The organism is Microbacterium sp. SORGH_AS_0862 (assembly GCF_030818795.1).
GTDB lineage: Bacteria > Actinomycetota > Actinomycetes > Actinomycetales > Microbacteriaceae > Microbacterium.
In genome coordinates this window covers 1,878,373-1,934,007 of sequence record NZ_JAUTAY010000001.1, presented here as the reverse complement: position 1 = coordinate 1,934,007, position 55,635 = coordinate 1,878,373, and the positions used below count along the sequence as shown (strand labels likewise).

Here is a 55,635-nt window from a genome sequence, read left to right as displayed (position 1 = left end):
TCTCGCTTATGCACGAAACGCGGTCGCCGCACGTGAACGGCTGAGACACGCACCCGCACATGCCCCGACCCACCGCATCCGTGTCTCACTTATGCACGCCAGGCGGCCGCTGGGCGTGCACGTTCGAGACATCGACAGCTGGCGCCCATGTCCGTGTCTCGGTTGTGCACGCTGTGCGGCGCTTCGGCGTGCACAACCGAGACACGCGTCGCCTTCGCGCCCCGACCCACCGCATCCGTGTCTCGCTTATGCACGAAACGCGGCGCCCGGACGTGAACGTTTGAGACACGCACCCCGAGCACACCCCGCAGGCCTGCACCAGCCCGACACGCACCCGAGCACACCCCACAGGCCTGCCCCCGCCCGAAACGCACCCGAGCACGCCCCGCAGGCCGCACGCCCCGCAGGCCGCACACCCCGCGCACGCCCCGCACGTGCACTCGCGCGGGCGGTCAGTCGGCGGCGGCCGCGCCGGGGATCGCGCCGATCAGCTCCCGCGTGTAGGGGTCCGCCGGGGCGTCGAAGATCCGCTCGGCCGTCGCCTGCTCCAGGATGCGGCCGCCGCGCATCACGGCGACGCGGTCGGAGATCTGGCGGATCACGCCGAGGTCGTGCGAGATGAACAGATACGTCAGCCCGTGCTCGGCCTGCAGGTCGACCAGCAGTTGCAGCACCTGCTCCTGCACCGAGACGTCGAGCGCGGACACCGGCTCGTCGAGCACGATGAGCTCCGGACGCAGGGCGATCGCGCGGGCGATCGCGACGCGCTGACGCTGTCCGCCCGAGAGCTGAGCGGGACGCCGGGTGAGCAGGTCGGTTGACAGGCGCACCTGCCCGAGCAGGTCGCGCACGATCGAGGTGCGTTCGGCGCGGGGCACGCCGAACGCCTGCAACGGCTCGGCGATCAGCTTCGCCACACTCATCCGCGGATCCAGCGAACCGAAGGGGTTCTGGTAGACCACCTGGATGCGACGGCGCATCTCGCGCAGCGCCGAGCCCCGCAGGTCGGTGATGTCCTCCCCGTCGAAACGGATCTCCCCCTCGTCGCTCGGGATGATCCTGGCGACCATGCGCGCCGTCGTGCTCTTGCCCGAGCCGGACTCGCCGACGAGCGAGAAGGTCGTCCCGCGCGCGACCGAGAAGTCCACGGCCTCGACGGCGCGGATGCCGCGGCTGCCGCCGTACGTCTTGCCGAGACCCGAGACCTCGAGCAGCGGCGCGCCGTTCTCGGGGACGACGCGGTCGACGACGCTCGCCGACGGGGTGAGCCGTCGCGCATTGAGGCCGGGCGCTGCGGCGACCAGGCGCTGCGTGTACGGATGCGTCGGATCCGCCAGTACGAGCTCGGCCGGACCGGTCTCGACGATCTCGCCCTTCTCGACCACGACGATGCGATCGGCACGGTCGGCGGCGACAGCCAGGTCGTGCGTCACCAGCAGCACGGCGGTGCCGTGCGCCTCGGCGAGGGCCTGCATCCGATCGAGCACGTGGCGCTGCACGGTCGCATCCAGCGCACTGGTCGGCTCGTCCGCGATCACGAGGGCGGGCTCGCACGCCCACGCGATGCCGATGAGGATGCGCTGGCGGAGACCCCCCGACAGCTCGTGCGGATACTGGCCCGCGCGCAGCGGGGCCTCGGGCACGCCCACCTCGGTGATGATCTCCACGGCGCGACGGGCCGCATCCGCCCGCGAAAGGCCACGGTGACGACGCAGCGTCTCGGCGATCTGCTCGCCCACGCGCATCAGGGGGTTCAGGCTGTGGGACGGATCCTGCGGCACGAAGCCGATCCGCCCGCCCCGGATGCGGCGCAGCGCCGACGCCGAAGCGGTGGTGATCTCGGTGCCGTCGAAGACGATCGACCCGCCGCGCACGTGCGCCTCGGCGGGCAGGAGCTTCACGAGCGCGTGGGCGATCGTGCTCTTGCCGGATCCCGACTCGCCGACGACCGCGACGATCTCGCCGGGGTTCACCTCGAGGTCGATGCCGCGCAGTGCGCGGTGGGCACGGCGTCCGGTGCCGTAGTCGACGCGCAGATCCGTGACGCGCAGCAGAGGAGCGGTCATCGGTCACCTCCGATGAAGCGGGCGACGCGGTTGACGGAGAGGACGACCGCGAGGATGACGGCGCCGGGCATCAGGCTCAGCCAGGGCGCGATGGCGACGAAGTCGCGCCCTGCCGATACGAGCGCTCCCCACTCGGGAGCCGGCGGCTGGGCGCCGAAGCCGAGGAAGCTCAGCGCCGACACCGACAGGATGGCGAGGGCGAGCTCGAGCGACGCCATCGCGATGATGGGCCGCGCGGCGTTCGGCATGACGTGACGCACGAGGATCGCGGGGCCGCGGGCGCCGAGCGTCCGGGCCGCTTCGACATACTCCTCGCTGCGCACGCGCAGCACCTGTGAGCGCATGACGCGGGCGAACGATCCGGCCGTGCCGAGTCCGACACCGAGGGCGATCGAGAGGGGACCGAATCCGAGCGAGGCGACGACGATGAGCGCGAGCAGGATGCCGGGGATCGCGATGAGCACATCGACGAAGCGCATGACCACGAAGTCGAGCGGCCCGCCGACGTAACCGCACACGAGGCCGACGATGGAACCGATGAGCACACCGGCGACGACGGCGAGCACGGCCGAGGACAGGGAGAGCTGGGCGCCGTAGATCACGCGCGAGAACACGTCGCGCGCGAGGTGGTCGGTGCCGAACAGGTGCTCCGCGCTCGGCGGCTCGAGCCGGGCCGTGCCCACCGAGTCGTACGGATCGTAGGGGGCGAGCAGCTGCGGGGCGACGACCGCGACGAGGGTCAGCAGCAGCAGGAGGAGGGAGAGCAGAAGGCCGGGTCTGCGAAGGATGCTCATCGCGCACCCGCCTTTCGTCCGACGAGTCGCGTTCGGGTACGCGGGTCGATCACGCCGTAGAGTCCGTCGACGATGAGGGTCACGATGGCGTACACGGTCGCGACGACGACCACCACGCCCAGGACCACGTTCACGTCGCGGGCGAGCACGGCGTCCACGGTGAGCCGGCCGATCCCGTCCCGGGAGAACACGGTCTCGACCACGGCGGTCCCGCCGGCGAGGTAGCCGATCTGCAGGCCGATGATCGTGATCGAGGGCAGCAGGGCGTTGCGCAGCACGTGCCGCACCACCACGGTGCGCTGCGCGAGACCCTTCGCGTTGGCGGTGAAGACGAAGGGGCTGGCGCCGGCATCGAAGACGGCGGCGGAGAAGACCTGGAAGAAGATGGCCCCGGTCGGCAGCGCGAGGGTGATGCCCGGCAGCACGACACTCACGAAGCCGTTGGTTCCGGATGCCGGGAACCATCCGAGCCCGAAGGAGAACACGCTGATGAGCACGAGGCCCGACAGGAACGCCGGGATGGCGATGCCGAGCGGCGGGATCTGGGTGACGAACGCCCGCATCCACGCGGGTCTGGCGACATACGCCCAGACGGTGAAGGCGAGGGCCGCGACGAAGCCCACCACGAGCGCGAAGACGGCCACGGCAGCGGTGTTCGGGAAGGCCCGGCCGATCATCTCCGCGACAGGCTGGCCCGTGGCGATCGAGATGCCGAGGTCGCCGCGGAAGAGGGCGAGGAAGTTGACGATGTACTGCTGCCAGACCGGCCCGTCCAGCCCGTAGCGTTCACGGAGCGCTGCGAGCTGGGCGGGGTCGGTCGTGGTGGCGTCGCCGCCGCGCAGGGAGAGCGCGGCGAGGACGGGGTCCCCGGGCAGCGCGTGGATCAGCAGGAAGGCGACGGTGTAGGTCGCCCAGATCACGAAGAGGCACTGCACGATCTTCGGGATCAGGAAGCGGGCGATCGCCTGTGCCCGCCCTCCCGCTGAGGCCACGCGCTGCTCGGGGATGGTCATCAGTTCGAGACCACCGCAGCGTCGTAGAGGTGCAGACGCGAAGCCGAGTCGAAGGTGATGCCCTCGACGCCGGCGCGCGAGCCGTGCAGCTGCACGGTCTCCAGCGTCGGGATCACGTAGGCACGCTCGGCGACGATCTGCTGGATCTCGTCGACGATCTTCTGACGGGCGGCGACGTCGGCCGTCTGGGACTGCTTCTGCAGGAGTCCCTCGAGCTCGGCGTCGTCGACGATGCCCCAACGGGAGGCGGACGCCGTCGACAGCAGGGTGCGCAGCGCGTCGGGGTCCGTGCGGGTCAGGCCGGCACCGAGGGCGTCGTAGTCGCCGGAGGCGATGGCGCCGAAGAAGTCACCGGAGGAGACCATCTTCAGCTGCATGTCGATGCCGATCTCCTTGAGCTGGATCTGCGCCGCCTCGAGCACGTCCTGCGCGTAGAAGGCCGTGACCGTGAAGGTGAGCGGCTGGCCGCCCTTCGCGTAGATGCCGTCGGAGCCGAGCGTCCACCCGTCGTCCTCGAGAAGCTTCTTCGCAGCATCCGCATCGTAGGCGAGGGTGTCGCCGAGATCGGTGTAGCCGGGGGTCGAGGAGGTCAGCACGCTCGTGGGAGCCTTGCCGCTCATGGAGCCGGCGAGCGCGTTGATCTTCTCGCGATCGAGGCCCTTGGTGACCGCCTGGCGCACCGCCTCGTCGGCGAGCACGCCGCGCGAGGTGTTGACGACGAGCGAGTTGGGGACGCCGGGGTTGGCCTTGGCGTACAGGTGGTACTTGTCACCGGCGAAGCGCGCCTCGTCGACGTAGGGCACGTCCTGGATGACGTCGTACTCGCCGGACTCGAGACCGCCGGTGCGCACCGACGGCTCGGTGATGATCGGGAACGTGACCGAGTCGAGGTAGGCCTCGCCCTCGTGACCGCGCAGCGACGACGCCCAGTCGTAGCCGTCACGCTTGACGATCTTCACGGCGTCGTTGGGCACGTACGAGTCGAGCACGAACGGGCCGGTGCCGGCGACGGCCTGGCAGCGCGCCTCGGCGGTCTCGGCGACCGTGGCGGGCGAGAGGATACCGAGCGACATCGTGGTGGCGCCCTGCTGGAACTGCACGTTGGGGGCGGAGAAGTTCACCGTGAACTCGGTGTCGCTCTTGACGTCGGTTCCCGCGTACCCGGCGAGGTAGCCGTTGGCGAGGGATGCGGATGCGCCGAGCGCCTTGATCGCGTCGAAGTTCGCGGCGACCGCTTCGGAGGTCAGCGGGGTGCCGTCGCTGAAGGTGACGCCGTCACGCAGGGTGAAGCTGTACGACATGAGGTCGTCCGCGACGGTCCAGTCGCTCGCGAGCCACGGCACGATCTCACCGGTATCGGGGTTCTGGTCGAGCAGCGAGTCGGTCAGCTGACGGCCGACGATGAGCGAGGTGGTCACCGACGACTGCTGCGGGTCGAGGCAGGTCGGGTCCTCCTTGAGCGCGAAGACGATGTCCTGCGGCAGATCGGCGGCGGGGGTCGCGGAGTCGGCGGCGGGCGCCGAGGCGGCACAGCCGGCGAGGGTCGCCACGGCGAGTCCCGCGAGAAGCGGGAGGGCGACGCGTCGGGCGCCGCTGGATCGGATGAGGGTCACGGGATCTCCTTGATGCGGGGAAGGGGTCGGGTGGTGCATGGGGGGAGGTCAGAGGGGAAGAGCACCTGCGACGAGCTCGCCGCGGGCGACGACGGCCATGAGGTTCTCGGGGCGCAGGGTCTCGATGTCCTGCCACGGCTTGCCGCGGACCACGAGGAAGTCGGCACCGAGACCGGCCTTCAGCCGCCCCGTGGTGCCGGTCAGGCGCACCGCGTCCGCGGCATCCGAGGTGCCCGCGATGAGCGCGCGCTCGGAGCTCCACGAGAAGGCGGTCTTCATGAGGCGGAGCTCCTCGAGCTGGTCGCCGAAGCGCACCATGACGCCGTTCGCGTCGGTGCCGAGCACGAAGCGCACACCGGCCGCGGCCGCGCCCGTGAAGTTCGCGTCCCGCTCGATCACCACGGCGCGCGCCTTCTCGGCCGCCTCGTCGCTGACCGGGATGCGGCGATCGGCGATCGCGTCGTTGATGAGCAACGTGGGAGCGATCGGCACGTTGCGCTCGATCAGTGTCTCCCAGTGGCGCTCCTCGATGCCGGTTCCGTGCTCGAGCGAGTCGACCTCGAACCGCAGGGCGATGTCGACGCCTTCCGCGCTGTGCGTGTGGGCGGCGACGAGCATGCCCAGAGCGTGCGCCTCGTCGACCGTCGCGGCGATCTCCGCATCCGTCTGGTTGCGCCAGCCGACCTTGTCGCCCATCGAGAGCACGCCACCGCTCGTGTAGATCTTGATGCCGTCCGCACCGGCCCGCGCCCACTGGCGCACGAGCTTGCGGCACTCGTCGGGCGAGTCGGCGACCGGCGGACGGTGCGGGTAGTGGGGCGGCGTGAACAGGTCGCCGTGACCGGCGGTCATGCCGACGGGCCCGTTCACGAGCAGGCGGGGGCCGGGGACGAGTCCCGCCTCCAGCGCACGGGCCACGGCGTACTGCACCTCGCTGCCGGACAGGTCGCGCAGGGTCGTCACGCCCGCTGCTGCCGCACGTCGCGTGTGCGCGAGGACGTGCAGGGACCGCTCGGCCGCCGGAGTGATGAGCGGCCAGGTGAGCCAGTCGGCGCCGGGGGCGGCGGATGCGTCGAGGTGAACGTGCGTGTCGATCAACCCGGGGATGAGGCTGTACTCGGGCGTACCCTCGGTGCTCTCGACGGCCGTGATGCGCCCGTCCTGCCAGGACAGGCGGGCCGCACCGAGATCGCGCTCGCCGTCCCAGACGTGCAGGACGGGGGTGGTGACAGAGGTGGACACGGCGATCTCCCGGGGGCGAGGAGGGCGGAGGGGGACGGGGTGGGCAACGCTGACCGATCGTCACGATACCGAGGAACATGGCCGACAAATCGACAAGTGTTGACATACGGCGGAATATTTACCGAAGCGAAACACGAGCAACACGCAAGAAATCGCCATCGGAGATGATTTGAGCGACCGATCCCGTGTCGTGGGAACGCTCACTTATCGACAAGCAGCCCGACAGGAGCTTCCATGCAGACCGCCGAGATCCAGACCGGGCGCCGTGTCGTCGTGGTGCTCGAACCCGGGGACGAGATCCTCACCTCGCTCGCCGACGCCTGCCGTCGCCACGGCATCACCCAGGCGGCGATCTCGACCTTCAGCGGTGCGTTCCGCACCGTGCGCCTCATCGCGGCGGAGACGCCCGCCGCGGATCCCGAGGCTCCCATGCCGACCGCCGTCGACGTTCCCTACACGGAGGGCCTCGGCTCGGGCACGATCACGACAGCATCCGATGGCGCGCTCGTGGTCCACGTGCACGTGGCGGTCGGAGTGAAGGACGACGCCGCGCGTGCCTACGCGGGGCATCTCCTCTCGGGCGAGACGCACTATGTCGTCGAGGTGGTGCTGGAGGAGATCCTCTCCCCCGTCCTGGAGCGGCGTCCGCATCCGGATTCCGCGGGACTTCCGATCCTTCAGATCCCGGTCGCGACTGCGCCATGATGTTGTCAGCCGTGCTCGCGACCCGGAAGGTCCCGCTGTGACGTATCTGCCGCTGCCCCGCCCGCTCGGCGATCGCGCCCACCTTCGCGTGCTCCACGGTCTGCTGCGCTTCGTACGCGAAGCCGCGGCCAGCCGCACTCCGCTGCCGGGGGAGTTGGATCTGACGGCGCGCCTCGAGTGCACGCGGCAGCAGCTGCGCAACGCGATGGCCGCCCTCGAGGCACAGGGCATCGTGCGCCGCCGACAGGGTTCGGTGACGACCGTGGATCCGATCGCGCTGCGACTGAGCGTGCGCCTGGAGGAGCAGTTCGAGCACACCGACCTGCTCGACCGCCTCGGCTACCAGTCGGAGGTGGAGACGCTCTCCAGCGGCACGAAGGCCCTCGGCCCGGATGCAGGGGCGCTCATGGAGCTGGCCGCCGAGATGCCCGCGCTCGCCGTGCGCAAACGCTGGCGCGCCGACGGCGTCGTGGCGATGATCGCCGACGACCTGCTTCCGCTCGACACCGCCGAGCGCAGCTTCGACCCCGACGAGTCCGTCTTCACCGCAGCCGCGAAGGTCTGGGGCGAGCCGGTCATCTGGGAGGTCTCGACGCCGGGCGTCGCGACCCTCCACGGCGAACTCGCGGCGCTGTTCGAGCGGGCGGAGGGATCACCCGTCATGACCTCCGAGATCGTGGGTATCGGCGCCAGCGGGCGCCGCCTCATGCACAGCTTCGAGTACCACGCGCCCGACATCGTGTCGTACTCGCTCGTGCGCACCGTCCGCCCGCCCTGGGGCGGCGCCTGAGCCCCGCATCCCCACCCGCGTGCGCGTCCGCGCGCGCTCGCATCCGGGTCCGTTCGCTCGGGTCGCGGTCGCCGTACGGGCGCTCCCTGAGCTCGCTCGCCTGTCACAGATCGCGCCTTACGCGTCGATCTGTGACAGGCGAGCGAGAAGGACTCGTGCTCACCTGTCACAAACGGCGCCGCGGGCCTCGATCTGTGACAGGCGAAGCAGGCCGCGGAGCGGAGAGGCGAGCAGGCCGCGGAGCGGAGAGGCGAGCAGGGGGCGGAGCGGAGCCGAGGCGGGAGGCGGAGCCGAGCGGGAGGCGGAGCCGAGGCGGAGAGGCGGAGCCGAGGCGGAGAGGCGGAGCCGAGGCGGGGGCGGGGCCGGCTCGGCTCCGCCGCGGGAGTCAGACCCAGAAGCCGACGTGCGCCTTCGCGGCCTCGTCCTCGAGCAGCGGGCCGACGACCTCGATCTCACGCTGACCGCGTGCGAACACCTCACGACAGGGCAGCGAGAACGTCGGGTTCTCGGGGTGGTCGCCCGTGAGCTCGAGCAGGCGGTGCTCGCTGAGCGCGTAGACCACACGGTCGATGCCGCACCAGTACGCGGCGCCCGAGCACATGGCGCACGGCTCGGCGCTCGTGAAAAGGGTCGAGCCCTTCATCCCTTCGGCTCCCAGCACCCGGAACGCGGCGGCGACCGCCTGCAGCTCGGCGTGCTGAGTGGGGTCGCCCTCGGGAGGCAGGGAGTTGTTGCCGCACGAGGAGACGACCTCGCCCGCGGCGCTCACGACGATCGAACCGAACGGATGCGTGCCGTGCGCGACCGCGTCTTCGGCGACCTGGATGCTCTGGCGCAGATGGGCGAGGTCGGCCTCTGTCAGTGGGTGCGTCACGAATCTCTCCTTGTGAACAAGTGCTACGAACCGACTTTCACCGTAGCGGGCAGATCCGCCAAAATCCGGGGTGAGCATTACGCGGGTGTTACAAGTCGCGAACGAGATTTGCTCCACTTGTCGACAAGTTGAGCGAAGCGGATAGCGTTCCGCTGTACCTCCCACCCGCATCCGAAGGGGACCCATGTCGCAGAACCACATCGCGCGCATCGACGAGACGGCGATCCGCGCGCTGCCCAAGGCCGAGGTGCACGTGCACCTCGAGGGCACGTTCTCGCTGCTCGACATGCTGACGCTGGCGAAGGAGAACGACGTCGCGCTGCCGGGCCCCGCCGCCACGCTCTTCGACATATCCACGCACGACACCTTCGCCGCCCCCGAGATCACGACCGGCGGCGGCACAGGAGCGGGCTCCGCGGGACTCAGTGGCTTCCTCCGGTTCCTGGACTGGCAGTGCGGGCTGGTCCGCACCCCGTCGCAGGCGGCCCGGGTGGCCTATGCGTTCGCCGCACGCCAGAGCGCCTCCGGCATCCGCTACAGCGACGTGATCGTCAATCCCACGCACTGGAACGCGTGGCGCGGACGCGAGCTCGACCTGCTCGACGCGCTCGGCGCCGGCTTCGACGAGGCGGAGCAGGACGGCCTCTGCCAGGTCGGCGTCGCATACTCCCTGCTGCGCAGCCAGTCCGGTGCCGAGGCCGAACGTCTGGTCGGCGAGCTCGTCGCCGCCAGGCCGCGTCGCGTGATCGCCCTGTCGATCGACGGTGACGAGAAGGTCACCGGCCGCACCGGCGAGAAGTTCCGCAGCGCGTTCCGGCTCGCCGCATCCGCGGGTCTTCACCGCACCGTGCACGCCGGAGAGTCGAGCGGACCGGAGGGCGTGTGGGATGCGGTCGAGCTGCTGCAGGCGGAGCGTATCGACCACGGTGTGCGCTCGATCGAGGATCCGGCCCTCATCGACCGGCTCATCGCCGACGGCATCAGTCTCGGCGTGTGCCCGCGCTCCAACCTGACGCTCGGCATCTACCCCGACTGGGACGCTCATCCCCTCCCGGGTCTGCTGGCCGCCGGCGTCGCGGTCACGCTGAACACGGACGACCCGGCGCCGCTGGGCACCACCCTCGAGGCGGACTGGGCGGTGGCGGCCGAGCAGTTCGGCTTCGACTACGCCGATCTGGTCGGCTTCGCCGCACGCTCCATCGACGCGTCGTTCGCCGACGTCGACACGAAGAGCCGGCTGCACGCCGAGCTCGCGGCCGTGAGCGAGGTCGCTCCGGTATGAGCGGTCGCCGTCGCCTGTCCCTCCTGGCCGCCGCCTGCGGCGCAGGAGCGGTCGTCGTGGCGACGGCACTCACCGGCGCGGCCCTGGCCCGCTTCGACGACACCGTGGAGCTCGCACCTCTCGTCGCCGGCTGGGATGCGCACTGGCAGGTCACGGGCACGAAGTCGGAGCCGCTGTACACCGAGCGCATCGACGTGCGCCGCGACGGCGACGCCTTCCAGGCGCGCATCGAGGTCATCGGTCAGGGCGACACCGCCCTCGGCACACAGCGCAGCGCCGTCTCGGTGGATGCGGCCGGCACCATCTCCTGGACCGAGGGCTGCACCAAGGACGCGGCGGACTGCGCCGACGACACGCAGCTGCGCGGCTTCCTCGCGACCGCCGCCCTCATCGCCCTGGATCGCCAGGGGCGACTGCCGGCCACCGGGACGGCCCGCACCCTGCACGGGACACCCGTGGTCTGCGTGGCCGATGCCGCGCTGCACCCGGATGCGGCCGCCGCCGACGTCCGACTCGACCCGTGTTTCGACCGCGCCACCGGAGCCGTGCTCGCGCACTGGTCCCCCGACAGCGCGGCCTTCGTGGGGGCCACCCTCGCCCCCGGCTTCACCGTCTCGACCTCCTGACCCGCACCACCCGAACCCGCAACACCCACCCGAAAGGACACCGCAATGCGTCTTCGCCCCCTCCTCGCCGCGGCCATCGCCGCGACGGCCGCGCTCGCACTCGCCGGTTGCTCCGGCACCGCCGACGCCACGTCGTCCTCCGCCGCATCCGATCACGTGATCCGCGTCGGCGCCCTCACCCCCGGCAACGCGAACGACGGCGCCTTCAACCAGGCACTGGCCGACGCCCTCGCCAAGCTCCAGGACGAGGGACTGATCACGTACGAGCTGCGTGAGCAGATGGCCGACCCCGCCACCAGCGAGCCCGTCGTCGCCGACTTCGCCAGCCAGGGCTTCGACCTGGTCATCGGACACGGCATCGAGCTCGGCGACGCGATCTTCTCCGTCGCCAAGGACTTCCCCGACACCCACTTCACCGCCTCGGGCGGCGCAGACATCCTCGACAAGTACACCGACAACGTCGAGACCTGGACCTACAGCACTCCCGAGGTCGGCTACCTCTCCGGCTACATCGCGGGCCTCACCCAGGCATCGCCGATCGGACGCGTGGAGAGCCTGGAGCTGGACTTCGTGAAGGCGACGGACTCCTACTTCCAGCAGGGCGCGCTCGCGGCCAACCCGTCGGCCGAGCTGCTTCCCGTCGTCTACGCCGGAAGCTTCGACGACGCCGAGGCCGCCGCATCCGCGACCACGGGCCTCATCGGCCAGGGCGCGAAGCTCGTCTACACGACCGGCGACGGCATCGCCGCCGGTGTCGGTGCCGCAGCCTCGAAGGCGGGCGTCCTCTCCGTGGGCGTCTCCCCCGCCGCCGGTGCCGAGGCGCTCAAGACAAATGTGTCCACGGTCGATCTCGACATGTACCCGATCGTCAAGGCGTGGGTCGAAGAGGTCGCCGACAAGAAGTTCGGGGGCAAGGGTGTCACCTCGACCCTCGAGAACGGCGGCCTGGTCTACCAGGACATCAACAGCGTCGACGGTGCCGTGCCGTCCGACGTCGCCTCGAAGGTCGACGAGCTCATCGCGGGCCTCAAAGACGGAAGTGTCACCATCTCCTGATGACCACCCCCACCCCTGAGACCGACCGGGCGCTCGTCGCCCGGTCGGTCTCCAAGAGCTTCGGCGCCGTCCGCGCCCTGGACGCCGTCGATTTCGCCGTGCGCGCCGGCACCGTGCACGCCCTCGTCGGAGAGAACGGCGCGGGCAAGTCGACGCTGGCCAAGATCCTCGCCGGCATCGAGTCGGCGGATGCGGGCACGATGACGCTCGACGGAACCTCCTATGCGCCCCGCGACCGCGCAGCCGGCAAGGGGCGCGGCGTGAACATGGTTCCGCAGCAGCTGAGCCTGGTGGGCGAGTTGAGCCTCGTGGAGAACCTGCTGCTCGTCGGTTCGACGCGCATCGCCCGTCGCGGCGCCGCACGCGCGGCCCTGGCGGACACCCTCGAACGCGCCGGAGTGAACGTCGACCTCGACATTCCCACCGCACGACTGAGCCAGGCCCATCGCCAGCTCGGCGAGATCGTCGTCGCCCTCGCCGAGGGCGCGACGACCCTCATCCTGGACGAGCCCACCGCCAGCCTCGGTCCCCGCGAAGTAGGGGGCCTGTTCGACCATCTGCGCACACTCTGCGCCCTGGGCACGGCGATCGTGCTCATCACGCACCGCCTCGAGGAGGTGCGTGCGGTCGCCGACGAGGTGACCGTCCTGTCGCACGGACGCCGCGTGCACCACGGCCCGGCGCGCGGGCTCTCCGCCGCCGAGGTCGCGCGGCTCATGGTCGGCGACCTCGAAGAGCCCGCCGTGCGCGCGCCCCGCATCCCGGGCGAGACGGTGCTCGCCGTGCAGGGCGTCCACGCCTCGTCGGACACGGATGCGGCGCTGACGGATGTGTCGCTCGATCTCCGCGCCGGCGAGATCGTCGGCATCGCGGGCGTCGCCGGCAGCGGCCAGAACACGCTCATCGACGTGCTGGCGGGGCTGCGGGCACCCGCATCCGGATCCCTCGTCTTCGAGGGACGCACAGCGCCCTCTGCCGTCGAGCTGCTCCGCGGGGGCGTGGCGTGGATCCCCGAGGAGCGCAGCGACGCGCTCGTTCCCGCCCTCTCGCTCGGTGACACGCTGGCGCTCTACGAGGCGGCCAGCGGCGTGCGCACCGACCGCCGCACCCGCGGTGAGGCGCGCGCCTCGGCCGGCGAGCGCCTCACCGCCTTCGATGTGAGACCCGCCGTCGCAACCCTCGCCGCGGGCGGTCTGTCCGGCGGCAACCAGCAGAAGCTGCTGGCCGCCCGCGAGCTCGGTCACAGCTGGCCCGGGGGCGCACCGCGCGTCGTGCTCGCGTACGGGCCGACCCAGGGGCTGGATCTTCGGGCGGCCCAGGCCATCCGCGACCGCCTCGTTCAGGCGGCGGAGGCGGGGGCGGCCGTCGCCGTCGCCTCGCACGACCTCGACGAGATCCGCGGTCTCGCCGACCGCATCGTCGTCGTCTTCGATGGACGTATCGTCGCCGACCTGCCCGCGGCGACGGCGACCACCGCCCGTATCGGCGCCGCGATGGCAGGGCTCGACCCCGCAGAGGAGACCTCATGACCGATTTCACCGACCTGCTGCCGACGACCGAGGAGCTCGTGCACCTGCGCGCCGTCGCGGCGGGGCACACGGTCCCCGACCTGATCGTGCGCGGCGGGCTCGTGCAGTCGCCCGGCACCGAGGAGTGGCTTGAGCGCGACGTCCTCATCGCGGGGCGGCACATCGCGACGCTGACGCCGTGGGACCACGTGCCGACCGCGGGCACCGAGATCGACGCGCGCGGATGCCACGTCGTGCCGGGCTTCATCGACACCCACCTGCACGTGGAGTACACGAACCTCACGCCGGGCGAACTCGCCCGCCTCTCGGTCGCCCGCGGCACGACGACCGTGCTCACCGACCCGAACGGCGCGGCGAACGTCTGGGGTGCGCGGGGGATGGACCTGGCGTTGTCCACGACGACGCCGCTGCACGTGTTCCAGCAGGTCTCGCCGACCACCCCCACCTCTTTCGCGCTGGAGCGCGGCGGTGCGGTCATCGAGGAGGAGGTCGTGCGCGCACGCCTGCACGACGACAACACCGCGACCCTCGGGGAGTCCAACCCGTTCGACTACGGCGAGCTCTCCACCGGTCGGTTCCGTGAGGCGCTCGTCGCGGGTCGCCGTCTCACCGGCCACACGGCGGCGCAGACGCACGAATCGCTCTGGGGCTACCTGGCGGCGGGCATCAGCGACGACCACAACGCCTCGACCGTCGACGAGGTGCTGGAGCGCACGCGCCTCGGCGCGATGATCACCGTCATGGGATCGTCGCTGGCCGACAACACGGTCCCCCTGTTCGCCGATCTCGAGGCGATCGAGCCGGCGCTTCGCCACCTGAGCTTCTGCGCCGACGACAAGCACGCTCTCGACCTGCACACCCAGGGCCACATCGACCACCACGTGCGCCAGGCGATCCGTTTCGGTGTCGACCCGCAGCTCGCGTACCGCATGGCCACCACCCAGCCCGCCCACTACTACCGGCTCGACCAGGTGCTGGGCCTGCTCGCCCCCTCCCGCCTCGCGGACCTCCAGGTCGTCCGCGACCTCGCCGAGGTGCGGCCGGAGGCCGTGGTCGTCGCAGGGCGCCTCGTCGCCCGAGACGGCGTGGCCCTCTTCGAGAACACCGACGTGCTGCCCGACTGGGCGCGCGACACCGTGCACCTGCCGGAGGATCTGCCGGCCGACCTGCTGCTCGTCGCCGCGCCCGAGGGCACCACGCGTGTGCGGGTGCGCGCGATGGAGATGTACAACGGCTACTTCAAGCGGGAGTTCACCGCATCCCTGCCGGTCGTGGACGGCCAGGTCATGTCCGACCCCTCGCAGGACGTGCTCAAGATCGCGGTCGTCGACCGCCACCACGGCGAGGCGCTCGCGGGGCACGGCTTCGTGAAGGGCTTCGGCCTCGGCCGCGGCGCGATCGCGATCACGATGAACTGCCCGAACATGAACATCGCGGTGCTCGGCGCGGACGACGACGACATGCGTCTCGCGGTCGAGGAACTCGGCCGCATGGGCGGCGGTTTCGTGACGGTCGCCGACGGCGAGGTCCTCGCCCGCGTCGCACTGCCGGTGGGCGGGATGATGAGCGACGCCCCGTTCGAGGAGACCGCCGCGGCCCTCGCGGCCGGGCACGCGGCGACCCACGAGCTGGGCTGCACGATCGCCTCGCCGTACATCATCCTGTCGTTCGTGGGGCTCTACGTGGTGCCCGACCTCGGCCTGACCGAACTCGGCCTGATCGACGCGGCGACGCAGCAGTTCGTCGACGTGCTCGTGCCGGGCCCCGTCGACGCCTGCGGACACGACCCCGAGGAGCACGCGTGATCCGTTCCTCCCGGATGCGGTCCGTCGCCCTGACCGGGGGCGTGGTCGCCGCGGTCGTGCTGGTGGCGGTCGCACTCATCCTCTTCGCCGGCGCCGACCCGCTCACGGGTCTGCGCGGGCTGGTGGAGGGGGTCTCCAGCTCGCCGTACCGCGTGGGCGAGCTGCTCGTGGGCGCGGCTCCCGTGGCGATCGTCGCGCTGACGCTGATCCCCGCGCTCCGGGCGGGCGTGTTCTCGGTCGGCGCCGAAGGCCAGGTCACGATGGGCGCGATCTTCGCGACCGCCGCCATCCTCTGGGTACGTGACGTGACGTCGGATGCGGCGCCCGCCGCCGTCTACGCGCTGGTCGGATTCCTCGCCGGTGCCGTCGGCGGAGCCGCCTTCGCGCTGGTGCCGGCCTGGCTCGCCGTTCGCTGGCGGGTCAACGTCATCCTCTCGACCCTCCTCCTGAACTACGTCGCCACCGGCTTCCTCGGCTGGACGCTGCGCACGTGGCTCGCCAGCGGCGAGGCGACGGCGACACCGCAGAGCGAGCGCCTGCCCGACGCGGCGGCCCTTCCCGCTCTCATCCCTGGCACCCGCGCGCACGTCGGCATCCTGCTCGTCGTGGTGGCCGTGGTGCTGTTCGAGCTGTGGCGCCGCTCGCGGCAGGCGACCCGCGTCGCCGTCTTCGCCGAGCGCCCCGCGCTCGCACTGCGCCTGGGCGCGACGCGGCAGCGGACACTCTACGGCACCATGCTCGTCTCCGGCGCCGGCGCCGGCGTCGTCGGATGGCTGCAGATCGCGGGCGTCAACGAGCGTCTGCTGGGCTCGGTCTCGGGCGGCGTCGGCTTCTCGGGTCTCGCCGTAGCCCTGCTCGGCGGCCTGCTTCCCGCGGGTATCGCCGTCGCGGCCGTCTTCTTCTCCGCCCTCACCGTCGGCGCGGTCGGGATGCAGTCGGCGACCGGAACCATCCCGTCGTCCATCGCGGAGGTCATCAAGGGCGTGCTGCTGCTGGGCGTCGCGGTGATCGCCGCGTCACGGCCGGGGCTCGTCGCCCCCGCGCATCCGGGGCTGGCTCCGGCGCCGGATGACGGCGCGTTCTCCGCCGAGGAGATCACGGATGCGGCGGCCGCATCCGGCGAACCGGTCGTCGAGGCCGAGATCGCCGCCGAGGAGGGCACCCGATGACCATCGCACTCTGGGCGTCGATCCTGGCCGGTGCCATCGCGCTGGCCGCCCCCCTCGTGATCGCGGGGATCGGCGAGGGCTTCGTCGAACGCGCGGGACGACTCAACCTCGGCATCGAGGGCATGATGATCCTCGGCGCCTTCACGGCCATCTATGTCGGCAGCTCGTTCGGCCCTTGGCTCGGTCTCGTCGCCGGCGCCGTCGTCGGCATCGCGCTGGCGCTTCTCATGAATGTGCTGGTATACACGCTCAAGGCGAACGAGATCGTGGTCGGTCTCGCGATCACCATGCTGGGCCTCGGACTGTCGACCTACCTGTTCCAGCTCTGGATCCCCGCCGGCCGGACGAACGTGAGCGTTCCGACGATCGCCCCGATCGATCTCGGCCTGCTCACCGACATCCCGCTCATCGGACCTGCCCTGTTCGGACAGAGCCCGCTCGTGTACGCGACGCTCGTGCTGCTGGCCGCCGCCTGGCTGGTCATGCGCTTCACCCGCTTCGGCCTGCAGGTGCGCGCCACAGGCTCGGATCCCGCATCCGCGGCCCTGCGCGGCGTGCGCCCGCGCAGCGTCGGGGCGCGGGCGCTGCTCATCGGCGGCGCGACGGCCGGCCTCGCCGGCGCCGTGATCGCCGTCGGGGCGATCGGCTCGTTCACACCCAACATGACGGCGGGCCGCGGCTACATCGTGCTCGCGATCGTGATCATGGGCCGGATGAACCCGATCGGCATCGCGCTGGGCGCCCTGCTGTTCGGCTTCCTCCAGAGCTTCTCGTTGCTCTCGCAGTCGACCAGCATCCAGCTTCCCAGCGAGCTCTACACGGCGCTGCCGTACCTTGTGACCCTCGTCGTGCTCGTTCTCACCTCCCGTGCCCAGCTGCGCCGCCAGCTGTCCCACCTCCGTCTGTCCTGACCCGAAAGGACCCGCCCATGCTCACCCGCCCGTCCCCCGTCGCCCCTCCCGCCGGCGAGCAGCACTGGGTCGACACCGCCCGCGAGCTCGCCGCCGGCTTCGCCGCGACCGTGGCCGCCGACGACGCCGAGGCGCGCCTGCCGATCGAGCACCTGCGCGCCCTCGCGGCCTCGGGGCTGGATGCGGCGTTCCTGCCGCGCCAGCACGGCGGCGAGGCGCTGTCGTACGCCACGCTCGGCGCCGTCGTGCAGACGCTCGCCGCGGCCCACCCCGCCGTGGCCACGGTGTGGCTCATGCACCTCGGGGCGGCGCACGCCCTCGTGACGCTGTCGTCCGACGAAGAGGCCGCCTTCTTCGCGGCGGAGCTGAAGGCGGGCAAGCGGTTCGCGAACGCCCTCAGCGAGCCGGCCGGCGGCAACCACTTCCTCGCATCCCAGCAGGACGCGGATGCGGTGGGCCAGGACTGGTCGCTCACCGGCCGCAAGCTCTTCGTCTCGGGCTCCGAGGCGGCCGACCACCTGTTCCTGAACGCCCGGATCGACGGCGCACCCGCCTTCTTCGGCGTCACCGTCGACGACACCGTCTCGTTTCCCCCGATCGAGGAGACCATGGGGATGCGGGCGACACGCAGCCGCACGATCCTCTTCGACGGCACGCCCCTGCTGCGCTCGCGGCTGACCGGTCCGCCCGCCCCCGATTACGCGAACCTCATCACGGTCGGCTTCGCGTTCCTCTCGCTCGGCATCGCCGCATCCGCGATCGACGCGATCGCCCAGACCGCGGGCAAGGTGCGCGGCGGCACGAGCCTCGCCGAGGCCACGTGGGTCCGCCAGGAGACCGGCATGGCGTGGGCGGAGCTCACGGCGGCGACGCTCATGGCCGAGCGCACGGCGTGGCTCGCCGACCAGCGATCCCCCGAGGCGATGCCCGCGGCGACCGAGACGAAGATGCTGGCCAACGAGGTCGCCAAGCGCACGGCAGCCCTCGCGGTCCGCATCGGCGGGGGCGGCGGGTTCCTCGTCTCCTCCCCCATCCAGCGCATCTTCCGTGACGCGCAGGCGGGCGCGCTCATGGCCTACTCCGTTCCGTTCAGCTCCGAACTCGTCGGGGGCTGGGTGCTGAGCGGGTGAGACCCCCGGGTGCCGCCTTCGCTCGGCGAAGCGGTGCCCGGGTCGGGGTGCGTGGCGGCGATGATCCGCCCGAGGCACGCCGAGGACCCCCCTCCTCGACGTTCCCGGCGGCCGCCGCCACGCATCCTTATGTTCGGCGTCCCGCCGTCTCGTCGTCAGGGCGTCGGTGGATACGCTGGAATGATGAGCCTCATCGATCCCCGCGAGAAGGAAGCCCGCCGCAACGCGAAGTACCAGGGGAGCCCGACCGCTCTGATCGCGACGATCCTGTTCGGGGTCGCATCGCTCGCGACGACGGCGGTCATCGGCTTCGGCATCGGCGGGTTCGTCGACCAGTTCCGCGTGATGAGCATCAACAGCGTCTTCAGCACGTGGGACACCGCCATCCCGATCTGGCTGCGCAGCTGGTCCCTGCCGATCGGCATCGTCGCCACGATCATCATGGTCGGTGCGTACGGCACGTGGAACCACCGGTACTCCGGGCGCACCGACGGCTTCGCCTTGCTCGGCCCGCTGCCCATCGTGCTGGCCGGTCTCACCCTGGGCTCCTGGTACGCCACCACGCTGTGGACCGCACCGGACGCGGTGGGCATCGCCATCGACCCGACGTTCGGGCAGAACGAGAACTGGGATGCGGGCGCGTGGATCATGTACGCGGCCCAGTGGTGGCTGCCGGGCATCTTCGCGCTCCTGACCGTGCTCACGCTGCTCGGCCGGCTGGGCGCCCAGAAGCGCCGTCGCCTGAACAACGAACTCGCGACGCATCTGCTCCAGAGCGGCGCGATGGTCGAGGCCGAGGTCACCGACGCCCCGCTTCGCGAGCCGAACTCTTCCCGGATGATGGCGGAGGTCACTCTGCGCTTCGAGGACACCGACGGCACGAGCCGCTGGGTGAAGTCCATCGTCGTCGTGCCGACGAAGCAGTTCCCCACCACCGGGTCACGGCGCCCCCTGCTCTTCGACCCGGCGGATGCGGGCAACGTCCAGCGCATCCTCTTCTCCCCGACCGGCGGCACCAAGCCCGGCGACTTCGTCTCCGTCTCCGCGGCCGACTGACCCGGCCCGCCCGGGGATGTCCCAGGCGCCGCGTAGCCTGAGAGCATGGCCACCCGTCGTCCCGCTCCCGCGCCCTTCCGCTGCACCGAATGCGGGTGGACGACGGCGAAGTGGGCGGGTCGCTGCGGCGAATGCCAGCAGTGGGGAACCGTCGTCGAAGCGGCGCAGCCGACGGGTGTGATGCGCTCGCTCACGCCCGTGACCCCCACCGCCGCGCGCGCGGCCCGGCCGATCACCGAGCTCACGACCGCGGAGTCGCCGCGGCGCGCGAGCGGCGTGGCCGAGTTCGACCGGGTGCTGGGCGGCGGCATCGTTCCGGGCGCGGCGATCCTCCTGTCCGGAGAGCCCGGCGTCGGCAAGTCGACCCTGCTGCTCGAGGTCGCCGCCCGCGCGGCTCGCGACGGGCATCGCGTGCTGTACGTGAGCGCGGAGGAATCGACCGCGCAGGTGCGCCTGCGCGCCGAGCGCACGGGCGCACTGCACGACGAGCTGTACCTCGCGAGCGAGACCGACCTCGCCACCCTCATCGGCCACATCGACGACGTCCAGCCGTCGCTGCTCATCGTCGACAGCGTGCAGACGGTGTCCTCCTCGCTCAGCGAGGGTCTCGCCGGACATCCCAGCCAGGTGCGCGAGGTCGCGGCGACCCTCATCCGCGTCGCGAAGGAGCGCGCGCTGCCGGTGCTCATCGTCGGACACGTGACGAAAGACGGCTCGATCGCCGGCCCCCGCCTGCTCGAGCACCTCGTCGACGTGGTCTGCCACTTCGAGGGCGATCGGCAGACCTCGTTGCGCTTCGTCCGCGCGCTCAAGAACCGCTTCGGTCCCACCGACGAGGTCGGCTGCTTCGAGATGACCGGAGACGGCATCAGCGAGGTCCCCGACCCCTCCGGCCTCTTCCTCAGCAAGGGCGCCCCCGTCAGCGGCACGTGCGTCACGGTCGCGCTCGAGGGGCGCCGCGCACTGCCGGTCGAGATCCAGGCGCTCGTCGTGGCCGCATCCGGGCCCAACCCGCGTCGCGTGGTGAACGGCGTCGAGTCGTCACGGGTGGCGATGATCCTCGCCGTGCTGGAGCGCCGCACCGGGCTGCGGGTCGGCGAGCGCGACATCTACGTGTCGACCGTCGGGGGTCTGAAGATCACCGAGCCCGCCACCGACCTGGCGATCGCCCTCGCCATCGCGAGCGCCGCGACCGATCGCCCCGTGGGGCATCAGGTCGCCGCGATCGGCGAGCTGAGCCTCACCGGCGAGGTGCGTCCGGTGGCGCAGCTGTCCCAGCGCCGCACCGAGGCCGGCCGCCTCGGCTACACCACGGTCATCGACTCCGGCGCGAAGGATCTGCTCTCCGCTCTCGGCCGGGTGCACATCCCCACCCCCGCCGCCTCCCACCGCTGATCGCGAGCCTGCCGCCTCCGCCGGCACACGTTTCTCTCTCCCGAACTGCGTCGCAGTTGCGCAACTGCCACACTTCTCCGCATCCGCCACAGAGGATCACTGGCGCATCTGCGCAGAAGTGTGGCGCTCGCGGGGCCGCGGGCCCGTGGCACTCGCGGAGCCGCGGGCCCGTGGCACTCGCGGAGCCGCGGGCCCGTGGCACTCGCGGGGCCGTCTCGCGCCCACAGGCCGGGCGGAGACCCCGGGACTCAGACCTCGAGGGCGGCGAGCAGGTCGGCGGGAGTGGCCTGCAGTGGATGCGGGCCCGCGATGTCGAAGAACACGGTCGTGATCTCGTCGCGGTGCGCGCCGAGGAAGCTGCGGAGCCAGTCCGGCCCCTGCAGCCCGACCGTGGGCGGCAACGTCTCGGGCTTGTGCGCGGCGTCGCTGAACAGCAGCAGCGCCACCTGCCCGGTATTCGGGTCGCGATACGTCCACACCTCGCCGGCATCCAGCGGGTTGTCGCTCTCGCCGGTGCGCATGAGCGGGACGACCGTCGGCCCGTGCCGCAGCGCGAACGCCACCGCCGCCATGTCCTGCGTCTGCAGCGCATCGGTCAGCGCGGTGTTGCGGAACTCCAGCGGAGGCTGCTGCTTCTTCCCGCGCTTCTGCTTGCCGGCCATCCCCCCAGCGTATCCGCCGCGTCGTCAGCGAAGCGGCATCCGCAGGCACACGAGACGCTCCCGCACCTCCCAGGACGCAACCTCGACGAAGCCGCGGCTCCGGTACAGTCCGAGCGCACCGCGCCGCCAGTCCCAGACCGACAGCCGGAGGGATGCGGCCCCGGCCGCCGTCGCGCGTCGCGCCGCCTCGGCGAGGAGCGCCCCGCCCGCTCCGACCCCGCGCGCCTCGACGTCGACCCAGAGCCGCTTGATCTCCGCATCCGCTCCGTCCACACGCAGCACCACCATCCCGACGACGCGGTCGTCGTGCTCGGCCAGCAGCACGTCCGCACCGGGGAAGGCCGGGGCGTCGATCTCGGCGGCGTAGGCGGGCGCGAGCGGCCCGGACTCCTGCAGATCGTGCGCGACCTTCTCGGCTTCGGTGTGCTCGTGGTACGCGCGCAGGAGTTCGGACACCGCCGCGGCATCGCCGACGGCGGCGCTGCGGACCACGGCAGGGTTCATCCCTCCATTCCACACCCGCCGGCGCGGGAGAATGGACGGATGAGCTGGAGCCTGCGCGCGAGCACCCCCGACGACGCGGCGTGGATCGCAGAGCTCCGCGCGGAGGTCATGCGGCCCGATCTCGAGCGGCTCGACCGGTACGACCCGGTCCATGTGCGGCAGCGCTTCCTGAAGGCGTTCGACCCCGCCCTCACGCGCGTGATCGTCGTGGACGGGCAGGATGCGGGCAGCATCGCCGTGCGTCCCGCATCCGACGGCGTCTGGGTCGAGCACTTCTATCTCGCCACGGCCCACCAGGGCCGCGGGATCGGATCACAGGTGCTCGCCCTCGTGCTGGACGAGAGCACGGGCGACGCACCGCTGCGGCTCAACGTGCTGCAGGGCTCTCCCGCGCGGCGCCTGTACGAGCGACACGGCTTCGTGCTGTACCACGAAGACGAGGTCGACGCATTCCTGCAACGGGAACCGGCCGCGCCGCTACCGTGAGCGCATGAACCGCGATCGCATCATCGGCATCGTCGCCGCGGCCGTCGGCCTCATCCTGGCGACCCTCTTCGTGATCTGGGACCTCAACGGCGCACCGTCGTGGCTGCACTACATCACCTGGATCACCGGCGCCCTCAGCGGATGGGGGCTCGTGGTGGCCTTCACGGCCGGTAAGCGCCGCATGAGGCCCTAGTCTCAACGCCCCCGGTTGACGGCGAGGAAGCCGGCCAACGCCTGCTCCGTCTCCGTGAGGGTGCGGATGCGGCCTGCCACCCGCTCCCGCATCTCGGCCACCCGGCCGAGCAGCTCTGCGTCGCCGTGCGACTTCTCGCCCGTGGCGCAGGGCAGGACGGCCCGAACGTCGTCGCGCGTGAACCCGAGCTCGAACATGGCGTGGATCGTGGCCACCATCGGCACCGCCCGGTCCGAGTAGTGACGGTAACCGTTGTCGCCGCGCTGCGGACTGATGAGGCCCAGCTTCTCGTAGTGGCGGATCGAGCGCGCGCTGACGCCGCTCCGATCGCTCAGCTCGCCGATGATCATGCGCCTGCCCCTCGATTTGACCTTGACACGATGTCAAAGCATATCGTCGCGAGCGACCCGCGGAACCGGGTCGGAGAGGCGGAGGTCATGACGGAGCACATCGAGGTAGACGGGCGGATGCGGACGTTCACCGTTGTCGGCCCGCGGAGGCAGGGGCAGGCGCTCGTGCTGGTCTTCCACGGGTCGCGACAGTCGGGCGAGGTCCATCGCGCGTTCACGGGCGGCGCGTACGACGCGCTCGTCGGAAAGGGCGCGCTCGTGGCGTATCTCGACGGCTATCGCGGCAACTGGAACGACGCGCGCCGCGAGAGCCGGTTCCCGGCCCGGCTCGCCGGAATCGACGACGCGACCTTCGCGCAGGCGGTCATCGCCCGGCTGGGCGAGACGCACGGCATCGATGCGGACCGCGTGTACGCCATCGGGTTCTCCAACGGCGGCCAGATGGTCATGCGACTGCTCCACGAGAATGCCTCCCCCCTCGCCGGCGGCGCCATCGTCGCCGCGACGCTGCCCGAGTCGGACAGCTTCCTGCTCCCCCAGGCGGCTCCCGCGCCGCATCCGGTGCCCGTGCTGCTGGTGCACGGCACGGCCGATCCCATCGCCCCCTACACCGGCGGACGGATGCGGCGCTGGGCGCAGCTGGTGTTCCGCGTCGGCGGCTCGTCCCTCTCCGCTCCCGGGACCGCCGCGTACTTCGCGCGGCGGAACGGCATCTCCGCACCCCCGATGACACGGGCGGATGCGGCATCGCGCCCCGACGGCACGCGCATCGAGCGCGCCAACTGGCGGGAGGCGGGCCACCCGCCCGTCACATTCGTCACGGTGCACGGCGGCGGCCACACCGTCCCCGGACCCCAGCCCGGGCCGCGCCTGATCGGCCGCACGGCCACGAGCATCTCGGTCGCCGACCTCGCCGCCGAGTTGTTCGGGCTGGACCGCTAGTCCAAGACCGTGAACACCGACCTCGCCAGTTGGCCGATCGCAGCTCTGCGCTTGGTATTCGACGGGTAGCTTGCTCGCATCTGCACCAGCGCGTGCGCGGGATCGTACAACTCTCCGGGCTGCAGTGGATCTGGAACTACGACGAACTCAGCAGCTCCGCCGCTTACTGCCAAACCCGAATCGAATTGTTCAACCTTCGTCTGCGAAGTGCATGCAATCGCTGAGTGGCTAACCGTAGCAACCGATCTCGCCGACAGCCCCAGTTGCAGGAGGATATATGTCCTGGTAGACCGACAAACCATCGTCGTCGAACCGAAGAGCACCAGCCTTCAGGAAACGTCCGCCACCAGCTCCTTCGTCCCTGAGGACCGAGTCGTAGTGGGCTGGGTCTGCGTCGTTGAACCTCCGAACCAGTTCTTCATCGGTTTGCACCGCAAAATCCACTGCAGTATTGGTGCTCGTCCTGGGCACGGTTTTTAGCTCAGCGGGATAGGGTTCCGAACCTGCCCAGCAAGGCCTGAGAGAAGCTCCCTTGCTTGCTTGATGGTCACGTCGTCCTCTACCCACCATTTGGTGAGGGTGTCACACAGGATGCGCTCCCTGCCGCGCACAGCAGTAAGCAGGATTTCTGTCTCATCCTCGTAATCGAGACGCACCGAAACATCATCCACCAGCCAGTCAACGGCTACGCCACCATCACCGTTGTCCCCGATCTGTGGAGTAGGGGCACCATCGGTCAAGACATGGCCGAGCAACCTCAGGATGATCCGGTATGGCTCGATATTCACCGCGCGCTGGCGCTCCGCAAGGTCACGTAACTGGCGGTGTGCGTACACCAAAAGATCCCGTCGAGTGCGACCAGCTGATGGACGGACGGGAACCATGTGGGACAGGCTTGGCGCCATGGATTTCAGTGTCGACGGTGAGGTATTGAGCGAGTTTTCTCGCGTTAGCGTGGCGCTAGGAACCATCTTGAACCCCCCAGTTACTGGTTGCCCGGTCCGAGACGATGGCAAAGAATGCTCGCTTTGACACCTCGTGAGCAGAATCGATCAGTTCCATAATCTGACTCGATTCTAGCTGCGAACCTGCAAAGGACTTTGTGGACACGGTCAGAGTTGTCGCGTTGTCTCCGGCCGCAGGCTGAATAGTCACGGTGAGCTGCGCAAAACCAAGCTCAGTTCTTTCCCTGGTAACCAGCTCGTACCGCTCGCTGACAACCGCACCTGGCAGAGGCTGTGTGGGTCGCTGGAAGACTGAATAAATCTCGTGCAGACCAGACGCTTCGTCGTGGGTGATGTGATTCACATACGAGAACTCTGCGACCAACGGCACTAGCTCCTGGCCGATCGGGATATCGAGCATTGATAGCACTCGCTCGAACTCAGTTCGGATCGTCTCGTACTTCGGGTACGTGCACGCTGCGTCCACCTTGCGCCAGTTCAGGAGGAGTCGATCGTCCTGCAACTGCACAAGCCACTGCTGGTCCTGAGACGCGTTCCAGAGCCGAGGCGGCGGCACTGTGAAGAACTCCATCTCAAACTCCGCCCCCGGCTGCCCCACGGGGCGCGTCACAGGTAGCGCGGGCTGCACAGAACCGATGGGAAAATCCTCACCCCAACGCGCCGCCTCATGTACGAGACGGATCACATCAAAGCCTCGACCCCGGAACTCGATTCCGGCGACCGCTTCTGTCACGGGAGGATCGGCGAGAACACGAGTCAGGACGTCGACGGGTACGCCATCAGTCACATTGACAGCCTAGCCTGACTCTCTCGGATAGGGACCTCGCCGCCGAGACGTTCGGGCTGGACGCTTAGTTCAGCAGGAACTGCGCAGACTGCGCGGACGAGATGCCGCCGATCGACACGGCCAGGTGATACGACGCACCGCCACCCGGCGCCTTGGGCCGGTTCGCGTTCTGGCAGGTGTCGACGGCGGAGCGCGTGCGGTCCCAGGTGATGGGCGTCGCGCTGGTCACGGTCTGACCCGCGGTGAGGGTCACGACCATGTCGCTCGGCTCGCTCTGGCAGTCCGTCGAACGCCACCACGTGTCCTCGCCGGATGTGACGGTGAAGGTCTGACTCGTCGTGCCGACGTTGATCGTGCAGTCCGCGGCCGAGGTGTTCGTGAGTCGGATCGACAGCTGCGGGTTCTCGTCCGCCGCGTAGGTCGACTGATTGGTCAGCGCCTCCACACGCACGTCGTCCTTGGTGCAGGTGGGGATGCCCGCGTCCGTCGGCTCGCCGCCGGCCGTCGCCTCGTCCGCGGGCGCGTCGGTCGCGGGGGCATCGGTCGCGGCCGGCGTGGAGGGGTCCGGCGTCGCGACAGGGCTGGATGCGGCCGGCGCAGGCGCGGCGGCGGAGTTCCACGGCTGAGCGATGAAAAGCCACACCAGACCGATGACGACCAGCAGTCCGATCAGCGCGACGAGGCGGCGACGGCGGTACACGGCCTTCGACGGGCGACGACGCGGGGTGGGAGTGCTCACGCATCCAGGCTACGTCGCACCCGGCGCCCCGCCCCCGCGGCTCTCCGCGCGCGAACCTCAGAGCTCCTTGAGCATCCTCGTGTTGCCGAGGGTGTTCGGCTTCACGTGCGCGAGGTCGAGGAACTCGGCGATGCCCTCGTCGGGGCTGCGCACCAGCTGCGAGTAGACGTCCGGATCGACGACGTGCTCCCCGATCGGCGCGAAGCCGCGCCGCGTGAAGAAGTCGACCTCGAACGTGAGGCAGAACAGGCGCGACAGCCCGAGCGTGCGCGCCTGTTGCTCGAGCCCCTCGACGAGCGCCCGCCCGACGCCGCGGTGCAGCCACGCGTCGTCGACGATCAGCGTGCGGATCTCGCCCAGGTCGTCCCACATGACGTGAAGGGCGCCGCATCCGATGAGCTCGCCGTCGGCGTCCTCCGCGACCAGGAACTGCTGCACCGCCTCGTAGAGCACGACGATGTCCTTGCCGAGCAGGATGCGGCGCTGCACGTACGGCTCCAGCATCCGATGGATCGCACGTACATCTGCCGTCCGCGCCGGCCGCACGGTGAACTCGCTCACGGTGCAACCCTACGCCGGGATGCGGCGCGTACGCCGAAGGGCCGGATGCGGTGTGCATCCGGCCCTTCGTGCGTGTGAGGTGTCAGCTTCCGGCGACGATGTCCGGCGTGGCCGAGATCTCGCCGGCGACGCTCGCGCCCAGCGCGACCTTCTCCCCGCGGGGGGCGATGTCGAACGTGAACCGGCCGCCTTCGGCGTCGACCTTGACGTGGTCGCCCGCGTTCAGCTCGCCGTGGAGGATCTTCTCGCTGAGCTGGTCCTCGACCTCGCGCTGCATCGCCCGGCGCAGCGGACGCGCACCGAGGGTCGGGTCGAACCCGATCTCGATGAGGCGGTCCTTGGCCGCATCCGACAGCTCCACCGTGAGGTCGCGGTCGAGCAGGCGCTCGGCGAGACGCTTGGTGAACAGTCCCACGATCTGGCGCAGTTCCGTCTTGTTCAGCTGCGGGAAGACGATGACGTCGTCGACGCGGTTGAGGAACTCGGGCTTGAAGTGACGCTTCAGCTCCTCGTCGACCTTGCCCTTCATCCGCTCGTACGTGGTCTGGGCGTTGCCCTCGACCTGGAACCCGACCGGGCCGCCGGCGATGGCCTGCGAACCGAGGTTGGTGGTCATGATGATCACCGTGTTCTTGAAGTCGACGACGCGGCCCTGACCATCGGTCAGGCGACCCTCTTCGAGGATCTGCAGCAGCGAGTTGAAGATGTCGGGGTGCGCCTTCTCGATCTCGTCGAACAGCACCACCGAGAACGGCTTGCGGCGCACCTTCTCGGTGAGCTGACCGCCCTCTTCGAAGCCGACGAACCCGGGAGGGGCACCGAACAGCCGCGACACGGTGTGCTTCTCGCCGAACTCGCTCATGTCGAGCGAGATGAGCGCACCCTCGTCGTCGAACAGGAACTCTGCGAGCGCCTTGGCGAGCTCCGTCTTTCCGACACCCGTGGGGCCGGCGAAGATGAACGAGCCGCTGGGACGCTTCGGGTCCTTGAGGCCGGCGCGCTGGCGACGGATCGTACGGCTGAGGGCGGCGATCGCCTCTTCCTGGCCGATGACGCGCTGGTGCAGCGCCTTCTCCATGAAGACGAGACGGCTGGTCTCCTCCTCGGTCAGCTTGAACACCGGGATGCCCGTGGCCTGAGCCAGCACCTCGGCGATCAGCCCCTCGTCAACGACCGCGGTGGTCGCCACGTCGCCGTTCTTCCACTGCTTCTCGAGACGCAGACGCTCAGCCAGGAGCGACTTCTCCTCGTCACGCAGGGATGCGGCCTTCTCGAAGTCCTGCTCCTCGGATGCGGCTTCCTTCTGCTCGCGCACCTTGGCGATCTTCTCGTCGAACTCGCGCAGCTCCGGCGGGCTCGAGAGGATCGACAGGCGCAGGCGGGCGCCGGCCTCGTCGATCAGGTCGATCGCCTTGTCGGGCAGGAAGCGGTCCGAGATGTAGCGGTCGGCGAGGTTCGCGGCCGCGACGATCGCACCGTCCGTGATCTGCACCTTGTGGTGCGCCTCGTACCGGTCGCGCAGACCCTTCAGGATGTTGATCGCGTGGGGCAGGCTCGGCTCCGCGACCTGGATCGGCTGGAAGCGGCGCTCGAGGGCCGCATCCTTCTCGAAGTGCTTGCGGTACTCGTCGAGGGTCGTCGCACCGATCGTCTGCAGCTCACCGCGCGCGAGCAGCGGCTTCAGGATGGATGCGGCGTCGATCGCGCCTTCGGCGGCACCCGCGCCCACGAGCGTGTGGATCTCGTCGATGAAGACGATGATGTCGCCGCGGGTGCGGATCTCCTTCGTGACCTTCTTCAGGCGCTCCTCGAAGTCGCCGCGGTAGCGGGAGCCGGCGATAAGCGAGCCGAGGTCGAGCGAGTAGACCTGCTTGTCCTTCAGCGTCTCGGGCACGTCGCCCTTCACGATCGCCTGCGCGAGGCCTTCGACGACGGCGGTCTTGCCGACGCCGGGCTCACCGATGAGGACCGGGTTGTTCTTGGAGCGGCGCGAGAGGATCTGCATCACGCGCTCGATCTCCTTCTCGCGCCCGATGACCGGGTCGAGCTTGTTGTCGCGCGCGGCCTGGGTGAGGTTGCGGCCGAACTGGTCGAGCACGGCCGAGCCGCCCTGCGCACCGGTCGTGGCCTGCTCGCCGGCACCGGTCGCGACACCCGCGGGCTCCTTGCCCTGGTATCCGCTCAGCAGCTGGATGACCTGCTGGCGCACCTTGTTGAGGTCGGCGCCGAGCTTGACGAGCACCTGGGCTGCGACACCCTCGCCCTCGCGGATGAGGCCGAGCAGGATGTGCTCGGTGCCGATGTAGTTGTGGCCCAACTGCAGCGCCTCGCGAAGGCTCAGCTCCAGCACCTTCTTCGCGCGCGGCGTGAAGGGGATGTGGCCCGTCGGCTGCTGCTGACCCTGGCCGATGATGTCCTGGACCTGCTCGCGCACGGCGTCGAGCGAGATGCCCAGGCTCTCGAGCGCCTTGGCGGCGACGCCCTCGCCCTCATGGATGAGACCGAGCAGGATGTGCTCGGTGCCGATGTAGTTGTGGTTGAGCATCTTCGCCTCTTCCTGGGCGAGCACAACCACGCGACGGGCTCGGTCGGTGAATCTCTCGAACATCGCGGCTACTCCTCCGGCGCCAGGTGACGCCAACATCGGGCGCACCCTCCGGCGCGCTGTACATCGAGGCTAACCAGAGCACGGATGCGGCAAGCCCGTGTTCGCCGTGGGCGCACCGCATCCGCCGCTTGCGGTCACACCCGTCATGCCATATCGTTTTTCGATAACAACGATATTCGATATGGCAGGGAGGACCTCATGACCACCCCCACTCAGGCCCGCGTGCTGCGCGGCAGCGACATCGCCGCGATGTGGATCTTCGTCGGCGCAGGGATCGCGGTCGTCGGTGTCACGCTCTTCTTCGCGATCGGGCGGATCGTCGACGCGCTCAGCGGTAAGGCGATTCCCGTCGAGGCGCTGTTCTCCGACACGACGGTCGCCGCTCCCATCGGACCCGACGGGGCGATGCGCGACATCCTGTTGGAGCGCGCGTGGATCACGCCGAGCTCCCTCTCGCTCGCGGGCACGGGCGCACTGGTGCTCCAGCAACTCGTGCTCGCCGCATCCGTCACCGCGCTCGTCGTCTGCCTCCTGCTGGTGACGCTGTCGGTCATGCGCGGGCGGGTGTTCAACCGGCGCAACACGGCGCTCGTCGTCTCGGCGGGGGCGTCGGGACTGGCCGGGCTGTTCGGCGTGCCGTTCTTCGGCAACATCGTCGCCAACGACGCGTTCCGCGACATCTCGCAGGGCACGTTCGACAACCCCATCATCAGCGTGGAGCTGCCTCCCGTCATCCTCGCCGCCTTCATCGTGGCGATGGCCAGCACCGTGTTCACGGTCGGCGACCGGCTGCAGCGCGACACCGAGGGCCTCGTATGAGCCCCGCAGAGGACGACGGGCCGAGCGGCGTCCACTGCCGGCTCGACGAGCTGCTGACCGAGCGCGGGATGACCCTGGCGGAGCTGTCGCGCACGGTGGGGGTGTCGGTGGTGAATCTGTCGGTGCTGAAGAACGACCGCGCCCGCGCGATCCGGTACTCGACCCTGTCGGCGATCTGCCGCGCCCTCGACTGCGAGATCGGCGACCTCCTCGTCCGCCAGGACTGACCCCCGTCGCGCCGCGCCGCCTCCGCCGCCGGCGCCCGCCCGCTTCGCGCCGCAGCCTTCCCCTGTCCCAGACCGACGCCTTCGCCTACATCTGTGACAGGGGAACGAGGCATTTCTCTGCTCACCTGTCACAGATCGCGCGATCGGCGTCGATCTGTGACAGGCGAGCACGATCACCGCCGCGTGGCATCACCATCGCGACGCGAGCGCTCGACGGGCGCGTGCGATGAAGCGACCGTGCTGCTCGAAGACGTCCTGCTTCGTTGCACGGATGACGAGCCACCCGGCCGCGGCGAGACGCTCGTAGCGCTCGATGTCCGACGCCCACTGGCGCGGGTCACGCAGGTGGTGCTCACCCTCGTACTCGAACGCGATGCGACGCTCCGGATACGCGAGGTCGACGCACGCGACGTACTCACCTGCCACGAACACGTCGACGTTCAGATCGGGTTGGGGCAATCCTGCATCGATGATCGTGAGCCGGAGCCACGTCTCAGGTCGCGACCCCGACCTGGCACGCAAACGTGGGAGCGCCTCCCGGAGACGCGCCACTCCCACCCTCCGTCCCGCATCCACTGCTCGGCTCATCTCGGCAATCGACGCCAGCGGCTCGAGCCTCCAGTCGCGCAGGACCGCGTCACCGACGGCCACCACGTCGTAGGGATGGCGGAGGGATGCGGCCAGCATCGCCCAGGTCGTCGCCGGCGAGGTGAGATGCAGACCCGTGTCGCGATGCAGGACCACCGAGGTGAGGTCGGGGACCGCTTGATGACCTGCCACGCCGCGTCCCCGCGGAGGACGCCGCGGAGCCAAGACCCCCACGTGCACCTCGTCATCGCGAACCAGGCGCGGCGGCAACGGCAGCCCGAGGAGGACCGCCGCCGTCGCGTGGGTGAAGAACTCATGTGCGCCCATCTGAGTCGCGAAATCCAAGGCTCGTCCGATGTGGCGAGCCTCATGGATGCCGAGCAGACCACCGCGCCACTGCGCAGGGGGCTCGCGCTCCTTCGCCCGCACCCCGTGGAACGGTCGCAGCAGATCGGGCGCGCGTAGCGCCGCCTCGGAAACACCGAGTTTCCGTGCGGCACCCACACGAAATGCGGGTCCGAGATCGTGGGGGATGCCTCCTGACACGGCTCCACACTGGAGGCACTCCGGACCGACGGCAGATCATCCCCACGCCGACACGCCGCAGCGAGCACGTGTGGAGGAACGCACGCGCGCCACACAGTGCGCGATCCCCAGGATTCCCCTGTCACAGATCGAGCCGAAGCGATCGGTTTGGGACAGGGGAGCATCCGGACCAGCCGCTCGCCTGTCACAGATCGAGCCGATTTCGTCGATCTGTGACAGGCGAAGTAGGTGACGTCCGACAGCGCCGACGGGTCAGAGGACGGGGACGCGGGTGTTGTCGAACGTGTCGCCGACGAGCACCAGCTCGACACCGACTCCCTCGGCCACGCCCTCGGCGGAGCCGATCAGCGCACGCGGGGCCATATCCATCGTGCAGGCGCGGTCCGCGGCCGGGGTCTGGAAGGTGAGCGTGATCTCGGCGTCCGCCGTCTTCGTGATCGTGTCCACGACGGGCGCACAGGAGGAGGAGCCCCACGTCACGAGCGCGAATCCGCCCGAGGTGAGCCAACCGGCGCTCGGCAGGAAGTCGGTCTGCGTCCCGGGGCCGGCGAGGCCCTCGACCCCGGGCAGCTCGACGCTGCCGGATGCGTTGCCGTAGCGCACGTCCACGCGGGTCGCCTGCGCGGGATCGACGCCCTCGGGCACGCCCACGAGCGTGACGCGCGGCACGAGGTCCTTCGTGCAGGCTCGGCCTGCATCGCCCGGTGCGTCGTCGAGGCTCACCGTGATCACGCCGTCCGCGAAGGCGGGCGTGTCGGCGACCGGCACACAGGTGGAGCTTCCCTCGGTCACGACCGCGATCATCCTGCCGCTGTCGGCCCAGCCCGCATCCACCTGCAGGTCGGCCACGGCGGACTCGCCGGGCGCGGCGTCGCCTGCGCATCCGGTGAGCATGCCGGCGGCGATGAGCAACGAGCCGGTGATGGTGAGCAGGGTCGTGGTGCGGCGCATGACGGCTCCCTCAGAGATCTGCGGATGCGGCCGCGATGCGGCCTGCGGACTCTCATCCTGTCGCAGCGGCCTGCGCATCACCGGAAAGCCCGGTAACGGGCGGGTCACGATCGCCGCTACTGCAGGGCCGACGTCAACCGGGCGAGGTTGTCGAGCACGGTGGAGCGCAGGGGCTGGCGCAGCCACTCCTCGAGCGTGAGCTCGGTGCTGAGGTTGCGGTAGTGGTCCTCGACCTGCCGCATCTCATCGACGAACTCCTCGCCGCGCACGAGCATCGAGATCTCCATGTTCAGACCGAACGAGCGCATGTCCATGTTGCTCGATCCGATGACCGCGACCTCGTCGTCGATGGTCATCGCCTTGGTGTGCAGGATGTACGGCTTGCGGTACATCCAGATGCGCACACCCGCGCGCAGCAACACCTCGTAGTAGCTGCGCTGAGCGTGGTAGACCATCGCCTGGTCGCCCTCCTCGGAGACGAACAGCTCGACTTCGACACCGCGATGGCACGCGGTCGTGATGGCGTTGAGGATGGACTCGTCCGGCACGAAGTACGGGCTGACGAGGATGATCCGCTCCTTCGCCGCGTACATGAGCCCGAGGAACAGACGCAGGTTGTTCTCGAACTCGAACCCCGGACCGCTCGGCACGATCTGGCAGTCGAGATCACCGGTGGCCTGACGCAGGTCGAACTCGTCGACCTCCTCCGTCAGCAGTTCGTCGGTCTCGCTGTACCAGTCGGAGAGGAAGACCGCGTTGACGCTGCCGACGACGGGCCCCTCGAGGCGCACCATCAGATCGACCCAGTGCAGGCCGCGGCGGATGTTCTTGCGCAGGTTGTACGTCGAATCGGTGACGTTCTGCGAGCCCATGAACGCGATGTCCCCGTCGATGACGAGGAGCTTGCGGTGGTTGCGCAGGTCGGGACGCTGATACTTGCCGCGCAGCGGCTGCACGGGAAGCATCAGATGCCACTGCGCCCCCATCGCGTCCAGGCGCTTCAGCGTGCGCCGGTAGAACGGCTTGCCCCTGTTGGCCCAGTGATCCAGCAGCACCCGCACGGTGACGCCCCGCTCGCTGACCTCTTCGAGCGCGCGGAAGAAGTTGTCGGTCGAAGCGTCGGCCTGGAGGATGTAGAACTCGACGTGCACATAGCGCCGGGCGCTGCGGATGGCGTCGGCCATCGCATCCAGGCTCTCCTGGTAGTCGGCGATGAGGTGCGCCTCGTTGTCGCCGGAGAGCGGCATCGCGCCGAGGTTCGTGTTCAACCGCACGAGCGAGGTGAACCAGCCCGGCGCCCCGGGGCGCAGCGTGCCGTGATCGAGGCCCGCTGTGGCCTGCTGGATGTACTCGTTGATCGCGCGCTGCTTGCGGCGGCGCTTGCGCGGCAGGCGCGGTGTGCCGATCACCAGGAACAGCACGACACCGATCACGGGGATGAAGTAGATCGCCAGCAACCACGCCATGGCGGCGGTGGGGCGTCGGTTGCGGGGGGACGATGATGATCGCCGCGATGCGGATCACCACGTCGAAGACGAAGACGGCGATCAGCCACCACGATCCGAGATCGATGTCGATGTTGATCATGTGGTCTCCCCCGCCCGCATCCTGCTCAGCGTAGCGGCCGGGTGCACCAGGGCCGCGCGGTGGGCGGTCAGTGGTCGGAGGCGACCGGAGGCAGGCCGCGCTTGGCGCGTTCCTCGGCCTCGATCTGCGAATAGACGCGACGCTCGGTGCGATCCATGCGCAGGATCGAACGCACGATGAAGAAGAACGTCGCCGTCACGACGATGGTCGGCAGAATCGACCACAGCGCCGCGACCCAGATGTTCTCCACCCCTCCATGGTACGCGACGGCTCCTCCACACCGGCCGGGCCCGGCGCGGCGCCCTGTGCGATCTGATCCGGCCGGCTGCGACGGCGCAGCCTCGACGCATGACCACGATCATCAAGGCCCGGGATGCGGCCGACTTCCTCTCATTGGTTCCTCGACTGCTCGGCTACGAGCCCCGACGAAGCATCGTGCTGGTCCCCTTCCGTGCGGGGCGCACCGGCGGCGGGCTGCGCGTCGATCTGCCGCCCGCCGCGGCCGACACGGACGCGGTGGCCTCGACCCTGATCGGCTTCGCCTGCCGTGTCGAGCACACCGACGCCTACGCCGTGCTCGTGTACGACGACGACGCCGACAGCGTGACGCACGCGGAGCTCGTCGCCGCGCTGGAGGTCAGGGCGCAGGCGTGCGGGCTGCGCCGCATAGATGCGCTCCACATCGCCTCCGGACGCTGGCGCTCCTACCTCGACCCCGACCTCGGCGGCACGGTCGCGACCGATCCGGATGCGGACGCGCACCGCCCTGTCGGCGACCAGGGCGCCGGAGCGTCGCTGCCCCACGTCGATCTCGCGCGAAGCGAACGGGTCGGCCGGGCCTTGACCGAGTGCGCCCGCGCGCTGGAGTGGGTGCTGAACGGGTCGCGCCCGGCGGACGCCCGCATCCATCCCGACGCGCTCGTCGCCTCCCTCGCCCTGGAGGATCTGCCTGCGTTCTTCGAGACCTGGATCCCGCCCCACGGCACCGCCACACCGCCGGGCGACGCGGTCGAGGCGGATCACGCCGATGTACAGGATCTCGCGCTGCTGATCTGGTGCCTGGCACGGCCGGCTCTCCGGGACATCGCACTGGCCACCTGGGTGCGCGGTGTCCACGGCGGGGATGCCGCCCTCGTCGCGCAGCAGGAGTGGGAGGCCGGCGCCGCCTATCCGGACGAGCTGGGCGCCTGGATGATGGGCGAGGGCGCTCGCCCCGACGTCGATCGCCTCACCGCCGCGGTGGACGTGTGCCGTCTCGCGGCCGCATCCGCTCCCGCCGCGTATCGACCCGGCGCGCTCGCGGCGAGCGCCTGGCTCTCCTGGGCGCTCGGTCGATCCACCCACGCGGCGCGCTACTGCGAGCAGGCTCTCGCCATCGACGCGGAGCACGGCCTTTCGCTCATCGTGCTGTCGATGGTCGACGCGGGGCATCTGCCCGACTGGGCGTTCCGGGCTCAGCCCGGCTGAGTCACTTGACGAGCGGGAAGAGGATGGTCTCGCGGATACCGAGACCGGTGACGGCCATCAGCAGTCGGTCGATACCCATGCCCATGCCACCCATGGGAGGCATGCCGTGCTCCATCGCCCGCAGAAACTCCTCGTCGATGCGCATGGCCTCGTCGTCGCCGCGCGCGGCCAGCTTCGCCTGCTCGACGAAGCGCTCGCGCTGGATGACGGGGTCGATCAGCTCGGAGTAGCCGGTGGCGAGCTCGAAGCCGCGCACGTAGAGATCCCACTTCTCGACGACGCCCGGGATCGAGCGGTGCTCGCGCACGAGCGGGCTGGTGTCGAGCGGGAAGTCCATGACGAACGTCGGGCGCACCAGGTGCGTCTTGACGAAGTGCTCCCACAGCTCTTCGACGTACTTGCCGTGGGTCGCATGCGGCGGCTCGTCGACACCGGCGGCATCGGCGATGCGGGCGAGCTCGGCGACGGGCGTCTGCGGGGTGATGGGCTCGGCGTCGATCTCGGATGCGGCCAGCGCCTCGTTGAGCGAGTCGTACATCGAGATGCGGTCCCAGTCGCCGCCGAGGTCGTACTCGGTGCCGTCGGCCCACGTCACGACATGGCCGGCCTCGGGACGTCCGGCGAGACGGTTCGTGGCCGCCGCCGCGTTCTGGATGAGCTCCTGCGTGAGGTCGGCGATGCCGTTGTAGTCGCTGTACGCCTCGTAGGCCTCGAGCATCGCGAACTCGGGGCTGTGGGTCGAGTCCGCACCCTCGTTGCGGAAGTTGCGGTTGATCTCGAACACGCGGTCGAGACCGCCGACGACGGCGCGCTTGAGGAACAGCTCCGGCGCGATGCGCAGGTAGAGCTCCGTGTCGAAGGCGTTGGAGTGCGTCACGAACGGACGCGCGGATGCGCCACCGTGCTGCACCTGCAGCATCGGCGTCTCAACCTCGATGAACTCGTGTCCCGCGAAGGTCTCGCGCAGGCTCGCGTTGACGGCGGCGCGGGTGCGCACGGTCGCCCGCGCCTGGTCGCGCACGATGAGATCGAGGAAGCGCGAGCGCACGCGCGTCTCCTCGTTCAGCTCGGAGTGCAGGTTCGGCAGCGGCAGCAGCGCCTTCGACGCGATCTGCCAGTCCTCGACCATGATCGAGAGCTCACCGCGGCGGCTGGAGATGACCTGGCCGCGCACGAACACGTGGTCGCCCAGGTCGACGAGCTCCTTCCAGCGCTGCAGCGACTCCTCGCCGACGGCGGCGAGCGACACCATGGCCTGGATGCGGCTGCCGTCGCCCGACTGCAGCGATGCGAAGCAGAGCTTGCCGGTGTTGCGGCTGAAGACGACGCGGCCGGCGACGCCGGCGATGACGCCCGTCTCTTCCCCCGCCTCCAGGCGCGCGAAGCGCTCCCGCAGCGCGGGGATCGTGTCGGTCACGGCGACGGAGACGGGATAGGCTCCGCCCGCCGCATCCGTCCGCTCCGCGATGAGTCGCTCGCGCTTGGCCAGGCGCACCGCCTTCTGCTCGAAGACGTCCTCTTCGGGGGTCTCGGCGGGCGCGGTGTTCTCGGGCTGAGAGGTCATCGTGGGGGCTCCTCGGAAGTCGCCGTCAAGTCTATCCGGGGCGCTTGCGGTGCCCGGTTGCCGCCGGAGGGGCTCAGCGCACGAAGATCTCGGCGTTGTCGACGAAGCGGTGACCCCCGACCGAGGCGGCGATCAGGGCGAGCGCGGGCCCCTGATGGCCCTCGTCGACGGGAAGGAACGTCGCCGGGTCCACGACGTTCAGATACTCGAGCCGGATGCGGGACTCGCCCATCAGCGCGCTCTGCGCAGCCGCGATGCACGCGTCGACGTCGCGGTCGGCGTTGGATGCGGCGGCCTCGAGCGCCCGGGGCAGGAGCGCTGCAGCGGCGCGATCCGCCGCGTCGAGCGTGTCCAGCCGCGTCGAGATCGGCACGCCCGTCGTCACTGCGCACCGTCTCGGCCTCGACGATCTCGACGTTGAAGAAGAGCTCGCGCACCATCCGGCGCACGAGGAACACGCGCTGGCGGTCGCGCTCGCCGTAGACGGCGACATCGGGACGCACCAGGTTCAGCAGCTGCGCCTCGACCGTCAGCAGTCCATCGAAGTAGAACGGGCGAACCCGTCCCTCGTAGCGCAGGCCCAGATCCCCCGCGCTCACCCTGGTCGTGGCCTTGCCGGCCGGCAGCAGCTCGGCCGCATCCGGAGCGAACACGAGGTCGACGCCGAGGCGCTCGAGCAGCGCGGCGTCCGCGTCGGGCGTGCGCGGATAGGCCTCGTACTCGGCGTGCGTGGCGAAGCGCAACGGGTTCACGAAGGAGGAGACCACCACGATCCCGGCGCTCTCGCGCGCGGTGCGGATGAGGTCGATGTGGCCGTCGTGGAGCGCACCGATCGTCGAGACGAGTGCGACACGCGTGCCCTCAGGAGCCGCGGCTCTGGCGTCTGCCAGTCGGGTGCGCAGCTCCGCGATGGTGCGGATCATCCGTCGATCGTATCGCCCACGGGTCCGCGCGGATCCGCACGTGTCAGGGCGTCGTCGACCGTCGAGCGCACGAGCGCCGACAGGTACCCGCCGGGGTTCTCCACGCCGATGCCTGCGAGCAGCCCTGTCGCCTGCTGCACGATCACGCGAGAGAACTCGGTGGCCGTCGCGATCGCCTCCGCGTATGCGGGCCGGTCGGCCTCGGCGACCACGACCGGCTCGCAGCCGATCTCGACCGCGAGCGCCTGCGCGATCGGCAGAACGGCGGCCGGCGCGGTGACGGCCGCGTAGGAGGCGGCGAGCTGGCGGAGGTCGATCGTGGTCCCCGTGAAGGTGATCGCGGGATGCACGGCGAGGCCGATCGCGCCGAGCCGCTGCGCGGGAGCGAGCACCTCGGTGCCGTAGCCCGGGTCGGTGTGCAGCACGAGCTGGCCGGGCTGCCAGGCGCCGAGCTCGGCCAGGCCCGCGACCAGCGACGGCAGCTCCTCGTGCGGAACGGCGAGCACGACGAGCTCGCTGCGCCGGAGCACCTCCGCCGCGTCCAGCACGGGCACTCCGGGCAGGATCGCCTCGACGCGGTCCTGGTCGCTGCCGGCGGTGATGCCGGTGAGCGCGTGCCCCGCACCGCCGAGAGCGGCCGCCATGATGGGCCCCACCCGGCCCGCACCGATCACCCCGACGCCCAGACGGCCGTCACGCCTCATCCGTTCTCCTCCTCATCTCGTCGATCGCTCGGTCGGACGGTCGCTGCGTCCTCGACGAACCACCGGTGCGACCTGTCGCTGCGCGCCGCCGTCACCGCGCGACGGGCCACGTCCTCGAACATCCCACGCGCCGCTTCGAGGTCGATCGCGCCGAGGCTCGTGTCGACCGCCCCGGCGACGGTGTGCGCGCGGGCCGACGCCACGCGCAGGGCGCGGTCGATCGGCCCCTGCTGCAACGCGATCGACTGCAGCCGGGCGAGCGGTACGACGACGAGCGACCGCCAGAACCTCCCGCGCCGCAGGAACAGCGCCGCATCCGTCACGGCGAAGCCGTCGCGTCGCCACGACACGGGGCGCAGGATGCGGGCGCGACGCGGCGTCGTCGTGAAGGCGGGGTCGTCGTCGGCCCCGAGCAGACCGCGATCGAACAGGAGCGCGCGTTCGGCGTCGTCGAGCCAGGGCAGCAGCAGCGCGACGACCCGCTCGGCGTCCTCACGGGTGCCGACCGGCAGCACGCGGGTGAACGCCTCCGCCGCCTCCTGGCCCGCGCGTGAGCCGGACAGCCGGTTGACGGTGATCGTCCACCATCCCGCGGGGCGCCAGAGGATCGGCTGGTGCACACGCACCGCGTGCACCCGGCCCGGCGGAAGGATCTCGGTGACGGTCGTGAGGATGCCGAACACGATGCGCACGCCGTGGTCGGTCGGCGCGATCGCGTAGCGCAGTGCACGCACCGTTCCCCGCCCGACGTAGGTCGCGAATCCGATCATCGTGGGGAGGATCGCGAACACGAGCCATCCCGGTCCGGTCACCGCCCAGACGACGAGCGCGATCATGATCGCCAACACCACCACGGTCGAGTCGCGCAGGAGCATGGAGCCGATGACCCGCCCGGGCGGGATGCGGACGACGGATGCGGGTTCCACCTCGGGCTCATCGGTTCCCGCCACGAGCGAGTCCATCGCCTGCGAGGCGGTCTGCACGGCCGCCGAGCGCCACGACGTCGCGGGGCCGGCGCCGCCCGCACGGCTCTCGCCGAGCGTGCGACCGGATGCGAGGCGCAGGATGTCGGCGCGCACCTGTTCCGCGTTCGAGGTCGAGAGGTACTCGAGGCGCACGTTGGCGTCGAGACCCGCACCGACGACTTCGAGCTTGGCGAGACCGAGCAGGCGCGCGACCAGAGGACGCGTGAGGTTCACGCCCTGCACGCGGTCCAGAGGCGCCCGGCGGTTGGTGCGGAAGACGACACCGGAGCGAACCTCGACGTCGTCGCCCGTGATGCGGAAGGTGTGGAACCGCCACGACATCCAGAAGATGAGGATGAGGGCGACGACCACCAGCAGCACGACGCCCAGCGCGAGCAGCACCAGGTCGTGCCCGAGCACGTAATCCACCGGGTCGCCCGGAACCGGGCCCGAGAACCCGGGAGCGAGCCAGGGGGCGAAGATCTCGATCAGCCGGTCCCGCAGGTTGGCGACCACGAAGCCGAGGACGACCACGAGGAACAGTCCGCCGCGGAGCAGGGGCGTCAGCGGGTGCAGCCGATGCCACTCGCCGTCGCTCAGCGCGGAGCGGCCCGCATCCGGTTCGGTCACAGTCCCGTCCGCCGGGATTCCGCGACCGCGATCAGCACGTCGCGCAGCTTCTCGGCCGCGTCCTGCGTGAGCCCGGGGATCACGACGGCGGATGCGGCGGCCGCGGTCACGAGCTTGAGCTGCGCGATGCCGAAGGCACGATCGAGCGGACCGTGGGTGATGTCGACGAGCTGCATCCGCCCGTAGGGAACGGCGACGACGCGCTGGAAGAGGATGCCGCGCCGCAGGACGAGATCGTTCTCGCGCAGCCGGTAGCCGAACGAGCGGATCTGACGCGGGGTCAGGATGAGGGTGACGGCCAGCACGACAGCCAGCACGCCCGCCGGGATCCACACCCAACCGGTGCCGGTGACGGCCGCGATGATCGGTGCCGCGACGGCCACGAGCACGAGCGCGGCCGTGAGCGAGATCAGCTGCACGGTCCGGTAGGCGCGGGCGAGCTGGTGCCAGGAGCCGTCGCGTACGAAGAGGCCCTCTCGACGGGACTCGAGCAGTTCGTCGAATGTGCCCGCATCCAGCACCGCCTCGTCAGAGGTGGGAGAGGGTGTCGCCTCCGGGGCTCCCGGCGTCGGGTTCGTCATCGTCGTCCTTCCGGATCGTGCACAGACTCTCGGCCACCAAAGCGGCCGCGACGAGGAAGACGCAGGCCACGATCGTCGCGATCAGGGTGCTGAACGAGCCTACCGAGGGGATGACGGGCCGTGTCAGCAGGAAGACGGAGAGCCCCATCGCGACGCCTCCCATCGCCGCACCGACGATGCTCGCGGCCTTGGCGAGCATCGCGATGCGCACGGCGCGGAACGGATCGATCGGGCCGGCCGAGCGCCCGCGCGTCGCACGTCGCACCCCGATGCCCAGCGCCAGCACGAGCGCGCCGAGCAGGGCCAGGAGGATCGGCAGCGTGAGAACGGGGGTGAACGTCGCCTGCCCGGACGCCGTCAGCACCTGGTCGATGAGGAAGCCGACGCCCGCTCCGAGGACGACGGCGATCGCGAGGGATGCGGGCGAGGTGCGCTTCACGGCAGCACCTCGACGAGATCGGCGACGCGGCCGACGCCGGGCAGCACCGCATCGGCGTCGAGGGCGAGCCAGGGTCGCAGGACGAAGTCGCGCTCGGCGGCGCGCGGATGCGGCAGCGTCAGCGTCGCCGTCTCCGAGCGCACATGGCCGTGGGCGATGAGATCGAGATCGAGCGTGCGATCACCCCATCGTTCGCGGCGACGCCTGCCGTGGTCGGCCTCGATGCGGTGGAGGAACTCCAGCAGCACCGACGGGGCGAGGCGGGTGTCCACCAGCGCGACGGTGTTCAGGTAGCGGGGCGCGTCGGGGTCGGGTCCGTCGGGACGCACCGCCACGGTCTCCATGACGGGAGCGACGCGCACGTTCGTCGTCAGCGGGAGCCGCGAGAGATCGGCCGCCGCCTCGTTCAACAGCGCGCCGCGGTCGCCGAGGTTGGAGCCCAGCGCGATCACCGCCGTGACGGATGCTGCCGCCACGGGCTCCGAGGTCCCCTGGAACCCCTGCGCGAGCCGGCGGTTCATCGCTCGCCTCGGGCGCGCACGATCGTCACGGCCGCGTCGGTGAACGGCACCGTGATGGGCGCCTGCGGCTTGTGCACGGTGACCGTGACCTCGTCGACGAGCGGGCGCGCCAGCACGACCGCGGCGATGCGGTCGGCGAGGGTCTCGATGAGGTCGACCGGCTCGCCCGTGACGACGGCCACGACGTCTTCGGCGATCTCGCCGTAGTGCACCGTGTCGGCGACGTCGTCGCTCACGGCTGCCGGGGCGAGGTCCAGGCGCATCGTGACATCGACGACGAACTCCTGCCCGTCGCGCTTCTCATCGGCGTAGACCCCGTGGAACCCGAGGCCGCGCAGGCCGGTGAGGGTGATCGTGTCGCGGCTCATCCTGCTCCTCCCGAGCGCCACGCCTCCGCGATCGCGAGGGCGTCGGCGGTGGCCTGCACATCGTGGACGCGCACTCCCCAGACGCCGGCGTGAGCGGACAGAGCGCTGGTGACCGCGGTGGCCCGGTCGCGACGGACGAGATCGTCCGTGCCGAGCGTCTCTCCGAGGAACCGTTTGCGGCTCGTGCCCACGAGCACACGCGGACCGATCCCCACCACCTGCGGCAGGGCCCGCAGCATCTCCCAGTTCTGTGCGCCGCGCTTGGCGAACCCGACGCCCGGGTCGAGCACCAGGCGAGACGGCGGGATTCCGGCGGATGCGGCGGCCTCCATCCGGGCGATGAGCTCTCCCGTCACCTCGCGGGCGAGGTCTCGATACTGCGCCGGGGCGTACATGTCGTCGGAGTGGCCCCGCCAGTGCCCGAGCACGATGTCCACGTTCGCGTCGGCGGCCACATCCAGGATCGAGGGATCCGACAGACCCCCGGAGACGTCGTTGATGATGCGGGCACCCGCAGCCACAGCAGCGGCCGCGGTCGCCGCGTTCATCGTGTCGACGCTCACGGTCACCCCGGACTCGGTGAGCGCGTGCACCACCGGCAGGATGCGCTCCTGCTCCACCTCGACGCCCACGCGCTCCGCTCCGGGGCGGGTGGACTCGCCGCCCACGTCGATGATCTGGGCACCCTCGCCCACCAGACGCAACGCGTGGCGCACGGCCTCCTCGTGCGCGAGGAATCGACCCCCGTCGCTGAACGAGTCGGGCGTCACGTTCACGACGCCCATGATGAGACAGCTCACGAGGCTCCTCCTGCGATCAGCGCGATGAGTTCGGCGCGCGCTGCGGGCTCGGCGAGCTCTCCGCGGGCGGCGATGGTCACCGTCGTCGCATCGACCTGACGTCCGCCGCGCATCGTGACGCACTCGTGCGACGCGTCGAGCACGACCAGGACCCCACGCGCGTCCACGCCCTGGGCGATGGCGTCCGCGATCTGCTCGCCGAGACGCTCCTGCACCTGCGGGCGGGAGGCGAGGATGTCGACCACGCGCGGCAGCGCCCCGAGCCCGACCACACGCTCGGCGGGCAGGTAGGCGAGGTGCGCCTTGCCCGCAAAGGGCAGGAGGTGGTGCTCGCACACCGAGCGGAAGCGCACATCGCGCAGCACGACCGGTCCCGAGGGCAGCGTGTCCGGCGCCGGCCCCTGCGCGACCGAGATCGTGTGCGCGAGCGGTTCGGACGCATCCTCACCGACGCCGGCGAAGAAGTCGGCGTACAGCTCCGCGACGCGATGCGGGGTCTGCTTCAACCCGGGGCGGTCGGGATCCTCCCCGATCGCCTCGAGCAGCTGGCGGACGAGGTCCGCGACGCGAGGACGGTCGACGGCCACGACGGCCTTACGCGGTCGCGGGACGAGCCTGACCCGACGGACGCTGACGCGGCGTCGCGGGGGCGGCCGCCGCATCCGCCTCCTGCGCTGCGGCCACGCCGACCTGCGGCGCACGCGCCGGCACGTCGACGGGGGGCAGCGGCGAGACCGGGCGCTCGGAGCTGGACAGCCACTGCGGACGCGGGGGCAGCCGCTTCACGTCCGAGAAGATCTCGGCGAGCTCGATGTGATCCAGCGTCTCCTTCTCGAGGAGCGCCAGGGCGAGCTTGTCGAGGATGTCGCGGTTGTCGTTGATGACCTGGTAGGCCTCGTTGTGAGCCTGCTCGATGAGAGCGCGCACCTGCACGTCGACGCGCTCGGCCACCCGCTCGCTGAAGTCGCGCCCGTGGCCCATGTCGCGGCCCATGAAGACCTCGCCGGAGGACCCACCGAGCTTGACCGGACCCACATCCGTGGTCATGCCGTACTCGGTGACCATCTTGCGGGCGATGTTGGTGGCCTTCTCGATGTCGTTCGAGGCGCCGGTGGTGGGGTCGTGGAAGACGATCTCCTCGGCGACTCGGCCACCCATCGCGTAGGTCAGCTGGTCCTGAAGCTCGTTGCGGGTGACCGAGTACTTGTCGTCGACCGGCAGCACCATCGTGTAGCCGAGCGCCTTGCCGCGGGGCAGGATCGTGACCTTCGTGACGGGGTCGGTGTGGTTCATCGCCGCCGCCGCGAGCGCGTGGCCGCCCTCGTGGTACGCCGTGATGAGCTTCTCCTTGTCCTTCATCACGCGCGTGCGACGCTGCGGGCCCGCGATGACGCGGTCGATCGCCTCGTCGAGGGCGCGGTTGTCGATGAGCTGGGCGTCGGAGCGCGCCGTGAGTAGCGCGGCCTCGTTGAGCACGTTGGCGAGGTCGGCACCGGTGAAGCCGGGGGTCTTGCGGGCGACGACCTCGAGGTCCACCGAGTCCGCCAGCGGCTTGCCGCGGCCGTGCACCTCGAGGATCTGCTTGCGGCCCTTGAGGTCGGGGGCGTCGACGCCGATCTGTCGGTCGAATCGGCCCGGGCGCAGCAGCGCGGGGTCGAGGATGTCGGGACGGTTCGTCGCGGCGATGACGATGACGTTCGCCTTCGGGTCGAAGCCGTCCATCTCGACGAGCATCTGGTTGAGCGTCTGCTCGCGCTCGTCGTGACCGCCGCCGAGACCGGCACCGCGGTGACGACCGACGGCGTCGATCTCGTCGATGAAGATGATCGCCGGGGCGCTCTCCTTGGCCTGGTTGAACAGGTCGCGCACGCGGCTGGCGCCGACACCCACGAACATCTCGACGAAGTCGGAGCCGGAGATCGAGTAGAAGGGCACACCCGCCTCAACCGGCGACGGCGCGCGCGAGCAGGGTCTTACCGGTTCCGGGAGGGCCGTACAGCAGCACGCCCTTCGGGATGCGGGCACCCAGCGCCTGGAACTTGGTGGGGTCCTTCAGGAAGTCCTTGATCTCCTGCATCTCTTCGATGGCCTCGTCGGAGCCGGCCACGTCCTGGAACGTGACGGTTGGGGACTCCTTGGTCACGAGCTTCGCGCGGGACTTGCCGAACTGCATGACCTTGCTGCCGCCGCCCTGGGCGGAGGAGATGAGGAACCAGAAGATGATGCCGAGCAGGAGGATCGGCAGCAGGAGAGAGATGAGCCCGTCGAACCAGGTCGCGCGGGGGACGACGTCGTTGTAGCCGTCGGACGGCTTGGCGGCGTCGATCGCCTGCACCACCTCGTCGGCACGGGCACCGACATAGTAGAACTGCACGTCGTTCGCGCCCTCGTAGGGCTGGGAGAGCTTCAGGTCGACGCGCTGGTCACCGTCGGTGTTGGTCACCTCGGTGACCGTCGAGCCGCTCAGCAGCTCGAGGCCCTGCTGGGTCGTGATCTGCTTCGCCGCGCCCAGGCTCGAGATGAGCGAGAAACCAACGATGAGGAACAGCCCGATCACCAGGACATACAGGAGCGGGTTGCGCGTGATCTTCTTGAAGTCCATTTCGCGGGGAGACCCCGGCCCTTTCGTCGACGTACCGCCTCCCGACGGTCGTTTCAGGGTAGCGCGGGCTCTCTATGCCGGGTCTGTGCATTCGCCCACGGCGTACAGGGCGCGCGGCCCCCGCGATCAGCTGTAGACGTGCGGGGCGAGCACCGCCACGTCGCGCAGGTTGCGGTAGCGCTCGGCGTAGTCGAGGCCGTAGCCCACGACGAACTCGTTGGGGATCTCGAAACCGACGTAGCGGCAGTCGACCTGCACCTTGGCGGCCTCGGGCTTGCGGAACAGCGCGAAGACCTCGACGGATGCGGCGCCGCGGGCGGCGAAGTTCTCCAACAACCAGCTGAGCGTGAGGCCCGAGTCGATGATGTCCTCGACGATGAGCACGTGCTTGTCGTGGATGTCGGTGTCGAGGTCTTTGCGGATCTGCACGACACCGCTCGAGCGGGTGCCGGTCCCGTAGGAGGAGACGGCCATCCAGTCCATCGGCACGAGCGTCGGCAGGGCACGGGAGAAGTCGGCCATGACCATGATCGCGCCCTTCAGGACGCCCACGAGCACGAGGTCCTTGCCCTCGTAGTCGACGGCCACCTGGGCCGCGATCTCCTCGAGCTTGGCGAGGATCTGCTCCTCGGTGGCGAGAACGGTCGTGAGGTCGTCGGCGATGTCCGCTGCGCGCATAGATCGATTCTAGGTGCCCGCTTCGGCGGCGCCCTGTGCGCCGGCCGGGTCAGATCGAGGCGCTGAACACGATCCGCCCGCCCACCCGGGCCGCGCGGCAGCCGGGGAGGTCGATGGGGCCTTGGCCGCGCCAGTCGGTGACCAGCCGCTCCACCTCCTGCGTCTGGCGGTGCGTGAGCGAGACGTGGAACTCGCTGGCCACGACATGGCGGAGGATGCGGGTGCGCAGCGCCGAAGGGTTGGCGGCGAGGGCTGCGACCGAGACGGCGATCCCTGCCTCGGCGGGCTCGACGATGTCCTCGATGGTCTCGTCGATCATCTCGGCGAAGGCCGCCGCATCCTCTCGCAGCTGCTCGGCGGTACGCGCGAGGGCGTCGGCGATGCCGGGGCCCAGCTCGCGCTCGAGCACCGGCAGCACCCGCTGACGCACGCGGACGCGGGCGAACGCCGGATCGTCGTTGTGCGGGTCGTGCCACGACTCCAGTCCGGCCGCGGCGCAGGCGGCGAGGGTCGTGGCGCGCGAGATGCCCAGGAGCGGCCGGAGCCACGTGAGGCCGACGTCGTCCCGACGCTCCGGCGCCATCCCGCCGAGGCTCGTCGCCCCCGAGCCCCGGGCGAGCCCGAGCAGCACGGTCTCGGCCTGGTCGTCGAGGGTGTGGGCGAGCAGCACCGCGGATGCGTCGCGTCGCGACGCGGCCGCCGCGAGCGCCGCGCGACGGGCCTTGCGGGCGGCGGCCTCCGGCCCCTCCCCCTCGGCCGACACCTCGACCCGCACGACCTCGGCGGCGAGACCGAGCCCGCGGGCGAGAGCGGCTGCGCGTGCGGCGACCGCATCCGATCCGTCCTGGAGCCCGTGATCGACCGTCACCGCGATCGCCCGTACGTCGAGGGCGGCGGCTTCGAAGGCGACGGCCGCCGTGAGGGCGAGGGAGTCGGCCCCGCCCGAGAGTCCGACGACGACGGCCTGTCCGCGCCGGGGTTCGAGCACCGCGCGGACGGCGCGGCGCACCGCGGCGGTGGCGTGATCGAGTCCGGGTCGCATGCCACCACGCTACTGGCGGGGGCGGCGAGCGCTCAGCCGCGAGCAGTGTCCGGGCCCTCTTCGGTCCGGTTCTGGCTGAGTCCTGCCCGCGGAACCGCCGAGACGGGCCGACTAGGCTGTCTGGCGAATCCGCTGAACTTCCGAAGGAGCACAGGAATGGGCGCATACGACGCCGTCATCGAGATCCCGCGCGGCAGCCGCGTGAAGTACGAGGTCGACCACGGCACGGGCCGGGTCTTCCTGGACCGCGTTCTGTTCACGCCCATGGGCTACCCCAGCAACTACGGCTTCTTCGAGAACACCCTCGGCGAGGACGGCGACCCGCTCGACGTGCTCGTGCTGCTCGACCGTGACATCTACCCCGGCGTGCTCGCGAAGGTGCGCCCCGTCGCCGTGCTGAAGATGAGCGACGAGGCCGGCGGTGACGACAAGGTCGTCGCCGTGCTGGCGAAGGACCCGCGCTGGGCCCACATCCAGGACGTCGACGACATCGACGAGTGGACCAAGGGCGAGATCGGCCACTTCTTCGAGCACTACAAGGACCTCGAGCCCAACAAGTGGGTCAAGGTGGACGAGTGGGCGAACGCCGCGGAGGCCGAGCGTCTCGTGGCGGAGGCCTTCACACGCTTCGAGGAGCACGAGGGTCAGACCAAGACGCAGGGTGAGGGCCAGGCCCCGAACTCGCTCTGAGACCTCTCAGACGAAGAGAGCGGATGCGGCACCGGCCGCATCCGCTCTCTTCTGTCTGGGTGTCGGGCTCAGAAGCCGACGCCGCGCGCCGCCATGAACGGCCGGGGGTTGACGGTTCCGCTCGGGGTGTAGACCTCGAAGTGGAGGTGGCAGCCGAAGGAGTTGCCGGTGTTGCCGACGCCGGCGATGACGTCGCCCGCGTTGACCCACTGGCCGCGCGACACGTAGATGCCGCCGTTGGAGATGTGGGCGTAGCCGGTGCCGTAGCCGCCGCCGTGGTCGATGCGGATGTAGTTGCCGTAGCCGCCGTTGCCGCCGGCGAAGGTCACCGTCCCGGAGGACGCCGCGTAGATGTTGCCCCAGCATCCCGCGCCGAAATCGGTGCCGTAGTGGAAGCTGCTCGCGCAGTAGCTCGGACCGCACTGGGCGTAGCGCTGGCCGTACTCGGAGGTGATGCTGCCGCCGGCGGGCCGCACCCAGCCTGAGCCGCCGCCACCGCCGCCTCCCCCGCCGCCGCCACCGCCACCGCCGGGGTTGTTCTTCGCCGCCTCTTCTGCGGCGCGGCGCGCTGCTTCCGCGGCGGCCTGACGGGCCGCTTCGTCGCGACGCTTCTGCTCGGCCACACCGGCCTGGTAGTCGGCGACGGTCTTCGCGGTCGTGTCCTTGAGTGCGGCCAGCTGGGCCTGCAGGGTGCCGAGGTTCTGGTTCTGCGCGTCGAGGGCGGCCTGCGCGGCATCCGCCGCGGCCTGCGCCTCCTGCATGGCCTGCTCGGCCGCCTTCTGCAGCTTGTCGCGCTCGTCACGAGCGGTGGTGGCCTGCGCGGTCAGCGACTGGGCGGCGTTCCTGGCCGAGACGGCGGCCGCGTAGACGTCCTGGTTGCGCTCGAGGAGCTTGTCCATCGTGCCGAGGCGGGCGAGCAGGTCATCGGCACCGGCAGCGGAGCCCGCGAAGAAGAGCTGCAGCGATGTGTCGTCGCCGCCGGCCTTGTAGAGCTGGCTGGCGACGCGCCCCGCTTTGTTCGCCGCCTCCGTCGCGGCGGCGGCTTGCGCGTCGGCCTGCGACTGCAGGTTGTCGGCGCGCGCAGCGGCGTCGAAGTATGCCTGCTGCGCGGTGAAGTACTCCTGCGACTTCTGGTCGGCGATCGCCTGCTTCGCCGCGACATCGGCCTGCAGCTGCGCGATCAACGTCTCGATGCGCTGGATCTCGGCGTTCTTCGCCGCTTCGTTGTTCTTCGCGTTCTGAACGTCGTCCCACGAGGGGTAGCCCTCGATCGCGAGCGCGCGGGGCTGGAGCGGGCCGGCCAGCGCGGCGAGTCCGACGACCCCGAGTGCGCCGGCACCCAGCGCGACGCGGCGGGTCACCGTGGGCCAGAGGGCGCGCTTCTCTTGGGCGGTGGGGCCGCAACCGCAGTCCTCTTCCGCTCCGGACAGATCTTCGGCAGACACAACAGCCCCTCATTCACCGGCGCAACACCGACAACACTAACAACATCAGTCACATCCGCAACGGGTTCTTCGAGCGCAGGATGCGGGCGGTCCCGCGCCATCCTCTCCCCTCATCGACGGCCCGCCGGGCAGCGACGCGCGCGGGCGTTCGGACCCGATTTCGCATTTGCCGGAACCTCGCCTATGCTTGCTCTTCGGTAAGCGTGAGCCCGAAGGGTTCATCCGGCCCCATCGTTTAGCGGCCTAGGACGCCGCCCTTTCACGGCGGTAGCACGGGTTCGAATCCCGTTGGGGTCACACAACCGAATACAATTGAACAAGCATGGCCCTGTAGCGCAGTTGGTTAGCGTGCCGCCCTGTCACGGCGGAGGTCGCGGGTTCAAGTCCCGTCAGGGTCGCTCTGAGCGACGGGCCCTTCTCGAAGGGCCTTTCGTTTAGGACGCGGCATCGCGTCGCCTCGCGCGATACGGATGCCGCGGGGCTCTGTAGCTCAGTTGGTAGAGCGCACGACTGAAAATCGTGAGGTCACGGGATCGACGCCCGTCGGAGCCACAAGGACCGTCATTACAACGGTCCCAGAAACCCTCGCCTAGCTTCTACATGGCGGGGGTTTTGCTTTTCCCTGTGCTCGTCGGCGCATCGCCGCTCCCCGTTCGTTGAGCGAGCGACGCACGTTCGATGGGTGTGGCTGTGAAGATCGCGCGCGATGAGACCCGACCGAAGTATCTTGGGCGACCGTGAGGAGAGATATCCCGGCCTATGGTCTGCCGGCATCCACCCTGGAGGCCCTTCGCCAAGCAGCGCCAGATGGATTCGAGCGGACATCTGACCGACGTTGGGTGAGCGAACCACACAGCGGCATCAGACGCATCCTTGAGTTTCAGGCAATGAAGGGAGCGCAGTACTCCGCGACGTGGGGGTTCGGCGTCGACTTCGTTCCCAAGTTCCGCCGCGGCCGCTTCTCGTGGAAGAGAACTGCCAGGAGTGCCGACTTCGATGTCCCCCTCGATCCGATCGATGATGCCGGCATCGTCCCGCGATGGTGCTCTCTCGCCGCAACCGACTCCGCACGACGCGTCGCCGCCGTCGCACGGGACGCCTGGACGAAGGCCTCTCAGGATTTCTCCGGCGTGGTCACCATCGCGGACCTGCTCGAGCTCATGAGAGTCCGAGCTGCCATGACCTTCCGGAGATTCGGGACGCACAACTACGTCCAGACGGATCTCGCCCGAGGACTCTTGCAGATTGCTGTCGGAGACATTGACGAAGGAATGACCCGACTGAGCATGTTCTGTGAGCGATTCGACGTCCGCCATGATGATGCGGTGCTCGCAAAGGCCATCGCGCACGCTCGCGCACGCTCTGATGCGGACGACCAGTGATGACCGGGCTCCGCTGCGCCGCGTAGGGCGCGCCGGCGTAGCGAGACGAAACGCGAATAGCCCTGGCCCCTAGTGCAGCCGGAGCCCGTCGAGCAGGAGGCGGACCATCGCGTTCGGCGAACCGTCCGCCGACGGCGCGCGGTGGCTGAGGTCGCCGATCGCCTGCAGCAGCTGGATCGGATCGACGCCCGGCCGCACCTCGCCCGCATCCGCTGCCGCATCCAGGAGCATGCGGATGGCCGGCCCCAGCTTCGCGACGAAGTGGGCCGGCAGTGACTCGAACGCCGGATCTCCGGATTGCAGCGCCGCCGAGAGGCCCTGCTTCGTGGCCACGAACCGGGTGAATCGCTCGACCCATTGATCAAGCGCCTCGCCCGGGGGCAGCTCGTCGAGCAGTTCCGCAGCAGCGGCGGCCGTGGCGTCGATCTCCGTCGTGAACACCGCGGCGACGAGTGCTGCGCGGTGAGGGAAGTGCCGGTAGAGCGTGCCGACGCCCACGCCGGCCTCCGCGGCGATCTCGCGCGCAGGAGCATCGACGCCCGAGCGGGCGAACACGACCCGCGCGGCAGCGAGGAGCGCGGCGGAGTTGTGGGCCGCATCCGCACGGGGGCGACGAGGCGCTGCGGCAGCCGGTTCCACGGACACGTCGGCGAGACCTCCTTGCCAAACGGAACAGTGTTCCGTATTGTGAGCGAGAGCGGAACGCTGTTCCGTATTCCGCAGACTAGCGGAGGAACTCATGCAGTACCGCACCCTCGGCCGCACCGGCATCAAGGTGACCCCCTACGCCCTCGGCGCCATGATGCTCGGCTCGTACGGCAACCCGGACCGGCAGGAGGGCATCCGGATCATCCACCGCGCCCTCGACGCCGGCATCAACGTCGTCGACACGGCGGACCGCTACGGCGACTCCGAAGAGGTGGTCGGCGAAGCGCTCCGCGGCCGCCGCGACCAGGTCGTGCTCGCCACCAAGTTCTACGGGCCGGTCGACGACGACATCAACCACCGAGGCGCGTCCCGTCGCTGGATCATGGATGCGGTCGAGCGCTCGCTCCGCAACCTCGACACCGACTACATCGACCTCTATCAGCTCCACCGCCCCGACCCCGACACGGACATCGAGGAGACCCTCTCCGCACTGACGGATCTGGTCCGCCAGGGGAAGGTCCGCGCGATCGGGTCCTCGTCGATGCGCGGCTCCGAGATCGTCGAGGCGCAGTGGGTGTCCGACCGCCGCGGCTTCGAGCGCTTCCGCACGGAGCAGCCGAACTACTCGATCCTCGACAGGGAGATCGAGCGCGAGATCCTTCCCGTCGCGCAGCGGTACGGAATGGGCACACTCGTCTACAGCCCGCTCGCCGGCGGCGCGCTGTCCGGCAAGTACCGGGCGGGCCAGGTCAACGACAACTTCCGCGCCGGCACCGGCATGCAGCACTTCCGCGACGAGCGCCGGCTGGCCACGATCGAGCAGCTCGTCGCGCTGGCGGACGAGGTCGGCCTCCCCCTCTCACACCTGGCGATGGCGTTCACTCTCGCCCACCCGGGAGTGACCTCGGCGATCATCGGACCGCGGACGATGGAGCAGCTGGAATCCACGCTCGCCGGCGTGGAGATCGCTCTGTCGGACGAGGTGCTCGACCGCATCGACGCCATCGTCGCCCCCGGCGAGAGCGTCGGCGCGATGGACATGGTCTACCGCGGACCGGAAGTGGGCGACGCTGCGCTTCGCCGGCGACCCGTGTCGGAGCGGATGGCCGGTTGACCGGATGCGGGCGCCGGCGGTGCGTTTCGTCTCGCTGCGCTCGCTCAACGAGCGGAGGGCTCAGGCGGGTTCGGTGACGCGGACGAGGCCGCAGTTCAGGCACGACCACGCGACGAGGAATGCCTCGTCGTCGAGAATCTCGAACCGCAGCGCATCGCCGCAGGTGGGGCACACCCACGGGGGCTGTCGAGAGGTCACCTCTCGAGGGTAGAACCGCTCGAGAGGGCGAGGGTCGCCGCGAGGTCAGCCGTCGATGCCGAGCAGCTGCTTCGCGGCGGCCACGGCCGGGGTACCGCCGAAGTCGGGATCGACCCCCAGCAGCGTCTGCGTGAACGTCACGTAGACGCCGGGCACGTTCGTGACCGTCGTCAGACTTCGAAGGTCTCCGACCGCGCGGCCGAGGTTCGCGATGCCGCCGGCAGCCTCGAGTCCCGCATCCGGCACGTACTCGAGTCCGGACAGCTCGATGATCTCCTTCGTGGGAACGTCGTCCGCGCCCATGTTGGCGTCGACCGTCACACCGAAGGTCGCGATGACATCGGCGTTGGTGGGCGACTTCCAGAGGCAATCGACCGACTCGCTGTCCACGACGTCGTCGATGATCTCCATCCCCTCGATCTGTGCGGAGACGAGCGCACCGACGGCGGCGCATGAGGGATAGCGTGCGACGACATCCGCCACCGTGTACTCGCCGCCGCCGGCCGGTGAGCCTCCGGCAGCCGGCTCAGGCGACGGTCCGCTGCCCGTGTCCGGCTCCTGTTCTGCTGGAGCCGGAGCAGCGGCGGCGCACGATGCGAGCAGCGCGGCCCCGCATCCGAGTGCGAGGGCGGCGAAGAGTCGGGTGAGCGGGCGAGAGGTCGGCACGGAGGGAGCTTACAGACGGCCACACGCCTGGAGCGCGTTATCCACACCGCCGTAGAGTGTGGGCAGCCACTCGCGTCGGATACCCCCTAGGGGTATGCTGGGCGGCGGAACGGAGCACACATGATTCAACCCATCGAGTTCGGCCGCACCGAGCCCAAGGCGGCCTGCGCCTGCGGCGGTCACGGCGACCACCATGCATCCGAGCCGGCAGCGGCCGACGCCCAGGAGATCCTCGTCACCGGGATGACGTGCGCGCACTGTGTGTCGGCCGTCACCCAGGAGCTCACCGCGATCGACGGCGTGACGGACGTGTCGGTCGACCTGCAGGCCGGCGGCACCTCGCGTGTCACGTTCCGCGCCGCATCCCCCGTGGACTCGCAGGCGATCGCCGCAGCGATCGACGAGGCAGGCTACTCGCTGGCCTGAGCCCCGCCCGCCACTGATTCGCAGAGCATCACACCCGCGCCGCGAGCGCGAGGGCGTCGTGCGGCGCCCGTCCGCGCGCGTCGTTGTCGAAGTACACGTACACGTCGCCCGACCACCCGGAGATGCGCTCCGCCCAGGCGTCGAGTTCCGCATCCGTGTATCCGCTCGCGTACAGATCCGTCGACCCGTGCAGGCGCGCGTAGGCGAAGGATGCGGTCTGCTCACCGAATCCGGGCCAGGTTCCCGCCGAGTCGGCGGCGACCAGCGCCACGTCGTGGTCCCGCAGCAGCGGCACGAGGTCCGGGGACTCGAACGAGAGCGCCCGTGGCTCCAACGCGTGGCGAAGGGGCCGGTCCTCGTCGATCTCGAGCCACGCGCGCCCCTCGACCCTCGCATCATGGCGTCGGGCGAGTTCCACCGCGGCGCCCGTCGACATCGGTAGACGCGACAGGAAGTCCTCGAGCACGTCGGCGTCGAACTCCTCGCGCTCCGGAAGCTGCCACAGCACCGGGCCGAGTTTGGATCCGAGAGCCAGCACCCCCGACGCGAAGAAGTTCGCCAACGCCTGGTCGACATCTCGCAGGCGGAGCATGTGGGTGATGTAGCGCGAGCCCTTGATGGCGAAGACGAAGTCGTCCGGCACCGCATCCCGCCAGCGTTGATAGCTCGTGGGGCGCTGCAACGAGTAGAAGGATCCGTTGAGCTCGACGCTCCGCATCCGCTCGACGACGTAGGCGAGCTCCCGTGCGTGCGCGAGCCCTGCAGGGTAGAAGTCGCCCCGCCACGACGGGTAGTTCCACCCGGATATGCCCACGCGCACCTCGCGCCCCATGCCACCTCCTCGCGCTCGTCACGCTACGGCGACGGATGCGGCCCGCCCATCCGATGGCGCCTCGACCCGCGCCGTGCTACCGGACCGTCCCTCTTCTGCCCGTGAGACTCGCGAACTGGAGAGAGCGCGCCGGGTCAGCTCACCGTCACGAGCGTGCGCTGCCAGCCGGACGACCCGTCGGGGGCGATCGGCGCGGACTCCTCGATCTGCAGCTCACCCGCGGCATTGATCGCACGCACCGCGATGTAGTGCGAGCCGGGTGTCGCGTCCCACTCGAGCACCCACTGCACCCACGCGTCCTTGTTGACGGGCGACGAGAGGGTGGCGCGCTGCCACTCGCCGTTGTCGATGCTCACCTCGACGGCCGAGATGCCGACGC

Annotated in this window: 57 protein-coding genes, 3 tRNA genes and 3 pseudogenes (1 of these 63 only partly in view); 25 read left to right on the top strand and 38 right to left on the bottom strand. The window is 70.1% G+C overall.

Annotated features, from left to right (window positions below; genetic code table 11):
• Nucleotides 1–452 precede the first annotated feature (452 nt).
• The 5 genes from QE377_RS09355 to QE377_RS09335 are packed head-to-tail and all read right to left on the bottom strand — an operon-like array spanning nt 453 to nt 6,728.
• Entirely contained in the window at nt 453–2,066 is a 1,614-nt protein-coding gene (locus tag QE377_RS09355) for an ABC transporter ATP-binding protein (RefSeq protein WP_307322240.1), read from the bottom strand.
• Entirely contained in the window at nt 2,063–2,860 is a 798-nt protein-coding gene (locus tag QE377_RS09350) for an ABC transporter permease (protein ID WP_243231011.1), read from the bottom strand. The genes QE377_RS09355 and QE377_RS09350 overlap by 4 nt, the downstream gene beginning before the upstream one ends.
• Nucleotides 2,857–3,873, bottom strand: a complete 1,017-nt coding sequence (locus QE377_RS09345) for an ABC transporter permease (protein WP_307322236.1) — start codon at nt 3,871–3,873, stop codon at nt 2,857–2,859. Before QE377_RS09345 ends, QE377_RS09350 begins: the two co-directional genes overlap by 4 nt.
• Nucleotides 3,873–5,486 (bottom strand): ABC transporter substrate-binding protein, encoded by a 1,614-nt coding sequence (locus tag QE377_RS09340; RefSeq protein ID WP_307322233.1) that lies wholly within the window; start codon nt 5,484–5,486, stop codon nt 3,873–3,875. The genes QE377_RS09345 and QE377_RS09340 overlap by 1 nt, the downstream gene beginning before the upstream one ends.
• 48 nt (nt 5,487–5,534) lie before the next feature.
• The gene (locus QE377_RS09335) at nt 5,535–6,728 is read right to left on the bottom strand and encodes an amidohydrolase family protein (RefSeq protein ID WP_307322231.1); all 1,194 of its coding nucleotides are present in this window, start codon (nt 6,726–6,728) and stop codon (nt 5,535–5,537) included.
• Nucleotides 6,729–6,962: 234 nt separating this feature from the next.
• Between QE377_RS09335 and QE377_RS09330 the strand changes: the two genes are divergently transcribed.
• Together QE377_RS09330 and QE377_RS09325 are read left to right on the top strand one after the other, a co-directional pair.
• Nucleotides 6,963–7,433, top strand: coding sequence for a PPC domain-containing DNA-binding protein (locus QE377_RS09330; RefSeq protein WP_307322229.1), 471 nt, complete (start codon nt 6,963–6,965; stop codon nt 7,431–7,433).
• 37 nt (nt 7,434–7,470) lie between these two features.
• The gene (locus QE377_RS09325) at nt 7,471–8,223 is read left to right on the top strand and encodes a GntR family transcriptional regulator (protein WP_307322226.1); all 753 of its coding nucleotides are present in this window, start codon (nt 7,471–7,473) and stop codon (nt 8,221–8,223) included.
• Nucleotides 8,224–8,608: 385 nt separating this feature from the next.
• Here QE377_RS09325 and QE377_RS09320 read toward each other — a convergent pair whose 3' ends face one another.
• Nucleotides 8,609–9,097 carry a nucleoside deaminase gene (locus tag QE377_RS09320; protein ID WP_307322223.1) on the bottom strand — a complete coding sequence of 163 codons (489 nt, stop codon included), beginning with the start codon at nt 9,095–9,097 and terminating at the stop codon, nt 8,609–8,611.
• A gap of 184 nt (nt 9,098–9,281) precedes the next feature.
• Here QE377_RS09320 and add point away from each other — a divergent pair, with 184 nt between their 5' ends.
• The 10 genes from add (at nt 9,282) to radA (ending at nt 21,056) form a co-directional block, all read left to right on the top strand.
• Nucleotides 9,282–10,379, top strand: coding sequence for an adenosine deaminase (gene add / locus QE377_RS09315; RefSeq protein WP_307322222.1), 1,098 nt, complete (start codon nt 9,282–9,284; stop codon nt 10,377–10,379).
• Complete coding sequence (locus QE377_RS09310) at nt 10,376–11,005, top strand: hypothetical protein (RefSeq protein WP_307322219.1); 630 nt, start codon at nt 10,376–10,378, stop codon at nt 11,003–11,005. The genes add and QE377_RS09310 overlap by 4 nt, the downstream gene beginning before the upstream one ends.
• Nucleotides 11,006–11,050: 45 nt before the next feature.
• On the top strand, nt 11,051–12,061 hold the full coding sequence (locus tag QE377_RS09305; RefSeq protein WP_307322217.1) for a BMP family protein: 1,011 nt from the start codon (nt 11,051–11,053) through the stop codon (nt 12,059–12,061).
• Nucleotides 12,061–13,590 (top strand): ABC transporter ATP-binding protein, encoded by a 1,530-nt coding sequence (locus QE377_RS09300; RefSeq protein WP_307322214.1) that lies wholly within the window; start codon nt 12,061–12,063, stop codon nt 13,588–13,590. Before QE377_RS09305 ends, QE377_RS09300 begins: the two co-directional genes overlap by 1 nt.
• Nucleotides 13,587–15,395, top strand: a complete 1,809-nt coding sequence (locus QE377_RS09295) for an adenine deaminase C-terminal domain-containing protein (RefSeq protein WP_307322212.1) — start codon at nt 13,587–13,589, stop codon at nt 15,393–15,395. The genes QE377_RS09300 and QE377_RS09295 overlap by 4 nt, the downstream gene beginning before the upstream one ends.
• Nucleotides 15,392–16,564 carry an ABC transporter permease gene (locus QE377_RS09290; RefSeq protein ID WP_307322210.1) on the top strand — a complete coding sequence of 391 codons (1,173 nt, stop codon included), beginning with the start codon at nt 15,392–15,394 and terminating at the stop codon, nt 16,562–16,564. The genes QE377_RS09295 and QE377_RS09290 overlap by 4 nt, the downstream gene beginning before the upstream one ends.
• A complete protein-coding gene (locus tag QE377_RS09285; RefSeq protein WP_307322206.1) occupies nt 16,561–17,475 on the top strand; it encodes an ABC transporter permease in 915 nt (304 codons plus the stop codon). The genes QE377_RS09290 and QE377_RS09285 overlap by 4 nt, the downstream gene beginning before the upstream one ends.
• 17 nt (nt 17,476–17,492) lie before the next feature.
• Nucleotides 17,493–18,605, top strand: a complete 1,113-nt coding sequence (locus QE377_RS09280; RefSeq protein ID WP_307322203.1) for an acyl-CoA dehydrogenase family protein — start codon at nt 17,493–17,495, stop codon at nt 18,603–18,605.
• A 183-nt stretch (nt 18,606–18,788) separates the two neighbouring features.
• Complete coding sequence (locus QE377_RS09275) at nt 18,789–19,661, top strand: hypothetical protein (RefSeq protein WP_307322201.1); 873 nt, start codon at nt 18,789–18,791, stop codon at nt 19,659–19,661.
• Nucleotides 19,662–19,706: 45 nt separating this feature from the next.
• Complete coding sequence (gene radA, locus QE377_RS09270) at nt 19,707–21,056, top strand: DNA repair protein RadA (RefSeq protein WP_307322198.1); 1,350 nt, start codon at nt 19,707–19,709, stop codon at nt 21,054–21,056.
• Between the two features lie 248 nt (nt 21,057–21,304).
• Here radA and QE377_RS09265 read toward each other — a convergent pair whose 3' ends face one another.
• Both QE377_RS09265 and QE377_RS09260 read right to left on the bottom strand, forming a co-directional pair.
• Entirely contained in the window at nt 21,305–21,718 is a 414-nt protein-coding gene (locus QE377_RS09265; protein ID WP_307322195.1) for a dehydrogenase, read from the bottom strand.
• A gap of 24 nt (nt 21,719–21,742) precedes the next feature.
• Nucleotides 21,743–22,222 carry a GNAT family N-acetyltransferase gene (locus QE377_RS09260; RefSeq protein WP_307322192.1) on the bottom strand — a complete coding sequence of 160 codons (480 nt, stop codon included), beginning with the start codon at nt 22,220–22,222 and terminating at the stop codon, nt 21,743–21,745.
• A 39-nt stretch (nt 22,223–22,261) separates the two neighbouring features.
• Between QE377_RS09260 and QE377_RS09255 the strand changes: the two genes are divergently transcribed.
• Entirely contained in the window at nt 22,262–22,708 is a 447-nt protein-coding gene (locus tag QE377_RS09255; RefSeq protein WP_307322190.1) for a GNAT family N-acetyltransferase, read from the top strand.
• A gap of 4 nt (nt 22,709–22,712) precedes the next feature.
• On the top strand, nt 22,713–22,901 hold the full coding sequence (locus QE377_RS09250; protein WP_307322187.1) for a hypothetical protein: 189 nt from the start codon (nt 22,713–22,715) through the stop codon (nt 22,899–22,901).
• A 2-nt stretch (nt 22,902–22,903) separates the two neighbouring features.
• Here QE377_RS09250 and QE377_RS09245 read toward each other — a convergent pair whose 3' ends face one another.
• Nucleotides 22,904–23,251 carry a MerR family transcriptional regulator gene (locus QE377_RS09245; RefSeq protein WP_307322184.1) on the bottom strand — a complete coding sequence of 116 codons (348 nt, stop codon included), beginning with the start codon at nt 23,249–23,251 and terminating at the stop codon, nt 22,904–22,906.
• A gap of 30 nt (nt 23,252–23,281) precedes the next feature.
• Here QE377_RS09245 and QE377_RS09240 point away from each other — a divergent pair, with 30 nt between their 5' ends.
• The gene (locus QE377_RS09240) at nt 23,282–24,193 is read left to right on the top strand and encodes a PHB depolymerase family esterase (protein WP_307322181.1); all 912 of its coding nucleotides are present in this window, start codon (nt 23,282–23,284) and stop codon (nt 24,191–24,193) included.
• Nucleotides 24,194–24,669: 476 nt separating this feature from the next.
• Here the strand turns inward: QE377_RS09240 and QE377_RS09235 are convergent, their stop codons facing one another.
• From QE377_RS09235 to QE377_RS09215, 5 genes are all read right to left on the bottom strand, one after another.
• Nucleotides 24,670–25,029 carry a hypothetical protein gene (locus tag QE377_RS09235; RefSeq protein WP_307322179.1) on the bottom strand — a complete coding sequence of 120 codons (360 nt, stop codon included), beginning with the start codon at nt 25,027–25,029 and terminating at the stop codon, nt 24,670–24,672.
• Between the two features lie 124 nt (nt 25,030–25,153).
• Complete coding sequence (locus QE377_RS09230; RefSeq protein ID WP_307322176.1) at nt 25,154–25,945, bottom strand: TIGR04255 family protein; 792 nt, start codon at nt 25,943–25,945, stop codon at nt 25,154–25,156.
• Nucleotides 25,946–26,009: 64 nt separating this feature from the next.
• Nucleotides 26,010–26,684 (bottom strand): hypothetical protein, encoded by a 675-nt coding sequence (locus QE377_RS09225; RefSeq protein WP_307322173.1) that lies wholly within the window; start codon nt 26,682–26,684, stop codon nt 26,010–26,012.
• A 57-nt stretch (nt 26,685–26,741) separates the two neighbouring features.
• On the bottom strand, nt 26,742–27,245 hold the full coding sequence (locus QE377_RS09220; protein ID WP_307322170.1) for an amino-acid N-acetyltransferase: 504 nt from the start codon (nt 27,243–27,245) through the stop codon (nt 26,742–26,744).
• A gap of 82 nt (nt 27,246–27,327) precedes the next feature.
• Nucleotides 27,328–29,853 carry an ATP-dependent Clp protease ATP-binding subunit gene (locus QE377_RS09215; protein ID WP_243230960.1) on the bottom strand — a complete coding sequence of 842 codons (2,526 nt, stop codon included), beginning with the start codon at nt 29,851–29,853 and terminating at the stop codon, nt 27,328–27,330.
• Between the two features lie 198 nt (nt 29,854–30,051).
• Here QE377_RS09215 and QE377_RS09210 point away from each other — a divergent pair, with 198 nt between their 5' ends.
• Nucleotides 30,052–30,672, top strand: a complete 621-nt coding sequence (locus QE377_RS09210; RefSeq protein ID WP_307322166.1) for a hypothetical protein — start codon at nt 30,052–30,054, stop codon at nt 30,670–30,672.
• Nucleotides 30,669–30,899 carry a helix-turn-helix transcriptional regulator gene (locus QE377_RS09205; protein WP_234074327.1) on the top strand — a complete coding sequence of 77 codons (231 nt, stop codon included), beginning with the start codon at nt 30,669–30,671 and terminating at the stop codon, nt 30,897–30,899. The genes QE377_RS09210 and QE377_RS09205 overlap by 4 nt, the downstream gene beginning before the upstream one ends.
• A gap of 189 nt (nt 30,900–31,088) precedes the next feature.
• On the opposite strand, the gene QE377_RS09200 is transcribed toward QE377_RS09205, so the two are convergent.
• From QE377_RS09200 to QE377_RS09185, 4 genes and pseudogenes are all read right to left on the bottom strand, one after another.
• Nucleotides 31,089–32,033: a hypothetical protein gene (locus QE377_RS09200; RefSeq protein WP_307322162.1), complete on the bottom strand. Its 945-nt coding sequence runs from the start codon at nt 32,031–32,033 to the stop codon at nt 31,089–31,091.
• Nucleotides 32,034–32,285: 252 nt separating this feature from the next.
• On the bottom strand, nt 32,286–32,984 hold the full coding sequence (locus QE377_RS09195; protein WP_307322160.1) for a hypothetical protein: 699 nt from the start codon (nt 32,982–32,984) through the stop codon (nt 32,286–32,288).
• 116 nt (nt 32,985–33,100) lie between these two features.
• Nucleotides 33,101–34,571, bottom strand: a pseudogene (gene cls, locus QE377_RS09190) (cardiolipin synthase).
• A 67-nt stretch (nt 34,572–34,638) separates the two neighbouring features.
• Nucleotides 34,639–34,821 (bottom strand): hypothetical protein, encoded by a 183-nt coding sequence (locus tag QE377_RS09185; RefSeq protein WP_243230952.1) that lies wholly within the window; start codon nt 34,819–34,821, stop codon nt 34,639–34,641.
• Nucleotides 34,822–34,919: 98 nt separating this feature from the next.
• Here QE377_RS09185 and QE377_RS09180 point away from each other — a divergent pair, with 98 nt between their 5' ends.
• A complete protein-coding gene (locus QE377_RS09180) occupies nt 34,920–36,038 on the top strand; it encodes a DUF4192 family protein (protein WP_307322158.1) in 1,119 nt (372 codons plus the stop codon).
• Between the two features lies 1 nt (nt 36,039).
• Here the strand turns inward: QE377_RS09180 and lysS are convergent, their stop codons facing one another.
• From lysS to tilS, 14 genes and pseudogenes are all read right to left on the bottom strand, one after another.
• Complete coding sequence (lysS, locus tag QE377_RS09175) at nt 36,040–37,602, bottom strand: lysine--tRNA ligase (protein ID WP_307322154.1); 1,563 nt, start codon at nt 37,600–37,602, stop codon at nt 36,040–36,042.
• Between the two features lie 73 nt (nt 37,603–37,675).
• Nucleotides 37,676–38,095: a pantoate--beta-alanine ligase gene (locus tag QE377_RS09170; protein WP_307325930.1), complete on the bottom strand. Its 420-nt coding sequence runs from the start codon at nt 38,093–38,095 to the stop codon at nt 37,676–37,678.
• Nucleotides 38,043–38,525 (bottom strand): annotated as a pseudogene (locus QE377_RS09165) (pantoate--beta-alanine ligase); the annotation flags it as partial. The gene QE377_RS09170 and the pseudogene QE377_RS09165, both read right to left, overlap by 53 nt.
• A complete protein-coding gene (locus QE377_RS09160; protein WP_307322150.1) occupies nt 38,522–39,229 on the bottom strand; it encodes a Rossmann-like and DUF2520 domain-containing protein in 708 nt (235 codons plus the stop codon). The pseudogene QE377_RS09165 and the gene QE377_RS09160, both read right to left, overlap by 4 nt.
• The gene (locus QE377_RS09155; RefSeq protein ID WP_307322148.1) at nt 39,226–40,824 is read right to left on the bottom strand and encodes a PH domain-containing protein; all 1,599 of its coding nucleotides are present in this window, start codon (nt 40,822–40,824) and stop codon (nt 39,226–39,228) included. The genes QE377_RS09160 and QE377_RS09155 overlap by 4 nt, the downstream gene beginning before the upstream one ends.
• A complete protein-coding gene (locus tag QE377_RS09150; protein ID WP_307322145.1) occupies nt 40,821–41,405 on the bottom strand; it encodes a PH domain-containing protein in 585 nt (194 codons plus the stop codon). The genes QE377_RS09155 and QE377_RS09150 overlap by 4 nt, the downstream gene beginning before the upstream one ends.
• On the bottom strand, nt 41,353–41,844 hold the full coding sequence (locus tag QE377_RS09145) for a DUF3180 domain-containing protein (protein WP_307322143.1): 492 nt from the start codon (nt 41,842–41,844) through the stop codon (nt 41,353–41,355). The genes QE377_RS09150 and QE377_RS09145 overlap by 53 nt, the downstream gene beginning before the upstream one ends.
• Nucleotides 41,841–42,365, bottom strand: a complete 525-nt coding sequence (folK, locus tag QE377_RS09140; RefSeq protein ID WP_307322141.1) for a 2-amino-4-hydroxy-6-hydroxymethyldihydropteridine diphosphokinase — start codon at nt 42,363–42,365, stop codon at nt 41,841–41,843. The genes QE377_RS09145 and folK overlap by 4 nt, the downstream gene beginning before the upstream one ends.
• Nucleotides 42,362–42,733 (bottom strand): dihydroneopterin aldolase, encoded by a 372-nt coding sequence (folB, locus tag QE377_RS09135; RefSeq protein WP_307322139.1) that lies wholly within the window; start codon nt 42,731–42,733, stop codon nt 42,362–42,364. The genes folK and folB overlap by 4 nt, the downstream gene beginning before the upstream one ends.
• Nucleotides 42,730–43,518 (bottom strand): dihydropteroate synthase, encoded by a 789-nt coding sequence (folP, locus tag QE377_RS09130; protein ID WP_307325927.1) that lies wholly within the window; start codon nt 43,516–43,518, stop codon nt 42,730–42,732. Before folP ends, folB begins: the two co-directional genes overlap by 4 nt.
• 11 nt (nt 43,519–43,529) lie before the next feature.
• Nucleotides 43,530–44,120, bottom strand: coding sequence for a GTP cyclohydrolase I (gene folE, locus QE377_RS09125; RefSeq protein WP_307322137.1), 591 nt, complete (start codon nt 44,118–44,120; stop codon nt 43,530–43,532).
• A 7-nt stretch (nt 44,121–44,127) separates the two neighbouring features.
• Nucleotides 44,128–46,135, bottom strand: a pseudogene (ftsH, locus tag QE377_RS09120) (ATP-dependent zinc metalloprotease FtsH).
• A 126-nt stretch (nt 46,136–46,261) separates the two neighbouring features.
• Nucleotides 46,262–46,813: a hypoxanthine phosphoribosyltransferase gene (gene hpt / locus QE377_RS09115; RefSeq protein WP_274286519.1), complete on the bottom strand. Its 552-nt coding sequence runs from the start codon at nt 46,811–46,813 to the stop codon at nt 46,262–46,264.
• 49 nt (nt 46,814–46,862) lie between these two features.
• Nucleotides 46,863–47,855: a tRNA lysidine(34) synthetase TilS gene (tilS, locus tag QE377_RS09110; RefSeq protein ID WP_307322130.1), complete on the bottom strand. Its 993-nt coding sequence runs from the start codon at nt 47,853–47,855 to the stop codon at nt 46,863–46,865.
• 156 nt (nt 47,856–48,011) lie between these two features.
• On the opposite strand from tilS, the gene QE377_RS09105 reads away from it, so the two are divergent.
• Entirely contained in the window at nt 48,012–48,545 is a 534-nt protein-coding gene (locus QE377_RS09105; RefSeq protein ID WP_307322128.1) for an inorganic diphosphatase, read from the top strand.
• Nucleotides 48,546–48,613: 68 nt separating this feature from the next.
• On the opposite strand, the gene QE377_RS09100 is transcribed toward QE377_RS09105, so the two are convergent.
• Nucleotides 48,614–49,990, bottom strand: a complete 1,377-nt coding sequence (locus tag QE377_RS09100) for a peptidoglycan DD-metalloendopeptidase family protein (RefSeq protein WP_307322125.1) — start codon at nt 49,988–49,990, stop codon at nt 48,614–48,616.
• 224 nt (nt 49,991–50,214) lie between these two features.
• On the opposite strand from QE377_RS09100, the gene QE377_RS09095 reads away from it, so the two are divergent.
• The 4 genes from QE377_RS09095 (at nt 50,215) to QE377_RS09080 (ending at nt 51,372) form a co-directional block, all read left to right on the top strand.
• Nucleotides 50,215–50,287, top strand: a tRNA-Glu gene (locus QE377_RS09095).
• 27 nt (nt 50,288–50,314) lie between these two features.
• A tRNA-Asp gene (locus QE377_RS09090) sits at nt 50,315–50,388 on the top strand.
• 81 nt (nt 50,389–50,469) lie between these two features.
• Nucleotides 50,470–50,542, top strand: a tRNA-Phe gene (locus tag QE377_RS09085).
• 185 nt (nt 50,543–50,727) lie between these two features.
• Complete coding sequence (locus tag QE377_RS09080; RefSeq protein ID WP_307322122.1) at nt 50,728–51,372, top strand: hypothetical protein; 645 nt, start codon at nt 50,728–50,730, stop codon at nt 51,370–51,372.
• A gap of 69 nt (nt 51,373–51,441) precedes the next feature.
• Here the strand turns inward: QE377_RS09080 and QE377_RS09075 are convergent, their stop codons facing one another.
• Nucleotides 51,442–52,017 (bottom strand): TetR/AcrR family transcriptional regulator, encoded by a 576-nt coding sequence (locus tag QE377_RS09075; RefSeq protein WP_307322119.1) that lies wholly within the window; start codon nt 52,015–52,017, stop codon nt 51,442–51,444.
• A gap of 94 nt (nt 52,018–52,111) precedes the next feature.
• Between QE377_RS09075 and QE377_RS09070 the strand changes: the two genes are divergently transcribed.
• On the top strand, nt 52,112–53,134 hold the full coding sequence (locus QE377_RS09070) for an aldo/keto reductase (RefSeq protein WP_307322116.1): 1,023 nt from the start codon (nt 52,112–52,114) through the stop codon (nt 53,132–53,134).
• Nucleotides 53,135–53,194: 60 nt separating this feature from the next.
• Here the strand turns inward: QE377_RS09070 and QE377_RS09065 are convergent, their stop codons facing one another.
• Entirely contained in the window at nt 53,195–53,332 is a 138-nt protein-coding gene (locus QE377_RS09065; RefSeq protein ID WP_192900640.1) for a hypothetical protein, read from the bottom strand.
• A gap of 45 nt (nt 53,333–53,377) precedes the next feature.
• Nucleotides 53,378–53,998 (bottom strand): hypothetical protein, encoded by a 621-nt coding sequence (locus QE377_RS09060; RefSeq protein WP_307322110.1) that lies wholly within the window; start codon nt 53,996–53,998, stop codon nt 53,378–53,380.
• 120 nt (nt 53,999–54,118) lie between these two features.
• On the opposite strand from QE377_RS09060, the gene QE377_RS09055 reads away from it, so the two are divergent.
• Nucleotides 54,119–54,424, top strand: coding sequence for a heavy-metal-associated domain-containing protein (locus QE377_RS09055; RefSeq protein WP_307322108.1), 306 nt, complete (start codon nt 54,119–54,121; stop codon nt 54,422–54,424).
• A gap of 28 nt (nt 54,425–54,452) precedes the next feature.
• On the opposite strand, the gene QE377_RS09050 is transcribed toward QE377_RS09055, so the two are convergent.
• Together QE377_RS09050 and QE377_RS09045 are read right to left on the bottom strand one after the other, a co-directional pair.
• Entirely contained in the window at nt 54,453–55,256 is an 804-nt protein-coding gene (locus QE377_RS09050) for a DUF72 domain-containing protein (RefSeq protein ID WP_307322106.1), read from the bottom strand.
• 134 nt (nt 55,257–55,390) lie between these two features.
• Nucleotides 55,391–55,635: the final stretch of a molybdopterin-dependent oxidoreductase gene (locus tag QE377_RS09045; RefSeq protein WP_307322104.1), read on the bottom strand. The gene runs 1,420 nt beyond the window's last position; the window shows 245 of its 1,665 coding nt (coding positions 1,421–1,665); its start codon lies beyond the right edge, outside the window; the stop codon is at nt 55,391–55,393.

Bases quoted from the DNA above. Each gene is read 5' to 3' on its own strand.
- QE377_RS09055 (WP_307322108.1), top strand. From the start codon at position 54,119: ATGATTCAACCCATCGAGTTCGGCCGCACCGAGCCCAAGGCGGCCTGC.
- QE377_RS09285 (WP_307322206.1), top strand. From the start codon at position 16,561: ATGACCATCGCACTCTGGGCGTCGATCCTGGCCGGTGCCATCGCGCTG.
- QE377_RS09160 (WP_307322150.1), bottom strand. From the start codon at position 39,229: ATGAGGCGTGACGGCCGTCTGGGCGTCGGGGTGATCGGTGCGGGCCGG.
- QE377_RS09310 (WP_307322219.1), top strand. From the start codon at position 10,376: ATGAGCGGTCGCCGTCGCCTGTCCCTCCTGGCCGCCGCCTGCGGCGCA.
- folK (WP_307322141.1), bottom strand. From the start codon at position 42,365: ATGAACCGCCGGCTCGCGCAGGGGTTCCAGGGGACCTCGGAGCCCGTG.
- QE377_RS09210 (WP_307322166.1), top strand. From the start codon at position 30,052: ATGACCACCCCCACTCAGGCCCGCGTGCTGCGCGGCAGCGACATCGCC.
- folP (WP_307325927.1), bottom strand. From the start codon at position 43,518: ATGGGCGTCGTGAACGTGACGCCCGACTCGTTCAGCGACGGGGGTCGA.
- QE377_RS09240 (WP_307322181.1), top strand. From the start codon at position 23,282: ATGTCAAAGCATATCGTCGCGAGCGACCCGCGGAACCGGGTCGGAGAG.
- QE377_RS09105 (WP_307322128.1), top strand. From the start codon at position 48,012: ATGGGCGCATACGACGCCGTCATCGAGATCCCGCGCGGCAGCCGCGTG.
- tilS (WP_307322130.1), bottom strand. From the start codon at position 47,855: ATGCGACCCGGACTCGATCACGCCACCGCCGCGGTGCGCCGCGCCGTC.
- QE377_RS09295 (WP_307322212.1), top strand. From the start codon at position 13,587: ATGACCGATTTCACCGACCTGCTGCCGACGACCGAGGAGCTCGTGCAC.
- QE377_RS09330 (WP_307322229.1), top strand. From the start codon at position 6,963: ATGCAGACCGCCGAGATCCAGACCGGGCGCCGTGTCGTCGTGGTGCTC.
- QE377_RS09280 (WP_307322203.1), top strand. From the start codon at position 17,493: ATGCTCACCCGCCCGTCCCCCGTCGCCCCTCCCGCCGGCGAGCAGCAC.
- QE377_RS09070 (WP_307322116.1), top strand. From the start codon at position 52,112: ATGCAGTACCGCACCCTCGGCCGCACCGGCATCAAGGTGACCCCCTAC.
- QE377_RS09305 (WP_307322217.1), top strand. From the start codon at position 11,051: ATGCGTCTTCGCCCCCTCCTCGCCGCGGCCATCGCCGCGACGGCCGCG.
- QE377_RS09215 (WP_243230960.1), bottom strand. From the start codon at position 29,853: ATGTTCGAGAGATTCACCGACCGAGCCCGTCGCGTGGTTGTGCTCGCC.
- QE377_RS09350 (WP_243231011.1), bottom strand. From the start codon at position 2,860: ATGAGCATCCTTCGCAGACCCGGCCTTCTGCTCTCCCTCCTCCTGCTG.
- QE377_RS09180 (WP_307322158.1), top strand. From the start codon at position 34,920: ATGACCACGATCATCAAGGCCCGGGATGCGGCCGACTTCCTCTCATTG.
- QE377_RS09300 (WP_307322214.1), top strand. From the start codon at position 12,061: ATGACCACCCCCACCCCTGAGACCGACCGGGCGCTCGTCGCCCGGTCG.
- QE377_RS09170 (WP_307325930.1), bottom strand. From the start codon at position 38,095: ATGTCGCCGTCTACGGCGAGCGCGACCGCCAGCGCGTGTTCCTCGTGC.
- QE377_RS09355 (WP_307322240.1), bottom strand. From the start codon at position 2,066: ATGACCGCTCCTCTGCTGCGCGTCACGGATCTGCGCGTCGACTACGGC.
- hpt (WP_274286519.1), bottom strand. From the start codon at position 46,813: ATGCGCGCAGCGGACATCGCCGACGACCTCACGACCGTTCTCGCCACC.
- QE377_RS09195 (WP_307322160.1), bottom strand. From the start codon at position 32,984: ATGCGCCGCACCACGACCCTGCTCACCATCACCGGCTCGTTGCTCATC.
- QE377_RS09260 (WP_307322192.1), bottom strand. From the start codon at position 22,222: ATGAACCCTGCCGTGGTCCGCAGCGCCGCCGTCGGCGATGCCGCGGCG.
- QE377_RS09150 (WP_307322145.1), bottom strand. From the start codon at position 41,405: ATGACGAACCCGACGCCGGGAGCCCCGGAGGCGACACCCTCTCCCACC.
- lysS (WP_307322154.1), bottom strand. From the start codon at position 37,602: ATGACCTCTCAGCCCGAGAACACCGCGCCCGCCGAGACCCCCGAAGAG.
- QE377_RS09275 (WP_307322201.1), top strand. From the start codon at position 18,789: ATGAGCCTCATCGATCCCCGCGAGAAGGAAGCCCGCCGCAACGCGAAG.
- QE377_RS09245 (WP_307322184.1), bottom strand. From the start codon at position 23,251: ATGATCATCGGCGAGCTGAGCGATCGGAGCGGCGTCAGCGCGCGCTCG.
- add (WP_307322222.1), top strand. From the start codon at position 9,282: ATGTCGCAGAACCACATCGCGCGCATCGACGAGACGGCGATCCGCGCG.
- QE377_RS09345 (WP_307322236.1), bottom strand. From the start codon at position 3,873: ATGACCATCCCCGAGCAGCGCGTGGCCTCAGCGGGAGGGCGGGCACAG.
- QE377_RS09255 (WP_307322190.1), top strand. From the start codon at position 22,262: ATGAGCTGGAGCCTGCGCGCGAGCACCCCCGACGACGCGGCGTGGATC.
- folB (WP_307322139.1), bottom strand. From the start codon at position 42,733: ATGAGCCGCGACACGATCACCCTCACCGGCCTGCGCGGCCTCGGGTTC.
- QE377_RS09205 (WP_234074327.1), top strand. From the start codon at position 30,669: ATGAGCCCCGCAGAGGACGACGGGCCGAGCGGCGTCCACTGCCGGCTC.
- QE377_RS09265 (WP_307322195.1), bottom strand. From the start codon at position 21,718: ATGGCCGGCAAGCAGAAGCGCGGGAAGAAGCAGCAGCCTCCGCTGGAG.
- QE377_RS09050 (WP_307322106.1), bottom strand. From the start codon at position 55,256: ATGGGGCGCGAGGTGCGCGTGGGCATATCCGGGTGGAACTACCCGTCG.
- radA (WP_307322198.1), top strand. From the start codon at position 19,707: ATGGCCACCCGTCGTCCCGCTCCCGCGCCCTTCCGCTGCACCGAATGC.
- QE377_RS09250 (WP_307322187.1), top strand. From the start codon at position 22,713: ATGAACCGCGATCGCATCATCGGCATCGTCGCCGCGGCCGTCGGCCTC.